This is a genomic window from Sinomonas albida (assembly GCF_004919045.1).
Lineage (GTDB): Bacteria > Actinomycetota > Actinomycetes > Actinomycetales > Micrococcaceae > Sinomonas > Sinomonas albida.
Map to the genome: position 1 here is coordinate 115,344 of NZ_SWDW01000004.1, position 57,671 is coordinate 173,014.

45 protein-coding genes (2 of these 45 cut by a window edge) are annotated in these 57,671 nt (G+C 70.6%); 30 read left to right on the forward strand and 15 right to left on the reverse strand.

Features of this window, described 5'->3' with window-relative positions; translation table 11 throughout:
- Positions 1–1,857 carry the 3' portion of a S41 family peptidase gene (locus E6A26_RS05235; protein ID WP_136610146.1) on the forward strand. 1,668 nt of this gene lie to the left of the window's left edge, so 1,857 of the gene's 3,525 nt are visible here — the last part of the coding sequence; its start codon lies off the left edge, out of view; the stop codon is at positions 1,855–1,857.
- 146 nt (positions 1,858–2,003) lie between these two features.
- On the opposite strand, the gene E6A26_RS05240 is transcribed toward E6A26_RS05235, so the two are convergent.
- From E6A26_RS05240 to E6A26_RS05260, 5 genes are all read right to left on the reverse strand, one after another.
- Positions 2,004–2,432 (reverse strand): OsmC family peroxiredoxin, encoded by a 429-nt coding sequence (locus E6A26_RS05240; protein WP_136610147.1) that lies wholly within the window; start codon positions 2,430–2,432, stop codon positions 2,004–2,006.
- Between the two features lie 140 nt (positions 2,433–2,572).
- Positions 2,573–2,941, reverse strand: coding sequence for a hypothetical protein (locus tag E6A26_RS05245; protein WP_136610148.1), 369 nt, complete (start codon positions 2,939–2,941; stop codon positions 2,573–2,575).
- A gap of 145 nt (positions 2,942–3,086) precedes the next feature.
- On the reverse strand, positions 3,087–4,898 hold the full coding sequence (sucB, locus tag E6A26_RS05250) for a 2-oxoglutarate dehydrogenase, E2 component, dihydrolipoamide succinyltransferase (RefSeq protein ID WP_136610149.1): 1,812 nt from the start codon (positions 4,896–4,898) through the stop codon (positions 3,087–3,089).
- 57 nt (positions 4,899–4,955) lie between these two features.
- Entirely contained in the window at positions 4,956–6,338 is a 1,383-nt protein-coding gene (gene lpdA, locus E6A26_RS05255) for a dihydrolipoyl dehydrogenase (RefSeq protein WP_136610150.1), read from the reverse strand.
- A 330-nt stretch (positions 6,339–6,668) separates the two neighbouring features.
- Positions 6,669–8,204 (reverse strand): leucyl aminopeptidase, encoded by a 1,536-nt coding sequence (locus E6A26_RS05260; RefSeq protein ID WP_136610151.1) that lies wholly within the window; start codon positions 8,202–8,204, stop codon positions 6,669–6,671.
- Between the two features lie 214 nt (positions 8,205–8,418).
- On the opposite strand from E6A26_RS05260, the gene E6A26_RS05265 reads away from it, so the two are divergent.
- From E6A26_RS05265 to E6A26_RS05280, 4 genes are all read left to right on the forward strand, one after another.
- Positions 8,419–9,414, forward strand: coding sequence for a proteasome assembly chaperone family protein (locus E6A26_RS05265; protein ID WP_136610152.1), 996 nt, complete (start codon positions 8,419–8,421; stop codon positions 9,412–9,414).
- A gap of 10 nt (positions 9,415–9,424) precedes the next feature.
- On the forward strand, positions 9,425–10,756 hold the full coding sequence (locus E6A26_RS05270) for an MFS transporter (RefSeq protein WP_136610153.1): 1,332 nt from the start codon (positions 9,425–9,427) through the stop codon (positions 10,754–10,756).
- 89 nt (positions 10,757–10,845) lie between these two features.
- Positions 10,846–12,327 carry a DUF4192 family protein gene (locus tag E6A26_RS05275; protein WP_168928678.1) on the forward strand — a complete coding sequence of 494 codons (1,482 nt, stop codon included), beginning with the start codon at positions 10,846–10,848 and terminating at the stop codon, positions 12,325–12,327.
- A gap of 254 nt (positions 12,328–12,581) precedes the next feature.
- Positions 12,582–13,892, forward strand: a complete 1,311-nt coding sequence (locus E6A26_RS05280) for an RNA polymerase sigma factor (RefSeq protein WP_136610155.1) — start codon at positions 12,582–12,584, stop codon at positions 13,890–13,892.
- A gap of 149 nt (positions 13,893–14,041) precedes the next feature.
- Here E6A26_RS05280 and E6A26_RS05285 read toward each other — a convergent pair whose 3' ends face one another.
- On the reverse strand, positions 14,042–15,160 hold the full coding sequence (locus E6A26_RS05285; RefSeq protein ID WP_136610156.1) for an NHL repeat-containing protein: 1,119 nt from the start codon (positions 15,158–15,160) through the stop codon (positions 14,042–14,044).
- Between the two features lie 235 nt (positions 15,161–15,395).
- Positions 15,396–15,617, reverse strand: coding sequence for a DUF7455 domain-containing protein (locus tag E6A26_RS05290; RefSeq protein ID WP_136610157.1), 222 nt, complete (start codon positions 15,615–15,617; stop codon positions 15,396–15,398).
- Positions 15,618–15,884: 267 nt separating this feature from the next.
- On the opposite strand from E6A26_RS05290, the gene E6A26_RS05295 reads away from it, so the two are divergent.
- On the forward strand, positions 15,885–17,993 hold the full coding sequence (locus E6A26_RS05295; protein WP_136610158.1) for a DNA gyrase/topoisomerase IV subunit B: 2,109 nt from the start codon (positions 15,885–15,887) through the stop codon (positions 17,991–17,993).
- Positions 17,994–18,079: 86 nt separating this feature from the next.
- Here E6A26_RS05295 and E6A26_RS05300 read toward each other — a convergent pair whose 3' ends face one another.
- Positions 18,080–19,060: a M56 family metallopeptidase gene (locus tag E6A26_RS05300; RefSeq protein ID WP_136610159.1), complete on the reverse strand. Its 981-nt coding sequence runs from the start codon at positions 19,058–19,060 to the stop codon at positions 18,080–18,082.
- Between the two features lie 29 nt (positions 19,061–19,089).
- Complete coding sequence (locus E6A26_RS05305; RefSeq protein WP_136610160.1) at positions 19,090–19,461, reverse strand: BlaI/MecI/CopY family transcriptional regulator; 372 nt, start codon at positions 19,459–19,461, stop codon at positions 19,090–19,092.
- A 252-nt stretch (positions 19,462–19,713) separates the two neighbouring features.
- Between E6A26_RS05305 and E6A26_RS05310 the strand changes: the two genes are divergently transcribed.
- The 3 genes from E6A26_RS05310 to cydD are packed head-to-tail and all read left to right on the forward strand — an operon-like array spanning position 19,714 to position 25,860.
- Positions 19,714–21,285: a cytochrome ubiquinol oxidase subunit I gene (locus E6A26_RS05310; protein ID WP_136610161.1), complete on the forward strand. Its 1,572-nt coding sequence runs from the start codon at positions 19,714–19,716 to the stop codon at positions 21,283–21,285.
- Between the two features lie 9 nt (positions 21,286–21,294).
- On the forward strand, positions 21,295–22,383 hold the full coding sequence (gene cydB, locus E6A26_RS05315; protein WP_136610162.1) for a cytochrome d ubiquinol oxidase subunit II: 1,089 nt from the start codon (positions 21,295–21,297) through the stop codon (positions 22,381–22,383).
- 3 nt (positions 22,384–22,386) lie between these two features.
- Positions 22,387–25,860, forward strand: a complete 3,474-nt coding sequence (gene cydD, locus E6A26_RS05320) for a thiol reductant ABC exporter subunit CydD (protein WP_136610163.1) — start codon at positions 22,387–22,389, stop codon at positions 25,858–25,860.
- 8 nt (positions 25,861–25,868) lie between these two features.
- On the opposite strand, the gene E6A26_RS05325 is transcribed toward cydD, so the two are convergent.
- Positions 25,869–26,387, reverse strand: coding sequence for a DinB family protein (locus E6A26_RS05325; RefSeq protein ID WP_136610164.1), 519 nt, complete (start codon positions 26,385–26,387; stop codon positions 25,869–25,871).
- Between the two features lie 383 nt (positions 26,388–26,770).
- Here E6A26_RS05325 and E6A26_RS05330 point away from each other — a divergent pair, with 383 nt between their 5' ends.
- Positions 26,771–28,465, forward strand: coding sequence for an MFS transporter (locus E6A26_RS05330; protein ID WP_211128964.1), 1,695 nt, complete (start codon positions 26,771–26,773; stop codon positions 28,463–28,465).
- Positions 28,466–28,567: 102 nt separating this feature from the next.
- On the opposite strand, the gene E6A26_RS05335 is transcribed toward E6A26_RS05330, so the two are convergent.
- Positions 28,568–31,084 (reverse strand): DNA gyrase/topoisomerase IV subunit A, encoded by a 2,517-nt coding sequence (locus E6A26_RS05335; RefSeq protein ID WP_407695362.1) that lies wholly within the window; start codon positions 31,082–31,084, stop codon positions 28,568–28,570.
- A gap of 53 nt (positions 31,085–31,137) precedes the next feature.
- On the opposite strand from E6A26_RS05335, the gene E6A26_RS05340 reads away from it, so the two are divergent.
- The 4 genes from E6A26_RS05340 (at position 31,138) to E6A26_RS05355 (ending at position 36,613) form a co-directional block, all read left to right on the forward strand.
- Positions 31,138–33,858, forward strand: coding sequence for a bifunctional acetate--CoA ligase family protein/GNAT family N-acetyltransferase (locus tag E6A26_RS05340; protein ID WP_136610165.1), 2,721 nt, complete (start codon positions 31,138–31,140; stop codon positions 33,856–33,858).
- Between the two features lie 100 nt (positions 33,859–33,958).
- Positions 33,959–34,672, forward strand: a complete 714-nt coding sequence (locus E6A26_RS05345; RefSeq protein WP_136610166.1) for a DUF5998 family protein — start codon at positions 33,959–33,961, stop codon at positions 34,670–34,672.
- The gene (locus E6A26_RS05350; protein WP_407695363.1) at positions 34,669–35,955 is read left to right on the forward strand and encodes an alkaline phosphatase family protein; all 1,287 of its coding nucleotides are present in this window, start codon (positions 34,669–34,671) and stop codon (positions 35,953–35,955) included. Before E6A26_RS05345 ends, E6A26_RS05350 begins: the two co-directional genes overlap by 4 nt.
- Entirely contained in the window at positions 35,948–36,613 is a 666-nt protein-coding gene (locus E6A26_RS05355) for a thymidine kinase (RefSeq protein ID WP_136610167.1), read from the forward strand. Before E6A26_RS05350 ends, E6A26_RS05355 begins: the two co-directional genes overlap by 8 nt.
- A 56-nt stretch (positions 36,614–36,669) precedes the next feature.
- Here the strand turns inward: E6A26_RS05355 and sepH are convergent, their stop codons facing one another.
- Positions 36,670–38,199 carry a septation protein SepH gene (gene sepH, locus E6A26_RS05360; protein WP_234865078.1) on the reverse strand — a complete coding sequence of 510 codons (1,530 nt, stop codon included), beginning with the start codon at positions 38,197–38,199 and terminating at the stop codon, positions 36,670–36,672.
- A gap of 234 nt (positions 38,200–38,433) precedes the next feature.
- On the opposite strand from sepH, the gene E6A26_RS05365 reads away from it, so the two are divergent.
- On the forward strand, positions 38,434–38,733 hold the full coding sequence (locus E6A26_RS05365) for a DUF4193 domain-containing protein (protein ID WP_043122976.1): 300 nt from the start codon (positions 38,434–38,436) through the stop codon (positions 38,731–38,733).
- 40 nt (positions 38,734–38,773) lie between these two features.
- Here the strand turns inward: E6A26_RS05365 and E6A26_RS05370 are convergent, their stop codons facing one another.
- Positions 38,774–39,253 (reverse strand): DUF3093 domain-containing protein, encoded by a 480-nt coding sequence (locus tag E6A26_RS05370; protein ID WP_136610168.1) that lies wholly within the window; start codon positions 39,251–39,253, stop codon positions 38,774–38,776.
- A gap of 126 nt (positions 39,254–39,379) precedes the next feature.
- Between E6A26_RS05370 and dut the strand changes: the two genes are divergently transcribed.
- The 4 genes from dut to E6A26_RS05390 all read left to right on the forward strand — a co-directional run bounded on the left by dut (position 39,380) and on the right by E6A26_RS05390 (position 41,717).
- Entirely contained in the window at positions 39,380–39,892 is a 513-nt protein-coding gene (gene dut / locus E6A26_RS05375; protein ID WP_407695364.1) for a dUTP diphosphatase, read from the forward strand.
- A 68-nt stretch (positions 39,893–39,960) separates the two neighbouring features.
- Entirely contained in the window at positions 39,961–40,677 is a 717-nt protein-coding gene (locus E6A26_RS05380; RefSeq protein WP_136610169.1) for a DUF3710 domain-containing protein, read from the forward strand.
- On the forward strand, positions 40,670–40,987 hold the full coding sequence (locus E6A26_RS05385) for a single stranded DNA-binding domain-containing protein (protein WP_234865080.1): 318 nt from the start codon (positions 40,670–40,672) through the stop codon (positions 40,985–40,987). Before E6A26_RS05380 ends, E6A26_RS05385 begins: the two co-directional genes overlap by 8 nt.
- A 1-nt stretch (position 40,988) precedes the next feature.
- Positions 40,989–41,717 (forward strand): DUF3159 domain-containing protein, encoded by a 729-nt coding sequence (locus tag E6A26_RS05390; RefSeq protein WP_136610170.1) that lies wholly within the window; start codon positions 40,989–40,991, stop codon positions 41,715–41,717.
- 33 nt (positions 41,718–41,750) lie between these two features.
- On the opposite strand, the gene E6A26_RS05395 is transcribed toward E6A26_RS05390, so the two are convergent.
- Together E6A26_RS05395 and E6A26_RS05400 are read right to left on the reverse strand one after the other, a co-directional pair.
- On the reverse strand, positions 41,751–42,470 hold the full coding sequence (locus E6A26_RS05395; protein WP_136610171.1) for a potassium channel family protein: 720 nt from the start codon (positions 42,468–42,470) through the stop codon (positions 41,751–41,753).
- Positions 42,467–43,141, reverse strand: coding sequence for a potassium channel family protein (locus tag E6A26_RS05400; RefSeq protein WP_136610172.1), 675 nt, complete (start codon positions 43,139–43,141; stop codon positions 42,467–42,469). Before E6A26_RS05400 ends, E6A26_RS05395 begins: the two co-directional genes overlap by 4 nt.
- 90 nt (positions 43,142–43,231) lie before the next feature.
- Here E6A26_RS05400 and E6A26_RS05405 point away from each other — a divergent pair, with 90 nt between their 5' ends.
- From E6A26_RS05405 to E6A26_RS05455, 11 genes are all read left to right on the forward strand, one after another.
- Positions 43,232–45,205 (forward strand): APC family permease, encoded by a 1,974-nt coding sequence (locus E6A26_RS05405; protein WP_136610173.1) that lies wholly within the window; start codon positions 43,232–43,234, stop codon positions 45,203–45,205.
- Positions 45,202–46,560 carry a class I SAM-dependent RNA methyltransferase gene (locus E6A26_RS05410; protein WP_234865081.1) on the forward strand — a complete coding sequence of 453 codons (1,359 nt, stop codon included), beginning with the start codon at positions 45,202–45,204 and terminating at the stop codon, positions 46,558–46,560. Before E6A26_RS05405 ends, E6A26_RS05410 begins: the two co-directional genes overlap by 4 nt.
- 314 nt (positions 46,561–46,874) lie before the next feature.
- Positions 46,875–49,724, forward strand: coding sequence for an aconitate hydratase (locus E6A26_RS05415; RefSeq protein WP_136610175.1), 2,850 nt, complete (start codon positions 46,875–46,877; stop codon positions 49,722–49,724).
- 153 nt (positions 49,725–49,877) lie between these two features.
- Positions 49,878–51,860 (forward strand): 1-deoxy-D-xylulose-5-phosphate synthase, encoded by a 1,983-nt coding sequence (dxs, locus tag E6A26_RS05420; RefSeq protein ID WP_136610176.1) that lies wholly within the window; start codon positions 49,878–49,880, stop codon positions 51,858–51,860.
- A complete protein-coding gene (locus tag E6A26_RS05425) occupies positions 51,857–52,489 on the forward strand; it encodes a DUF402 domain-containing protein (RefSeq protein WP_136610177.1) in 633 nt (210 codons plus the stop codon). Before dxs ends, E6A26_RS05425 begins: the two co-directional genes overlap by 4 nt.
- Positions 52,486–53,043, forward strand: coding sequence for a hypothetical protein (locus tag E6A26_RS05430; RefSeq protein ID WP_136610178.1), 558 nt, complete (start codon positions 52,486–52,488; stop codon positions 53,041–53,043). The genes E6A26_RS05425 and E6A26_RS05430 overlap by 4 nt, the downstream gene beginning before the upstream one ends.
- Positions 53,044–53,103: 60 nt before the next feature.
- The gene (locus tag E6A26_RS05435) at positions 53,104–54,081 is read left to right on the forward strand and encodes an aldo/keto reductase (RefSeq protein WP_136610179.1); all 978 of its coding nucleotides are present in this window, start codon (positions 53,104–53,106) and stop codon (positions 54,079–54,081) included.
- 70 nt (positions 54,082–54,151) lie between these two features.
- A complete protein-coding gene (locus tag E6A26_RS05440; protein ID WP_136610272.1) occupies positions 54,152–55,174 on the forward strand; it encodes a nucleoside hydrolase in 1,023 nt (340 codons plus the stop codon).
- A 117-nt stretch (positions 55,175–55,291) separates the two neighbouring features.
- Positions 55,292–56,128 (forward strand): ECF transporter S component, encoded by an 837-nt coding sequence (locus E6A26_RS05445; protein WP_136610180.1) that lies wholly within the window; start codon positions 55,292–55,294, stop codon positions 56,126–56,128.
- 157 nt (positions 56,129–56,285) lie between these two features.
- Complete coding sequence (locus E6A26_RS05450; RefSeq protein WP_268815214.1) at positions 56,286–57,020, forward strand: energy-coupling factor transporter transmembrane component T family protein; 735 nt, start codon at positions 56,286–56,288, stop codon at positions 57,018–57,020.
- Positions 57,017–57,671, forward strand: partial view of an ABC transporter ATP-binding protein gene (locus E6A26_RS05455; RefSeq protein ID WP_136610182.1) — the 5' end (the start) only. Its footprint extends 863 nt past the window's final position; 655 of the gene's 1,518 nt are visible here — the first part of the coding sequence; its start codon is at positions 57,017–57,019; the stop codon falls past the right edge of the window. The genes E6A26_RS05450 and E6A26_RS05455 overlap by 4 nt, the downstream gene beginning before the upstream one ends.

The following is a 57,671-nucleotide window of genomic DNA, read 5'->3' on the forward strand; positions in this document are numbered from 1 at the left end:
CCGGTCTACGACGGCCACTCGTTCGACCTCTCGTTCCCGAGCCCCATCAAGCCATACCTCGTGCCCCTCTCGGCGACGACCGCCACACCGTTCGGCCCGCGGGCAGCGGACTTCGGCGCGGCCGCAGATCCTGCCGCGAGCGACTCCCAGGGCGGGGACACCGAAGGCGCGACGAGCGACGGCGGTGGGCGCGCGCCGTCGTCCGTCGCCGTGAGCCTCGAGGGCCTCGCGCACAGGGTCGTTGCCCTGCCGGTCCGCCAAGGCAACTACTCCCGCCTCACGGCTGCCAAGGACGCGCTGCTGTGGCTCTCGCACGATCTCTCGGGGACCACGGGCGAGGGCAAGGCGAAGCCCGGTGACAAGGATCCGCAGCCGAGCCTCGAGCGCTTCGACCTCGGCGACTCTCGGACCACAACGCTCGTCGGCTCGCTCGACGCCTACCGGCTGAGCGGGGACGGCTCGCGGGTCGTGTACGTGAGCGACCGCCAGCTCCACTCCGTGCCGAGCGCCTCGAAGGCCGACGACGACAGCCCGGAGCACGTCAAGGTGCAGCTCGACCGCATCCGCGTGCGGCTGGACCCCGTGGCGGTGTGGCGGCAGGCCTTCGCCGAGGCGTGGCGGCTCCAGCGCGACTTCTTCTGGACGCCGGACATGGCGGGCCAGGACTGGGACGAGGTGCGCGGCCGGTACGAGCCCCTCGTGGACCGCCTCGGCTCTCACGACGACCTTGTGGACCTCCTGTGGGAGGTGCATGGCGAGCTCGGCACCTCCCACGCCTACGTCACGCCCAAACTGCCCTCCGAACCGGGCGCAGGCGGCCAGGGCCGCCTCGGGGCGGAGTTCGACTATGACGACGGCTGGGTGGTTCGGCGGGTCCTCGCGAGCGAGTCGTCCGATCCGCTCGCGACCTCGCCGCTCGCGGCGCCCGGAGCGGGCGTGCGCGCGGGCGACCGCCTCCTCGCCGTCGACGGTGTCCCCCTCGGCCCGGACTTCGGCCCGGCGACGGCGCTCGTGGGGGCCGCGGGCAAGGCGGTCGAGCTCACGATCCTCAACGGTTCAGCGCACGCGGGGGAGGAGGGAGCCCGGCGGCGCATCGCGGTCGTGCCGATCCGCGATGAGGAGCGGCTGCGCTACCAGGACTGGGTCCAGGCCAACCGCCGCCTCGTGCGCGAGGCCTCAGACGGGCGTTTCGGCTATCTGCACGTGCCGGACATGGCCGCGCGCGGGTGGGCACAGCTCCACCGCGACCTCGACACCGAGACGGCACTCGACGCCCTCGTGGTCGACGTCCGTCGCAATCGCGGCGGCCACACGTCTCAGCTCGTGGCAGAGCTCATTGGCCGGCGCGTGACGGGGTGGACCGTGCCTCGCGGCGAACAGCCGCGCACGTATCCGCGACACGCTCCCCGCGGGCCGGTCGTGATCCTCGCGGACGAATTCGCGGGGTCCGACGGCGACATCATCACGCAGGTTGGGAAGCTGAGGGGGATCGGCCCCGTGATCGGCACCCGGACGTGGGGCGGGGTGGTCGGCATCGACAACCGTTTCAAGCTCGCCGACGGGACGGCCGTGAGCCAGCCGCGCTACGCGACGTGGTTCGGTGGGGGAGTCCGCTGGGACGTCGAGAACTTCGGTGTCGAGCCCGACATCGAGATCGCCTACCCGCCGCACGCCCATGCCGCGGGGGTGGACCCGCAGCTCGAACACGGGATCGGCGTGCTCAAGGAGATGCTCCTGGAGATTCCCACGGAGCGTCCGCCCGCCCGGGAAGGCTACCGCTCGGTGCGGCCCGCGCCGCTGCCGCCTCGTCCGCAGGCCCGCGTGGCCGTCGAGGCCGTGCCGTCCTACGAAGGCTGAGTCCGGACCTGTATGACGAGCCCCGGGGCCCTGACGCAACAGGGCTCCCGACGCAACTGGGCCCCCGAGCTGCACCGCGAGGCGCAGGTCGGGGGCCCAGTTCGTGATGGGCCGTTCGTGGGCGGCGGCCCCGAACGGCCGGTGCCTCAGGACTCGAGGGAGGCGGTGAGCGTGATCTTGATGGCAGCGAGGGCCTGGCTCACAGGGCACCCCGCCTTCGCGCTCGCGGCGATCTGCTGGAACTCGTCCTCGCCGATGCCGGGGACCTTCGCGGAGACCGTGAGCTTGCTCGTGGTGATGCCCGTGCCCGGCACGAAGTCGACTTCGGCCTGCGTGCGGATCTCGTCGGCTGTGTAGCCGGCCTCGGCGAGCCCATTGCTGAACGCCATCGAGAAGCAGGCTGAGTGGGCCGCTGCGATGAGCTCCTCGGGGCTCGTCTTGCCGTTTGACTCGGCGCTGCGGGCCTTCCACGTGACGTCATAGGTTCCGAGCCCGGACGTGTCGAGGGTCGTCTGCCCTGCGCCCTCCATGAGGCTGCCGTTCCAGACGGTGTGGGCTGTGCGGATGGTGGCCATACTGCGCTCCTTCGCTGTGCTGATGGGCTGAGAGTGTGAACTGGCCCGGCCATCGTAGGCACAAAGCGGCCCCGCCTGCGCTTGGATGAAGAAGCGCGGACGGGGCCGCCTTGGTGTGCGCCGGAAACAGGCGGGTGGACCTAGGGCCAGATCGTCGCGATCGCGATGTTCAGCAGAGCGAGACCGCCGACGGCGTGGGCCACGCCGGGGGCGACAGGCTCGCCTGCCTTGCGCCGGCGGTTGCCCACGAAGGCGAGCGCGCCGACCACAATCGCCACGACGAACTTGACGATGAGCTTCGGGTAGTCGGGGGTGGGCCAGCTGGGGACCGTGCTGACCATGACGGGCAGGAGGCCCGCGAGGATGATGCCCGTGACGAGCTGGGTCATGGCACCGTCGAACTGCCGCGCCCCCACGGTCGGAGCCTTCATATTGGCGATCCACGGGCCCACGATCATGGCCGCCCCAACAATATGGATGAAGAGGACGATGCTGAAGACGACAGTCATGGTCCCGATTCTAGTTGTTGGCATGGGGTCTGCCCGGCCGCTTCACGGGTGCGAGGGGGTTCCAAGTGGGTAACGAATGAGGGTGACGGCGAGACCCATTTGGGTCAAGCCGTCACCCTCAGCGAGTCACGGTGAGCGGACCGACTCAGACGCCGAGGTCAGCCTCGAACGCGCCGCCCTCGAGGCGCGCACGGAGCGTCTGCAGGAAGCGTCCCGCATCCGCGCCGTCGACGAGCCGGTGGTCGTAGGTCAGCGAGAGGTACATCATCGAGCGGACCGAGATGACGTCGTCGCCCTCCGCGTTCTGCGTCACCCACGGGCGCTTGACGATCGCACCAGTGCCGAGGATCGCGACCTGGGGCTGGTTGATGATCGGCGTGTCGAAGAGGGCCCCCACCGAGCCGATGTTCGTGATGCTGAACGTGCCGCCCGAGAGCTCGTCGGGGCCGATCTTGCCGCTGCGGGTGCGCGCCGCGACGTCGGCGATGCGGCCCGCGAGGCCGGCAAGGTTCAGGTCACCCGCGTTGCTGATGACGGGAACGAGGAGGCCCTTCTCGGTGTCCACCGCGATCGCGAGGTGCTCCGCGTTGTGGTACGTGATCTCCTGCTTCTCCTCGTTGTACTCCGCGTTGAGCTTCGGGTGCTGCTTGAGCGCCTCGGCGACAGCCTTCGCGATGAACGGGAGGAACGTGAGCTTGACGCCGTTCTGGGCCTGGAAGGCGCCCTTGGCACGGTCGCGGAGCTTCGCGATCTTGGTCATGTCGATCTCGTGGACCTGCGTGAGCTGGGTCGACGTGTCGAGCGACTCGCGCATGCGGCGCGCGATGACCTGACGGATGCGCGGAGCCTTCTCGGTGGTGCCACGCAAGGACGACGGGACCACCGGAGCCGGAGCCTGCGCGGCGGCGGTCGGCGCGGCCTGAGCGGGCGCCGCCTGGGCCTGGGCGGCCGCCTGCTTGGCTTCGGCTGCAGCGACAACATCCTGCTTCCGGATGCGGCCGCCGACGCCCGTGCCGGTGACCGTCGACAGATCGACGCCCTGCTGGTTCGCGAGCTTGCGCACGAGTGGGGTCACGTAGCCGGCCTCGGAGCCGCCCGCGGCCGGTGCCGAGGGTGCGGCAGGCGCGGCCTGAGCCGGTGCCGGCGCAGCCTGGGTCGGAGTCGGAGTCGGAGTCGGAGCCGGAGCCGGAGCCGGTGCGGCCTGAGCCGGTGCCGGAGCGGAGGCGGGAGCGGTCTGGGCCGGAGCAGAGTGGGCCGGAGCGGCCTGCGCCGGGGCAGCCTGGGCGGGAGCCGGGGCCTCCGCTGCGGGCGCGGCCTGAGCCGCGGCACCGGAGCCGACAATCGCGAGGACCGCGCCAACCTCGGCCGTCTCGTCCTCGTTCACGCGGATCTCCTGGAGCGTGCCGGCCACGGGGGACGGGATCTCGGTGTCGACCTTGTCGGTCGAGACCTCCAAGAGCGGCTCGTCGACCTCGACGGCGTCGCCAACGCTCTTGAGCCAACGCGTCACCGTGCCTTCCGTGACGCTCTCGCCGAGCGCAGGAAGGGTGACCTCGTGACCCTCAGGCGCCGCCTGGGCCGCCGACGGCTCGGCGGGCTCCTCCGCCGGAGCCTGCTCCTGCGGAGCGGCTTCAGCGGGCGCGGGCTCGGCGGGTGCAGCCTCGGCGGGCGCTGACGTCTCCTGGTCGGCAGGCGCCGCGGGGGCCTCGCTGGATCCGGCGCCGTCGCCGATGCGCGCGAGCGGAGCCCCGACCTCGGCCGTCTCGTCCTCCGCGACGAGGATCTCCTCGAGGATGCCGGCTACCGGCGAGGGGATCTCGGTGTCCACCTTGTCCGTCGAGACTTCGACGAGGGGCTCGTCAACCTCGACGCGGTCACCCACCTGCTTGAGCCAGCGCGTGACGGTGCCTTCGGTGACGCTCTCCCCGAGAGCCGGCAAGTTGACGGATTCAGACATTGTCTCCGTGCTCCTTTGTGGTTTCTGTCGTGCGATTGATGTCGGTATCCGGTGGGCTCAGCCGTGGAGCGGCTTGCCGGCCAGCGCGAGGTGCGCTTCGCCGAGGGACTCGTTCTGGGTCGGGTGGGCGTGGATGAACTGTGCGACATCCTCCGGGTAGGCCTCCCAGTTGACGATGAGCTGCGCCTCGCCGATCTGCTCGCCCATGCGGGCGCCGATCATGTGCACGCCGATCACGGGGCCGTCCTTCTGGCGGACGACCTTCACGATTCCGGTCGTCCCGAGGATGGAGCTCTTGCCGTTGCCCGCGAGGTTGTATTCCTGCGTCTGGATCTGGTCGTCGCCGAACTTCGCCTTCGCGCCCTTCTCCGTGTAGCCGACGGTCGCGATCTCGGGGTCGCAGAACGTCACCTTCGGGATGTTGACGTCCTCGACGACGACGGGGCTGAGGCCCGCGATCTCCTCGGCGACGAAGATGCCCTGCTGGAAGCCGCGGTGGGCCAGCTGGACGCCCGGCACGATGTCGCCGACCGCGTAGATGTTGCCGACGCCCGTGTGGAGGCGCTCGTTCGTGATGACGAAGCCGCGGTCGATCGTGACGCCCTGCTCCTCGTACCCGAGGTTCGCCGTCACCGGACCGCGGCCCACCGCGACGAGCAGGAGCTCAGCCTCGAACGTCTTGCCGTCGACGAGCGTGACCTTGACGCCGTTGTCGTCCTGCTCGACGCTCTGGAAGAACGTGCCCGTGTTGAACTTGATCCCGCGCTTCTTGAACGCGCGCTCGAGCTGCTTGACGATCGCGTCGTCCTCGTTCGGGACGAGCGAGGGCAGGCCCTCGACGATCGTGACATCGACTCCGAAGGACTTCCACACCGAGGCGAACTCGACGCCGATCACGCCGCCGCCGAGGACGATCGCCGACTTCGGGATGAAGTCGAGCTCCAGCGCCTGGTCCGACGTGATGACCCGACCGCCGAGCTCGAGGCCGGGGAGCGAGCGCGAGTACGAGCCCGTGGCGAGGATGATGTTCTTGCCCTTGTAGGCGGTGCCGTTCACGGTGATCGTGTCCGGGGCGGTGAGTCGGCCTTCGCCTTCGATGACCGTGATGCCCTTGGACTTGATGAGGCCCGTGAGGCCCTTGAACTTGCCGGCGATCACGCCGTCCTTGTACGCGTTGACCGCGTTGATGTCGATGCTCTCGAGGCTCACGTTGATGCCGTACTTCGCGGAGTCGCGGGCGTGGTCCGCGAGCTCGGCGGCGTGCAGGAGGGCCTTCGTGGGGATGCAGCCGTTGTGCAGGCACGTCCCGCCGAGCTTGCCCTTCTCGACTAGCCCGACGCTGAGGCCGAACTGGACGGCGCGCAGAGCTGCTGCGTAGCCGCCACTGCCGCCTCCGAGGACCAAGATGTCGAATTCCTGCGCAGTAGGCTGGTCGGCCACGTGACGCTCCCTCGCATTGAAGGACGGCGATAAGCCGTCGTAGGTGACGATGTGCCCGCCAGCCGGTACGCTGGCAGGCCCGGTATCAGGGCAACCCTATCTCCCTGACGGACTATGCTCCACCTTCCCCCGGTGGTTTGTCTCTCCGTTGTGGCAAGGCTCACGCAGGTTCGGACGTTCCGCAAAGTGGATTTATGTTCTCATACTGCGAAAAGCATGTCCTCGGTGGGGAAAAGAATGACGCGCGGGCGTCGCGGCGTTTCGGCCAGCGACACGCCGCGAGGGGCGTCCCGGTGGGACGCCCCTCGCCAGGACGTGTCCGGCGAGCGCTCAGTTCGCCTGGGCCCCCATGCCCTCGAGATAACGCACGAGCGTGCGAACCATGGCACCCGTCCCCAGCTTGGGGGTGTGGCCGTACGCCGAGCCCGTGTTGTACGAGGGACCCGCGATGTCGATGTGCGCCCACGGGATCGGGGTGCCGTCAGTGCGGTCGCCCACGAACTCGCGCAGGAAGATCCCGGCGGTGAGCATCCCGCCCGGCCTGTCGCCGACGTTCGCGATGTCCGCCACCGGCGAGTCGAGCCCGGCCCTGAGCTCCTCGGGAAGCGGCATGGGCCACGCTGCCTCGCCCTCGTCGTCGGCCGCGGACTTGAGCCCGGCGGTGACGGTCGAGTCGCCCATGAGCCCGGCGGTGCGGGTGCCGAGCGCGATGATCGCCGCGCCCGTGAGAGTCGCGATGTCGATGATGACGTCGGGGTTCTCTTCGCTCGCCGCCGCGAGGCCGTCCGCCATGACGAGGCGCCCCTCGGCGTCCGTGTTGAGCACCTCGACGCTCGTCCCACCGCGCATGACGATGACGTCGGACGGCCGCTGGGCGCTGCCGGACGGCATGTTCTCGGCGATGCACAGCCAGCCGGTGACCTTCGTCTTGAGCCCGAGCTTCGCGGCCGCGAGGACCGCGGCCAGCACGGAGGCTGCGCCCGCCATGTCGCTCTTCATCTCGTCCATCTTGGCCGCGGGCTTGATCGAGATGCCGCCCGTGTCGAACGTGATGCCCTTGCCGACGAGGTGAACGGACCGTGCCTTCGCTGCCTGCGACGGCGTGTACTCGACCTTCACGAGCCGCGGGAGCCGCGAGCTGCCCTGCCCAACGGCGAGGATGCCGCCGAAGCCGTCCTTCTCGAGACGCTTCTCGTCCCACACCGTGAGCTTCACCGACGACGTGCTCTTGGCGAGTTCCTTCGCGGCATCGGCGAACGCCGCCGGGTAGAGCTGGCTCGGCGGCATGTTGACGAGCGTGCGGGTCGTGTTGACGGCCTGGCCGACGACGGCGGCGCGCGCCAGGGCGGCGTCCGCGGCCGCGCTCCCGGCGAGCGGCGTGAGCACGACGACGCGCTCGACGTTCGGCTTCGAGGCCTCAGCCGAGCGCGCGCGGTGCTCGGTGTAGGAGTACGCGCCGAGCGCGGCGCCCTCGGCGACCGCGGCGACCTCCCCAGCGGACGGGGCGGGGAACGCGAGGATCACGGTGCCGAGTCCGGCGAGCTGCCGGACCGCGGAGCCTGCGGCGCGGCGGAGCTGCTCGTGCGAGGGCGCGGCGCCGTCGAGCCTTCCGACTCCCGCGAGGGCGATGACCTGGGTGTTCAGTTCCGGCACGCCGGGCAGACGGAGAAGCTGGTCCGGCGCGCCCGTGGCCCCGAGCATCGCGAGCGTCCCCTGGACCGCCTCGGCGTTCTTCGCGCTCAGCGGGCTGTCCAGGAGGACAGGGCCATCGGTTCCCTGGGCGACTCCGATCACGACTGCGTCGCTGCGGGTCTTGCGCAGGTCCCGCGCGACGGCACTCAGGGATGCTTCGGCGTTGATGAACACGGGATAGTGCCTCGATTCTTCTGGGCGTCAGGTGCGTTCGGGCCGGCCGGGCGCCTGTGCAGCCCTGCGCAGCCTCGGACTTCCGATCGTAGCCGCTGGTGGAATGATGGAAGGCCGAACGCCGTTGACATGGGTGTCGCCGTTACCGCATGCCTCCGCGACGCCCCGCCACCGGCGGATGACTTCGATCGACTCTTATAGGGAGCGAAAACTCATGGACTTTGCCCGGAGAGGGCCGCTTCAGGACCCCGCCGGCCTCTACTCGGCGGCCCAGGAGCTGCTCGACGACCCCGCGCTCAAGGGGTTGCCGCTGCTCATGGGCTTCACGGGTTTCGCCGATGCCGGGCAGGCGGTCGATCAGATCACCACCGAGCTCCTGCGCACGGGCGAGCCGCGCACCGTCGTCGAGTTCGACATCGACGCCCTGCTGGACTACCGCGCGCGGAGGCCCAGAATCACGTTCAATGAGGACCACCTCGAGGACTACACACCACTCCGTCTGGCGCTGTATGCGCTCGACGACGGGCTGGGGCAGCCCTACTTGCTCCTGGCCGGTCCCGAGCCGGACTTCCAGTGGGAGCGGTTCGCGCGCGCCGTCGTCGGCCTCGTCGAGCGGCTGGATGTGCGCCTCGTGCTGTGGACCCACTCGATCCCCATGCCCGTCCCGCACACGCGCCCGCTCGGCGTCACGGTGCACGGGAACCGGCCCGAGCTGGTCGAGGGGATCTCGCGCTGGAAGCCCGTCGTGAGCGTTCCGGCCGCGATCGGGCACCTGCTCGAGCTGCGGCTCGTCGAGTCGGGCCGCGGCGTGGCCGGCTTCGTGGTCCACACGCCGCATTACCTCTCCGAGGCCGAGTACCCTGGCTCCGCCGTCGCGGCCCTCGAACACCTCGGGGCGGCCGCCTCCCTCATGCTTCCCACGGATCGCCTGCGCGAGGCCGGGCGGGAGGTCGAGCGCCAGATCGCCGAGCAGGTCGCATCCTCGGACGAGGTCCGCGAGCTCGTCGAGGGGCTCGAGGCGCGCTTCGACGAGCGCAGCGCTGACGCGCCGCGCCGCTCGCTGCTTGCCGCCATGAGCGGCGAGCTCCCGGATGCCGAGGTGCTCGGCGCTGCGGTCGAGGCGTACCTCGCGACCCAGGAAGGCCAGCCTGAGCCCGGCGCGGACGACGACGGCAGGTCATCTGGGGGGCCCGTCTCGCCGTCCGACTAGGATCGGACGCGTGAATAGCTGGCGCGCGTGGACCGTTTGGGGGATCGGGGTCTTCGCGTACCTCGTGGCTGTCGTGCAGAGGACGTCGTTCGGCGTCGTCGGCCTTGAGGCGTCCGACCGCTTCCACGCAGGCGGGGCCGTCCTTTCCGCCTTCACCGTCCTCCAGCTCGTTGTCTACGCGTCGCTCCAGATCCCGGTCGGCATGCTGGTGGACCGCTTCGGCTCGCGGATCATGGTCGCCACGGGTGCCGTCTTCATGGCGCTCGGCCAGCTCCAGATCTCGGTGGCCGAGTCCGTGGTGACCGGCATCATTGGCCGCATGCTCGTCGGCATGGGCGACGCCATGACGTTCGTCTCGGTCCTCAGGCTCGTGCCCTTGTGGTTCAACGCAAAGCGCAGCCCCCTCCTGACCCAGCTGACCGGCATGCTCGGCATGCTCGGCCAACTCGTGAGCGTCATCCCGTTCCTGGCGCTCCTGCACGCCCGCGGCTGGACAACAGGCTTCCTCTCCTTGGCCTCTTTGTCCGTGCTCGTCGTCGTGCTCGTTCTGGCCTTCCTCCGGAACGCGCCTGCGGGGGCCGCAAAGCCCGCCGAGGGGGCTCCGGAGGGGACGCGAGCCGTGCTCGGAGCCGCCTGGCGGCAGCCGGGGACTCGCCTCGGGCTGTGGAGCCACTTCACGGTGCAGTTCAGCGGCAATGTGTTCGCCCTGGCGTGGGGATTCCCGTTCATGGTGGCCGGCGAGGGGTATGACTCCGCGACGGCCGCCGGGCTGATGTCGTTCTTCGTGGTGGTGGCGCTGTTCGCGGGCCCGCCCATGGGCCGCTTCGTGTCACGGCATCCGCTGCGCCGATCGACCCTCGTGCTCACCATCACGGGACTCACGGCGATCGTGTGGTCGGTAGTCCTGCTCTGGCCTGGGCAGGCGCCGCTGGGGCTGCTTTTCGTGCTCGTGGCCGTCCTCGCCGTCGGCGGCCCGAGCTCGATGATCGGTTTCGACTTCGCGCGGACGTTTAACCCCTCGCATCGGCTCGGGACGGCGACCGGAATCGTCAACTCCGGGGGCTTCGTCGCCGCGCTCGTGACGATGTTCCTGATCGGCTATCTGCTCGACCTTCAGCACGGGCTCGGACTCTCGCCGGCCGGCCTCTACTCGCTCGGCGCCTTCAGGGTGGCCCTCGCCGCGCAGCTCGTGGTGATGGCGTTCGGCGCCGCGATGATCCTCGGGGTCCGGCGCAAGGTGCGCCGTCAGCTCGCCGCGAGCGGCGTGCCCGTCCCACCGCTGCGCGAGGCCCTGCGCGACGCGTGGGCGGACGTGCGGTCGCGGCGCTCCAGCGTGCGCTGATTCCTCGTCCCCAGAAATCGTCGGGGCGTGTCGTCCACATGTGCCGACGGGCGGACCCGCTGCCGGTTGGGCGCGGCAAGACTGGCTCCATGGATCATTCAGACCAGGGCCAAGGCAGGCCACAGCCCGCTCGGGAGCCGGCAGAGCTCGTCATCCGCGAACCCGAAGACCTCCTCGGCTACATCCCGCACGCCATGGGGGAGTGGCCGTCGGAGAGCCTCGTCGCCGTCACCGTAGGCTCCGGGACGGTGGGCGTCACGGTGAGGGTCGATCTGCCGCCGCGAGACGGCGGCGATCTCGCGGCCTACGCCGAGGCGGTCTGCGGATATCTGTCCACCGATCCCCTCGCCGACGGGGCCGTCCTCGTCGTCTACACGGCGCAGCCGTGGGCCGAGGCGGCGAATCCGCCCCGGCACGGCCTCGTGACCGAGCTGCAGGCCGCCCTTGCCCGCGCCGGGCTTCCTGTGCTCGATGCGTGGCTCGTCGGCGAGCGGCACTGGCGCAGCATGCTGTGCAGCAGATCGTCGTGCTGCCCGTGGCCCGGGGAGCGCGTCGAGACAATCACCGCGAGCCGGCTCGGCACGGAGCTCGTCTACCGTGGCAGCACGTTCGAGGCGCCCGCCGGCGGCGGGCCTCTCCGCGCCGCGCTGCCTGGCGGGGGATCGCCTTCGCGAGGATCGTCGGCTGGCGCCCGGCCGGCCGACCATTACGGCGTTCACACCCGGTCGTGGTGGGATCCGTGCGAATTCGCGGCCGCGCTGGCTGCCTGGGAGGACACGCTCGGCGACTCCCGGGCGCCCGGGCCCGAGCGGCTGAGCTTGCTCGCGGCGTCGCTCGCGCGCCCTGCGTTACGCGACGCCGTCATCGTCGCGGCAGCCTTGGGCGGTCGCGCGGCATGGGTGGGGACTCTGGAGAACGGCAAGAAGTACGACCGCGACCTCAGGTCCGCGAATGGGGCCGCTGGCCGCTCTGCAAGGCCCAGCGGCGCTGACTTGGGGGAGCAGATGTTGCGGGGGCTTCCCGAGCTGCCCGAGCTGCCCGGCGGCCTCACCGCGAGGGAGGCTCGGCAGATCCTCGCGGCGTGGTCGGCGCACACCGAGCGGGTGGACAATCCCAAGTCCGTCGACGTCGAAACGGGGTGCGACGAGCTGGAAGGTGCCAATCCCGAACTGGAAGGTGCCAATCCCGAGCTGGAAGGCGTCAATCCAGGGCGCGACGGGCTGGACAGTGCCGGTCTCGAGGAGGCAGCCCTTGCCTTCGGAGGCGTTCTGCTGGGCAGCACTCCTGAGCCGCCCTCATGGGAGCGGATCGGCCGCCTCGAGCGCGTCCTCCGGGCCATGACCTCGATGGAAGCGCCGGAAGTGCGAGCCCCTGCGTTGGCGATGCTCGGCTGGATCCATTGGGTGCGCGGCCGTGGGGCGAAGGCGGTCGGCTTCCTGCGCCGCGCCCTGAGTGCGGCGCCGGACTACCGCTTCGCCGAGCTGTTCCTGGCGCTCGTCGAAAGCGGTGAACTCGCGGCGTGGGCACGGCGGCCCGAGACGGCATGGAGGAGGCTGAGCGACGTCGCATGAGGGCCTTCGGCCGCCGAATGCCGCCGTCGTGCGGGTCTCGTGCGACAATGGACGCCAGACCCGGTCGGGTCCGAGCATCGGAAGCCGCGAAGTTTCTGCCGAATTCTGTGAATTTGGGAACGAATCCAGCGGTCGAGGGGTTTTCTACATAAGACCCTTCGGTCCGAGACGCGCGCTGCGCGGAGCACGGACTTGACAGGGTCATAGTGGTGTTGCCCCCTTGGCGACTCCAGCACTGCGGCAGGAAGGTGATCGTGACGCCCCCCACGGAGAAGGAAACGGCTCAGAAGGCCACGGTGGAGACCGAGGTGCCGAAGGCTGCGTCCAGCAAGCGAGCAACATCGGGCTCGCGCTCCAAGACCACGCCTGCGACCAAGTCCAAGACGACGGTACGCAAGTCCGTGGCCGCGGACCCCGCGGTTGCCAAGGCGGCAACGAAGGGCAAGGACGCGGAGGCGGCCACCGGGTCTGATGAACTTGAGGCCGAGGCCGCGGATCTCGACGCTGTGACCCCGGCCGACGACGAACTCGCGGCCGAGACCGAGGTAGAGGAAGACACCGGGACCAAGGGGCGCACCACTGGCTCTGCGGCCCTGGTTATCTCCGATGCTGACGAGGACGACGCGCCGGTCCAGCAGGTCACGTCGGCTGGCGCCACGGCGGATCCCGTCAAGGACTACCTCAAGCAGATCGGCAAGGTCGCGCTGCTGAATGCCGAACAGGAGGTCGACCTCGCCCTGCGCATCGAGGCTGGCCTGTTCGCGAAGCACAAGCTCGACGAGGCGGAGTCGTCCTACGACGCCCAGTACCGCCACGACCTCGAGCGCATCGTGCACGATGGCGAGCGGGCCAAGAACCACCTGCTCGAGGCAAACCTGAGGCTTGTGGTCTCGCTAGCAAAGCGCTACACCGGCCGCGGCATGCTCTTCCTCGACCTGATTCAGGAAGGCAACCTGGGCCTCATCCGCGCGGTCGAGAAGTTCGACTACACGAAGGGCTTCAAGTTCTCCACGTACGCGACGTGGTGGATCCGTCAGGCCATCACGCGCGCTATGGCCGATCAGGCCCGCACCATCCGCATTCCGGTGCACATGGTCGAGGTCATCAACAAGCTCGCCCGCGTCCAGCGGCAGATGCTGCAGGACCTGGGCCGCGAGCCCACCCCGGAGGAGCTCGCCAAGGAGCTCGACATGACGCCCGAGAAGGTCGTCGAGGTGCAGAAGTACGGACGTGAGCCGATCTCTCTGCACACCCCGCTGGGCGAGGATGGCGACTCGGAGTTCGGCGACCTCATCGAGGATTCCGAGGCCGTGGTGCCCGCCGATGCCGTGAGCTTCACGCTCCTCCAAGAGCAGCTCCACTCCGTCCTCGACACGCTCTCCGAGCGGGAGGCGGGCGTTGTGGCCATGCGCTTCGGCCTGACCGACGGCCAGCCGAAGACCCTCGACGAGATCGGCAAGGTCTACGGCGTGACGCGCGAGCGCATTCGCCAGATAGAGTCCAAGACGATGTCGAAGCTGCGCCACCCGTCGCGTTCGCAGGTGCTGCGCGACTACCTCGACTAGGCACTCGTCCACCAGTCACCGCCTGAATCCGCGGTGATTCGCAGTCCACGGCGAAGCGCCGGGGCCACACAGTTCGATCTGTGCGGTCCCGGCGCTTCTGGGTTGGTTCGGTCAGTGTGCGGTGAGGTGCGGCTTCGCCTCCGGCTTGATCAGTGGCGGAAGCCGAACGGCGGCGTGAGCCCCGTGTAGTCGCCCACAACCTTCGCGTCATAGGGCGCGAAGAGGCCGGCCGTCGTCGTCGTCGGACTGTAGCCGGAGACGTTGAGGAGGCCCTCCTGCCGGACGATCGTGCCCGCGGGGCTGACCTCGATCACCCGGTTGTTGAATTGGTCGCTGATGAGGGTGTTGCCGCTGGCCAGCCGCACGGCCCGCGTGGGCAGTGGCGCCGGGTTGCTGCCGGGCTGCAGGTTGGTCGTGTAACTCCACACGACCTTGCCGGCCGGAGTGACCTCGATGGCCCGGCTGTTGTTCGAGTCCGTGATGAGCGTGTCGCCGCTGACCAGCCGGCTCGCGAACGCCGCGCCGCTGAGGAGCGACGGATCCGGGACGGCAGGGTACTGCCAGACGATCTGGTGCTGGCGGTTGACCTCGATCACCCGGTTGTTGTTCTCATCGGAGATGAGGATGTGCCCATTGGCCAGGAGCTCGGCGCTGTTCGGGTTGTTGAGCTGGTCGAATCCGATTCCCGTGGTCCCCGTCATGCCGTACTGCCAGACGATGTGCTTGGCGAGGTCGACCTCGATGATCCGCTCGTTGGCCTGATCAGTGATGAGCACGTGCTGATCGGGGAGCCACGTGGACTGGACAGGAGTGTTGAGCTGGTCAGGCCCCGAGCCGGTGACGCCGAAGGTGCCGTACTGCCACACAATATGGCCGGCGGGATTGACCAGGATCACACGGTTGTCAGCACACCCTTGGGGGCACCCGGGAACAGTGTTCGGGGGAGTGCCCGTCCCGGCCATGAGCGTGAGCGGCCCCACCCGCTGTGCGTCGTTGGTGCCGATGATCGAACGGGCGGAGAAGTCACCGGGACCGAGGCCGAACTGCCAGACGATCTGGTGCTCGGCATTGACCTCGATGACGCGATTGTTGAACTGATCGGCGATCAAAAGGTCGCCGGGTTTGTTGAACGATGAGGATGGCCCTCCCGGCGTCGGAGTCAGGGCGACAGCCGGAGCCGCCGCGCCCACTGCGAGGACGAGGACCGAGAGGCTTGCCGCCGAGAGCCACCGGCGGAGCGCTCCACGTCGGGCCAGTGCGTTGAACATCGGGTTGTCCTTTCCGGGCGGCCGGGCCGCAGGCGCGGGGCGCCAGCGGCGGTTCCGGCCAGACTCCCTCAAGACGTTGCGCGGCGTCCCGCGGTTCACCCTGATGGCCTCGGCTGGCGCGTCACAGAGAACCGCGTCACAGTGAACGCGGAAGGGCCCGGACACCACTTTGGTGTCCGGGCCCTTCCGGCGGCTGTTCCGCCCGCGATCGGCGCGAGGCTCGTGGTCCGGGAGGTCAGTCCTCCGGGAGCGCGGCCTTCTCGCTCAGGCGTGACGTCTCGTCGTGCCAGTGCGACGCCTTGGGCCGCAGGGTCGTCTCGACGGCGCGCGCGTGGTGCGCGCAGAACATGAGTTCTCCACCAGAGGCCTCGAGGACCACTCGAACGTAGGCCTGCGCGCCGCAGCGGTCGCAGCGGTCGACAGCGGTCAGTGTGCGATCTGCAAGGGCTGAAGTCATCGTGGCCTCCTTCACCGGTACCGGGCGCTTCCTCGGTCTACCCCATCTAACACCCCATCCCCCAACGACCCATCCCGTAAAACGGCTACTTTCGCTCGGGGCGTATCACTCTTCCATAACGCAACCGGCGTTCGACAGGGCACTCGGTCCCGATTCGGCAACTGACAGAGTGGCGGAAAAGGAATGTCCCGCGGGGCGACTACGCTGTGGAGATGGCGCGTGCCCGTACCGCGCACCAAGTTCTCGTTCCGAAGGAGCCCCCCGAGCGTGACCCCGAGCTCTGAATACACCGCCAGGCACCTGTCCGTCCTCGAAGGGCTCGAGGCCGTTCGAAAGCGCCCCGGCATGTACATCGGCTCGACGGATTCCCGCGGGCTCATGCACTGCCTGTGGGAGATCATCGACAACTCCGTCGACGAGGCTCTGGCAGGCTTCGGACGGGACATCAAGGTCATCCTCCACCCGGACGGTTCGGTGGAGGTGCACGATGACGGGCGTGGCATCCCGGTCGATGTCGAGCCGAAGACGGGCCTGACCGGCGTCGAGGTCGTCTTCACAAAGCTTCACGCGGGCGGCAAGTTCGGTGGCGGTTCCTACACCGCGTCCGGCGGCCTCCACGGTGTGGGCGCGTCGGTGGTGAACGCGCTCTCGGCGCGGCTCGACGTCCAGGTGGACCGGGGCGGCAAGACCTATCAGATGTCGTTCCGGCGAGGGGAGCCCGGCCGCTTCGCCGATGCCGGCTCTCGCGTGAGCCCCGACGCGACGTTCGAGGCGTTCGTCGACGACTCGGTGCTCGACGTCGTCGGCAAGGCAAAGCGTGGGGTGACCGGCACGCGCATCCGTTATTGGGCGGACCGGCAGATCTTCACGCCTGACGCGAAGTTCTCCTACGACGAGCTCGTGGGCCGCGCCCGCCAGACGTCGTTCCTCGTCCCGGGCCTCCGGATCACGGTGCGCGACGAGCGGCGGCTCGCCGGGACTCCGGGCGAGTCCGGTCCGCACGAGGAGGTCTTCCACCACGACGGCGGGATCTCCGAATTCGCGGACTACCTCGCGATCGATGCGCCGGTGACCGACACATGGCGTCTCCACGGCTCCGGGACCTTCAAGGAGACCGTGCCGGTCCTCGACGAGAAGGGCCACAGCCGGATCGCGGAGGTCGATCGCGACTGCGAGGTCGACGTCGCCCTGCGCTGGGGCGTGGGCTACGACACGACCGTCCGGACCTTCGTGAACATCATTGCGACGCCGAAGGGCGGAACGCACCAGGCGGGCTTCGAGGCCGCGCTCCTGAAGGTGTTCCGCAAGGCCGTCGAGGCCAACGCGCGCAAGCTCAAGGCCGGCAACGACAAGATCGAGAAGGACGACGTCATGGCGGGGCTCACGGCCGTGCTCACGGTCCGGCTCGCCGAGCCCCAGTTCGAGGGCCAGACGAAGGAGATCCTCGGCACCCCCGCCGTCCGCCAGATCGTCGCGCGGGTCATGGAGAAGGAACTCTCCGCGAAGCTCGGCTCGACGGCGCGTGCGGACCGCAACCAGAGTGCGGTGCTCCTCGAGAAGGTCGTCAACGAGATGAAGTCCCGCGTCACGGCGCGGCTTCACAAGGAAACCCAGCGGCGTAAGACGGCGCTCGAATCCTCCACGCTTCCGGCCAAGCTCATCGACTGCCGCACGGACGACGTCACCCGATCCGAGCTCTTCATCGTCGAGGGCGATTCCGCGCTCGGCACGGCACGGCACGCGCGCTCCTCCGAATTCCAGGCCCTGTTGCCCATTCGCGGCAAGATCCTCAACGTCCAGAAGGCGTCGGTGGGGGACATGCTCTCCAACGCCGAGTGCGCCGCGCTCATCCAGGTGGTCGGCGCGGGCTCGGGCCGCAGCTTCGACCTCGAAGCCGCCCGCTACGGGCGCGTCATCCTCATGACTGACGCCGACGTCGACGGCGCCCACATTCGGACCCTGCTCCTCACGCTCTTCTTCCGGTACATGCGGCCCATGATCGAGGACGGGCGCGTCTACGCTGCCGTTCCGCCGCTGCATCGCCTCGAGGTCGTCAATCCCGGGAGCAAGGCCAACGAGATGGTCTACACCTACTCCGAGAACCAGCTCCATGCCCAGCTCAAGCGCCTCGAGGCCGATGGCCGCCGCTACAAGGAGCCGATCCAGCGCTACAAGGGCCTCGGCGAGATGGATGCCGACCAGCTCGCGGAGACCACAATGGACCCGCGCCACCGCAGCCTGCGCCGCGTCACGATCGAGAGCGCCCAACGCGCGGAGGAGGTCTTCGAGCTGCTCATGGGCTCGGAGGTGGCGCCGCGCAAGGACTTCGTCGTGACCGGCAGCTCGAGCCTGGATCGCGAGCGCATCGACGCTTAGCGCGAGGGACCAGCTTGCGAGGGATCAGCTGAAGAGCCCTGGCGCGAGCGGGGAGTCGCGAGCGCATCGACGCTCAGCGCGAGGGATCAGCTGAAGAGCCCCGGCGCGAGCAGAAGAACAGTCGGGACGGCGAGCAGAAGGCCCGAGCCGGCGAGCACCGCCGTCGTCTGTGCATGACTCAGCGGCGGCTGGGGGGTGAGGAGCCGGCTGACCCGCGAGGCGAGCGAGGCCTCGCCCTCCTCGGGCATCCCCGGTTCGGTGCGCCTTTCGGTGCCGTTGCCGGAGGGGGAGCCGCCCTGTCCCGCGTGCGCCTCGGCGCTCCCGAGCGCCACGAGGGCGATGGCCCGCACGAGGACCTCGTCCGGTGCGGTGCGGCGCGCGACGTCGTCCGCGAGCATCTCCACGAGCGAGGACACCGCCTGGCGCGAGAGGCGCGTCGTCGGGAGCCAGGGGAGCGCCTGCCGCCACGCCTCGAAGGACCAGAGCAGCAGGTGGTGCCGCTGGGTCAGGTGTGCGCGCTCGTGATCGACGACGGCGGAGAGCTCGCCTGGAGTGAGCGCCTCCATAAGCCCGTCGGAGAGGACCGTCACCGAGCGGGACCCGCCCGGAAGGCAGTACGCCACGGGCGCCGGGTGGTTGATCACGAGCGTGCGCTCGATCGCCCCCGATGGAAGGCTCAGGACCTCGAGCAGCTCTCGGTGGCGCCGCCGCTGCGTCGTGATTCGGGCGTACGTGAGCCCCAGCGTGAAGACGAGATGGAGGCCGAGGAGCGCCGCCGCGCACAGCGCGAAGAGGTGCCAGAAGTGGAGTTGGTCCGAGGAGCGGTTGCCCACGACGATCCCGAGCGCGCGCCGCACTGCTTGGGGCAGGTTGTCGCCCAGGGGTTCGAGCCCGTACACGAGCATGGCGCCGATCATCGAGAGGCCACCGCCGAGGGCGATGGACTGCCACAGGACCATGGCGGCGAACGGGGAGCGGGAGGTCCACCGCGCTCGGGACAGGGCCACGGGAACCGGCCACGCAAGCAGGATGGCCAGTACGGCGAGCAGGTAAGCGGTCAGCAGCACGGCTGTCCCCGAGGCCCAGGGGTTTCGGGCTAGCCCCGGGCGAGGAGCCGGCGCAGCGTGGCGGCCTCGGCTTCGCTGACGCTCCCGATGAAGCGGGCCAGGACTGCCTCGCGGTCGGTGGCGGTTCCGAGTGCCTCGTGCATGAGGCGGGCGGTGTGGTCCTCGCGAGTCGAGATGGCGCGGTAGCGGTGCGGGCGCGTGCCGCGCTCGCGTTCCACGAGTCCCTTCTTCTCGAGTCGCGAAAGCACGGTGAGAACGGTCGTCACGGCGAGGTCCTTCGCCTCGTGTCCCTGGCCCTCGCTCTGCGCGAGGCGGTCACGCAGTTCATTGGCCGTGGACGCATCGGTGGTCGACCAGAGCTGGTCCATCACCGAACGCTCGAGCTCCCCGAGGCTTGCCATCGTTACGTCCTCCCCTGATGATCGTTCCCGGGCTGCAGGTGCGACCGGACTGGGTTCCCACGGAACCCTGAGCCCATTCTACGCGAGGTAGAAGAGGGTGTGCAGCAGGCGCTGTCGCGTGTTCACTGCGAGCAGGACAATGGCCGGATCCCGGCATCGCCAGGAGCGGGCACGTCCCAAATGTTCTACACTCTGTAGAAGAGTAGTTTCTACGGGCCGTAGAAGACTTCCCCGGCATCGACAGGAGCGCACATGGACGCCTTGGAAATCGCCCGCTGGCAGTTCGGCATCACGACTGTCTACCACTTCATGATGGTTCCGCTGACGATCGGGCTCGGGCTCGTCGTCGCGGTCATGCAGACGGTCTGGTTCCGGACGGGCAAGGTCGAGTACCTCAGGATGACCAAGTTCTGGGGCAAGCTCTTCCTCATCAACTTCATCATGGGCGTCGCGACCGGCATCGTGCAGGAGTTCCAGTTCGGCATGGCGTGGAGCGAATACAGCCGCTTCGTGGGCGACGTCTTCGGCGCTCCGCTCGCCATGGAGGCGCTCCTCGCGTTCTTCGTCGAGTCGACGTTCCTCGGGCTCTGGATCTTCGGCTGGAAGCTCCTGCGTCCCGGCCTCCACCTTGCGGCCCTGTGGTGCGCGGTCATCGGTTCGGCCGTCTCGGCGTACTTCATCATCGTGGCCAACAGCTGGATGCAGCACCCTGTCGGCGTGACCGTGGTCAACGGGCACCCCGTCATGACGGATGCCTGGGCCGTGTTCACGAACAACACCGCGCTCGTCGCAGTACCGCACACGCTGCTCGGCGCCCTCGGCGTCGCGGGCGCCTTCCTCCTCGGCATCTCGTGGTACCACCTCTGGCAGCGCCGCCGGGATGGCATCGACACCGTGGAGGAGGACGGCCGCGTCATCGCCGGCGAGAACCCTGGGCTCCCGGGCCGTGACCGCACTGACCACCGCGTGTGGCTGAGGAGCCTGCGGATCGGCGCCGTCGTCGCGATGATCTCCTTCGCCGGCACCGCCGTCACCGGCGATATCCAGGGCAAGCTCATGTTCGTCCAGCAGCCCATGAAGATGGCGGCGGCCGAGGCGGCGTGCCACGACGGGACGAGCTTCTCCGTGCTCTCCGTCGGCGACGTCGGCTCGAAGGACTGCTCGAACGTCGCCGCCCTGATCGAGATCCCGGGACTGCTCTCCTTCCTCGCCAAGGGCGACTTCACGACGGACGTCAAGGGCGTCAACAGCCTTCAGGACCAGTACAAGAAGGCGTACGGGACGAACCTCCCGAACAATCCCATCTACGGCGACCGGGCGGGTGAGCCCATCCAGTATGTCCCGGTGATGGAAGTCACCTACTGGGGCTTCCGCATGATGATCGGCTTCGGAGGCCTCGCGGCCCTCGCCGCGGCGGTGGCCCTCTACCTCACCCGCAAGGGCACGGTCCCGCAGGCGCGGTGGCTCATGCGGCTTGCCGTCGTCGGCATCCTCGCTCCGTTCGGCGCGAACGCGGCCGGGTGGATCTTCACCGAAATGGGCCGCCAGCCGTTCGTCGTCGCCCCCAACCCGTCCCTGGCCGGAAGTGTCGACCAGGTGTTCATGTTCACCGCGGCGGCCGTCTCGCCCGGCGTGAGCGCAGGGGAGATCCTGACCTCGCTCATCGTGCTCTCTTCCATCTACGCCGTCCTCATGGTCGTCGAGGTCCGTCTCCTGTGGCGGTACACGCGCGGCGGCGTCGCGTCCGCGATGCCCGAACTCGCGGAGACGCACGGCGATGGGGACGGCAAGCAGTCCGACGACGTCCTGGCCTTCGCCTACTAGGAGCGCACCATGTCACCTTCGGAATTCCTGCCCACCGTCTGGTTCTGCGCCGTCAGCGTCCTCTGGATCGGCTACCTCTTCCTGGAGGGCTTCGACCTCGGCGTCGGCATGCTCATGAAGCTCTTCGCGCGCAACGACGCCGAACGCCGCGTCCTCCTCAACACGGTCGGTCCCGTCTGGGACGGCAACGAGGTCTGGCTCCTGACAGCCGGCGGGGCAACTTTCGCGGCGTTCCCGCGCTGGTACGCCTCACTGTTCTCGGGACTGTACCTCCCGCTGCTCCTCGCGCTCGTGGCCCTGATCTTCCGTGCGGTCGCCTTCGAGTACCGCGGCAAGATCGTCTCGGCGAGGTGGACGCGCGCGTGGGACTGGGCGATCGCCTTGGGCTCCGCGGTCGCCGCGTTCTGCGTCGGCGCGATGCTCGCCCTCACGACCACCGGACTCCCGCTCAACGCGAACGGCGACCGCGTGGGCGGACCGTTCGCCTGGTTCACCGTCCACGCCGTCATCGGCGGCCTTGCCCTGGTCGGATTTGCGCTCGTGCACGCGCTCGCCTTCCTCGCGCTCAAGACCGACGGCGAGATCCGACGCCGCGCACACGCGGCGTTCGTGCGCTGGATGCCGCTCGGGATCCTTCCGCTCGTCGCGTGGGTCATCGACGTGCAGCTGCACGGTTCGAAGTGGTGGAGCTGGGCGCTCACGGTCATCGCGGCCGGCGCGGCGCTCGCCTCGTGGGCTCTCGCGCGCCGTGGCTCGGAGGGGCGCGCCTTCCTCCTCATGGCGATCTTCCTGGCCACGGGCGCGGCGGCGATCTTCAGCGCCGTGTTCCCCGTCGTGCTGCCGTCCACACTCGACCCCGCGTACAGCCTCACGGTCGGGACGGCGTCGTCCTCCGCCTACACGCTGGGCCTCATGAGCGTCGTGGCCCTCATTGGCCTCCCGCTCGTCCTCGCGTACCAGAGCTGGACCTACTGGGTCTTCCGGAAGCGGATCACGGTCGGCAGCATCCCGACGGCCCACAACGTCATCCCGGCATTCCTCGTCCGCGCCGTGACGGGCGGGAGCCCCGAGGGGCGCCGCCGGGCGGCGGAAGAGTAGTCCGTGCGCCCGAGCATCCCCTCCGGCCGCACGACGCGCGCCGCGCTGGCTGTCCTGGCCATCCTTGCTGTCGCGAAGGCAGCCGCGCTCGTCCTGCTTGCTCAGGGCATCGCGTCTGGGCTCGCCGCGCTATTTGCATCGACCGGCGCTGATTGGCGCGGGGCGGCACTCACCGCCGCGGCCGGCGTCGTGCTCCGGGCCGCGGCCGAATGGGGCACGCTCCAGGCCGGGCGATGGGCGGCAGTCGGTGTTCGCGAGGAGCTCAGGGCGCGTCTCATCGCTGCCGCCCTCGAGCGGGGCGGGCGCAGCGCAGCGGACGACGGCGACGCGCGCGTCGCGGGATCAGCTGCGGGGACCGCGGTGCTCGCCGTGCGCGGCCTCGAGGCGCTGGACTCGTTCTACACCGCGTACCTGCCGGCCCTCGTCCAGTGCGCCGCCGTCCCGCTCATCGTCGGGGCGCGGGTGCTGGGCGCGGACTGGGTGAGCGCGCTCATCATTGCGCTCACGCTCCCGCTCGTCCCGCTCTTCATGATCCTCATCGGCAAGCACACCGAAGACCGCGTCTCGGCCGCACAGCAGGCGCTCGCGCGCCTCGGAGCGCACCTCGTCGAACTCGCGCAGGGACTTCCCGTCCTCGTGGGCCTCGGACGCGCGGCCGAACAGCGGAAGGCGCTCCGCGCGCTCTCGGACGACTTCTCGTCGCGCACCATGGGCACCCTGCGCGTCGCGTTCCTCTCGGCGCTCGCCCTCGAGCTGCTCTCGACCATCTCGGTGGCGGTTGTCGCGGTATTCATCGGCATCCGGCTCGTCGGGGGCGAGATGCCGCTCGAGGCGGGCATCCTTGCCCTCGTCCTCGCCCCAGAGTGCTTCCAGCCGCTCCGCGACCTCGGCACCGCGCATCACGCGAGCCAGGACGGCGCCGAGGCGCTGCGCCGCGCCGAGGAGGCCATCGGGCGCCCGGCCGGACGCCGCCTCCTCGGCGAGCACGAGCCGGCCTTCGCCGGTTCTGCTTTGGCCGAGCCTGAGCCAGCCTTGGCCGATCTCGCTTTGGCTGATCCCGCTAGGGTCGATCGGGCCGATCCCGCTGTGGCGCGCCCGGTCGCCGTGAGTGTTCGCGCGCTCACCGTGAGCTACGACGGAAGGGAGCGCCCCGCCGTCGAACGCGTCACGTTCGACGCGCCGGCGGGCCAGATCACGCTCGTCGCGGGTCCAAGCGGGGCAGGGAAGACGACCGTGCTGCTGGCGCTCGCCGGCCTCGTCAGGGACGGCGCCGGCGCCCGCGTGAGCGGTACCGCCTTCGGCTGCGAGCCGGAGCGCGTGGCCTATGTGCCGCAGCATCCCCAGTTCACGGAGACGAGCGTCGCCGCCGAGCTCGAGCTCTCCGCCGCGGGGATCGCACCGGAGCGCCTCAGCGCGGCGGTGCGGGAGGCCCTCGGCGCAGTCCGCTGCGGCGGGCTCGCCGACGCGAACCCCGCGGAGCTCAGCCCGGGCCAACAGCGTCGCCTCGCCGTGGCGCGGGGAATCCTGCGCGTCGAGGCGGGCGCGACGCTCCTCCTCCTCGACGAGCCGACCGCGCATCTCGACGCCGCCTCGGCCGAAGCCGTCGAGGCGGCGATCGCAGGCCTCTCGGGGCGCGCGACCGTGCTTCTCATCGCCCACGATCCCCAGACCGCCGCGCTCGCCGGAACTCGAGTGGACCTCGTCGCGCCGGCCGGGGCCGCACCAGGGCCGCGGCGCTTCGCCGTCGTCGGTGCGGGACACGACCGGGCTGTTCCGGAGCGGGCTGTTCCCGACCGGGCTGTTCCGGAGCGGGCCCGCGAAACGACCGACGGCGGCCCCTGGCTCGGAGCGCTGTGGCGCCTCGTGCGCCCCGACCTGGGGCGCTATGTCCTTGCCGCGCTCGCGGGACTCGGCGCCGCCGCGTGCGCCGCGGCGCTCGCGGGCCTCTCGGGCTGGCTCATCGTCCGGGCCGCCCAGCACCCGCCGATCCTGTACCTCCTCGCGGCGATTGTCGGCGTCCGGTTCTTCGGCATCGCGCGCGCAGTCCTCCGATACGCCGAGCGCCTCGCGACGCACTCCGCGGTCTTCGCGACGCTCGCCCGCCTCCGCGATCGCCTGTGGGCGGCCCTTGCGATGCGCGGCCTGAGCGCGCGCCGGCTGCTTGGACCCGGTGCAGCGCTCGAGAGCCTCGTGGGCGACGCCGAATCGGTGCGCGACGAGTTGCCGCGCATCGTCCAGCCGCTGGCCACCGCGGTCCTCCTCGGGGCCGCCGCCCTCGTGGCCGTGGGCCTCCTCCTGCCCGCGCAGCTGCCGGCGCTCGCCGCTGCCGTGATCGTCGCCGTCGTCCTTGCGCCCCTTGCCGCTGCGTGGGCGGACCGACGTGCGGCGCGCCTGGTCCAGCGGGGCCGGGCGCACCTGCTCGAGCGGATCGGGCAGGCCCTGGCAGCGGCTCCGGACCTGGCCGCCAACCGGCTTGCGGCGCGCGTCCTCGCGTCCCTGCGGGAGGACGATCGGCGGCTGACCGCGCTCGAACGCCGGGGCCTCGCGGCGGAGGGGCTCGGCAGGGCCCTCGTGATCCTGGCGACCGGCCTCGCCGCCGTCGCGACGCTCGGTGCGGCCGCCGGGGCGGGCGCGCCCGCCACCACCACGGCTGCCGTGGTCCTGCTCCAGCTCGCCCTCGCGGAGCCTTTCGCGGCCGCGGCCGCGGCCGTGCAGCGGATCCCCGCGCTCCGCTCGGCGCTCGCCGGCGCGGCCGCAAGCGAAGCCACGGACCGCGCCGCGGACGGTACCGCGGAGCTCTACTCGCCCCCGGACGCCGCGGCAGACGCGCCGTCGGGTCTCGAACTCGATCGCCTCTCGGCGGGCTGGCCGGGTCAGCCTGCCGTCTTCGAGGGGCTTACGGCGAGTGCAGCGCCGGGGGAGTGGCTCGTGGTCGCCGGTCCGTCGGGGAGCGGCAAGACCACGCTTCTCGCCGTCCTTCTGGGCTTCCTGGCCCCGCGCGCGGGTCGCGTCCGCGCTGGCGGCCGCGTGGCGTGGTGCCCGCAGGAATCGCACCTCTTCGATTCGACGGTGCGGGGCAACCTCGCGGTGGCGCGCGCCCGCGAGAATGCGCCGGCGGACGACGAGCTGTGGGGAGCGCTCGACCGCGTCGGCTTGGGCGATCATGTGCGGGGCCTCGCGGGTGGACTCGACGCCCGCATCGGGAGTCGGGGCTCCGAGCTCTCCGGCGGCCAGCGCCAGCGGCTCGCGGTGGCCCGCACGCTCGTCGCCAACGCTGCCGTGGTGCTCCTCGACGAGCCCACCGCCCATCTCGACCCCGAGGCGGCGGGGGAACTCGTCACCGCGCTCCATGAGGCGCTCGCGGATCGGACGGTCGTCATGGTCACCCACCATGCCTCCGAGCTGCGCGACGGCGACCTGCTGCTGCGGCTCGACGCCGCGGACGACGGCGCGCAGAGGTGTGCGCTGGCGGGCTAGCTGTCCAGCTAGCCGTGGACGTCGTGCAGGTGGTGCTCGACGTCGTGCAGGAAGTACTGCGCGAGCGTCACGACCGTGAACTCAGAACCGTTGCTGCGGAGCCCGCGGCGGCCGTACGCGCTCACGGGAACGGCGGCGAAGGCGTCTCTCGCCGCCGCGCCCTGCTCGGCGAGCTCGGTGCGGACCGTGGCCGGATCGGCGTCGGCGTACGCCTTCTCGAGCGCCGTGGCGTCCTGGTCCCAGTTCTCGAACCGGGCGTCGTCGGCATCGAGCATGAGGTCGAGCCGCTTCCGGAACAGCTCGAACACGTCCCGAACATGGAAGCCGTATTCGAGCGGCGACCACGTCGAGGGGTCAGGGCGTTCGCGGACGTCGTCGCGCGAGAGCGCCGCGTCCCAGCGCGGCAGCGTAGCGCCCACGCGCTCGGCGACGTCGTGCGGCGTGAGGCCTGCCGCCTCGAAGCCGCACTCGGGGCACTTGCGCTCGAGGACCCAGGTCCAGTCCTTGGCGTCGGGGGTGATGGCCATGCCGGAAGTTTATCCGCCGGTCTGGACGTTCGGCGTCGGCCGCGGCCGACGCCCCGACCGGTACCCACGGCGCGATCCGGGCGGCGGTTGCATTACGAAACCGTAACGCTTTCGGCTTGTTCCCGAGTTACCGATCCGTAGGGCCGAGCGGATGGGGTGCCTCTGGCGCCGGATGCACTGTGGTTACTGGGATGCGCCGGCCTTGGCGGGGCCGGGGCGCGGCACCGAAGGCGAGGCGGCCGCTCGCCTGGGATGTGACTCGCGTCATCTCGTGGGGCGGAATGTGACATTCAACTCTCAAATAGGGGTACTAAAGTGGTTTGCTGCCCGTCACAGCGGGGCAACTGACAGTCACAGCAATCGACTCCTCGAGAGAAGCGAGAATGCCGAGAGACCTAAGCCAGACCGCAAGCGAGTCAGCCGCGGAGCAGGTGCCCACAGGGCGCCGCCGGATCACTTTCCGCAAGCGGCGACTCAGGGTCGATGACGTTCACGTCGTGGACCGTTCCATGCTTCGCCGAGCCATCGGCGGGACGATCGTGGGTAACACGATGGAATGGTTCGACGTCGGCGTCTTCGGCTACCTCATTACGACTATGGGTCCCGTTTTCTTGCCCAAGGCCGATGCCTCCGTGCAGACGCTGTTCCTCCTCGGGACCTTCGCCGCGACGTTCGTTGCCCGCCCTGCAGGCGGAGTCTTCTTCGGATGGCTCGGCGACAAGATCGGCCGCCAGCGCGTGCTTGCGGCGACCCTCATCATGATGGCCGCGTCGACGTTCGCGCTGGGCCTCCTGCCCGGCTACAACCAGATCGGCCTGTGGGCGGCAGTCCTGCTCGTGGCGGTGAAGCTCGTCCAGGGCTTCTCGACCGGCGGCGAGTACGCCGGCGCCACGACGTTCGTGAGCGAGTATGCGGCGGACCGTCGCCGCGGATTCTTCGCGAGCTTCCTCGACATGGGCAGCTACTTGGGCTTCGCGTTCGGCGCGGCGCTCGTGTCCGTCCTGCAGATCACGCTGGGCTCGCACTTCATGGGCGACTTCGGCTGGCGCATTCCGTTCCTCGCCGCCGGCCCGCTGGGCGCCATCGCGATCTACTTCCGGCTCAAGATCGAGGAGAGCCCCGCGTTCCAGGCCGCGCTCGACGCGCAGGAGCACGCGGTCCACGACCTTGCCAAGAACGACGAGAACGCCCAGAAGGGCCCGCTCCGCATCGTGCGCCAGTACTGGCGCGAGATCATCGTCTCGATGGTCCTCGTTGCGGCGGCCAACACGGTGGGCTACGCGCTCACCTCGTACATGCCGACGTATCTCACGGAGTCCAAGGGCTACGACGAGCTGCACGGCACGCTTCTGACGATCCCCGTGCTCGTGATCATGAGCCTGTGCATCCCGCTCACTGGCCGTCTCTCCGACCGCATCGGCCGCCGGCCGGTGCTGTGGACGGGCGCGATCAGCACGATCGTCCTGGCCGTGCCGGCGTTCCTGCTGATCGGCGTTGGAACGGTGTGGGCAACCCTCGGGGGCCTCGCCCTCGTCGCGTTCCCCGTGACCTTCTATGTCGCGAACCTCGCGTCCGCCCTTCCGGCGCAGTTCCCGACCGCGAGCCGCTATGGCGGCATGGGCATCGCGTACAACTTCGCGGTGGCCATCTTCGGCGGCACCACGCCGTTCATCGTGGACGCGCTCATCCAGGCGACCGGCAACGACATGATGCCCGCGTACTACCTCATGGCGACGTCGATCGTGGGTGCAATCGCGATCTTCTTCCTGCACGAGTCCGCGGGCCGTCCGCTGCCGGGATCGATGCCGAGCGTCGAGTCCTCCGCAGAGGCTCGCGCCGTCGTCGCGGACCAGGACGTCGACCCGCTCATCGACCTCGAGCACATGCCCCTCTCCGAGGTGCCTGTCGCGGTCGGCGAGAACGGCGACGCCGTCCAGCTCCCGCTCGATCACCCGGCGGCCGTTGCCGCTGCCGAGCGTGAGGGCGTGGATCTCGAGGCGACCGCGCTCGAAGCCCAGGTCTCGGGCGAGGTCCCGGTGGCATCCGGCCCGATCTCGGGCCCGATCCCGAAGGTCTGATCCCGAGGCTCAGATCTCCAAGGTCTGATCGGACCGCCAGGCACAGAAAAAAGGCCCGGCCCCACGTGGGGCCGGGCCTTTCTGTGTGCGTGAGCGGGCGGCTCAGCCGAAGCTGGGGCCGATCGCCTCGACGGCCTGCGAGAGGGGCACCCCGGAGCCGTCGCGGCGCCCGTGCTCGGTCGGCAGCGAACGGGCCACGCCGCCGCTCGACGAGGCCTTGGCCGGACCGTGACCGGCCCACGCTGCGAGGAGGACGTCTTCGCCCTTGAGGTAGCGGTGGGCTCGGACGCCGCCGGTCGCGCGGCCCTTCGCCGGGTACTCCGCGAAGGGGGTCACCTTCGCGGTGCCCGGCGCGGTGCCCGGAAGGGCGTCGCGGCTGCCCGCGATCGTGACGACGACGGCGGCCTCATCGCCCGCGGCGACGACCCCGAAGGAGATCGCCTGGTCCCCGTCGGCGAGGCGGATCCCCGCCATGCCGCCCGCCGTGCGGCCCTGGGGCCTCACCGTGGACGCGGGGTAGTGGAGCAGCTGGGCCTGCTCGGAGATGAACACGAGCGAGTCGTCGTCGGACGCCGGTTCTGCGCCGATGACGCGATCGCCCGGCTTGAGCGTGATCGCCTCCCAGTCCTCCCGGTTGAGCGGGTACTCGGGAAGGACGCGCTTGACGATGCCCTGCGCCGTCCCCAGCGCGAGGACCGCGTCGAGCGGCACGAGCGCCACGAGCGCTTCGCCCTTCTGGAGCGTGATGAAGTCCTTGGCGGCGACGCCGCCCGTGAGGTTCGGCAGGCCCGCCGACGGCGCAAGCGCGGGCAGGTCGATGGCCTGCAGCCGCATCATGCGCCCGGCGGAAGTGACGGCACCCAGCTCGCCGCGCGCCGTCGTCCGCACCACGGAGCGGAAGACGTCGTGCCGCGCGCGCGGGCCGCCGTCGGTGAGCGGCTCCGCGCCGGCGGTGCGCGCGAGGTTGCCGGACGCGGACAGGATGGCCCAGCACGGGTCGTCCGCGATCTCGAGGGCCAGCGCGGGTGCCTTGCCGGAGGCCTTCTTCGCGGTGTCGGCGGCCGCCGCCAGCGCGCGGGCGACGGCGGCCGGCTGCTCCTCGGACTCGAGCAGTACCGTCCGGCGCGGCGTGCCGTACTTCGCCGCGACCTCGCCGAGTTCACGGGAGACGAGCTCGCGCAGGAGCGAGTCCGAGCCGAGGATCGCCTCGAGCTCCTCGATCTCGCGCCGCAGCTCGTCCTGCTCCTTCTCGAGCTCGATGCGCGAGTACTTCGTGAGCTGGCGCAGCCGGAGTTCGAGGATGTAGTTCGCCTGGACCTCGGAGAGGTCGTAGACGGCCATGAGCCGCTCCCGCGCCACCGCGGCCTCGTCCGACGTGCGGATAATCTGGATGACCTCGTCGATGTCCATGATGGCCACGAGCAGGCCCTCGACGAGGTGCAGGCGATCCTTGCGCTTCCCGAGGCGGAATGCCGTGCGCCGGCGGACGACCGCGAGCCGGTGCTCCGCGTAGACCTTGAGGAGCTGGAGGAGCCCGAGCGTCTGCGGCTGCCCTTCCACGAGCGCCACGTTGTTGATCCCGAATGAATCCTCGAGCGGCGTGAACCGGTAGAGCTGCTCGAGCACGGCGTGCGGGTTGAAGCCGTTCTTGAGCTCGATCACGAGGCGCAGGCCGTGGTTGCGGTCCGTGAGGTCCACGACGTCGCTGATGCCCTGGAGCTTCTTCGCCCCGACGGCATCCTTGATCTTCTCGATGACCTTCTCGGGGCCGACCGTGTACGGGAGCTCGGTCACGACGAGGCCGGTCCGCCGGGCGGAGAGCTGCTCCACCGCCACGGTGGCGCGCGTGCGGAACGAGCCGCGCCCCGTGCGGTACGCGTCGCGGATCCCGTCGAGCCCGACGATCCGCCCACCCGAGGGCAGGTCCGGGCCGGGCACGAACTCCATGACGTCCTCGAGCGTCGCCTCGGGGTTCGCGATGACGTGCTGGGCGGCCGCCACGACCTCCCCGAGGTTGTGCGGTGCCATGTTCGTGGCCATGCCCACGGCGATGCCGGTGGTGCCGTTGACGAGGAGGTTGGGGAAAGCCGCCGGGAGCACTTCCGGCTGCATGAGCTGGTTGTCGTAGTTCGGCACGAAGTCGACGACGTCCTCGTCGAGATCGTCCGTGAGCGCGAGCGCGGAGGCCGCCATGCGCGCCTCGGTGTAGCGCGGCGCGGCAGGGCCGTCGTCGAGCGAGCCGAAGTTGCCGTGCCCGTCGATGAGCGGGAGGCGCAGCGAGAAGCCCTGGGCCATGCGAACCATGGCGTCGTAGATGGCGGCATCGCCGTGGGGGTGCAGCTTGCCCATGACCTCGCCCACCACGCGGGCACTCTTGACGTGGCCGCGGTCGGGACGCAGACCCATCTCGCTCATCATGTAGAGGATGCGGCGCTGCACGGGCTTGAGCCCGTCGCGGGCATCGGGGAGTGCGCGCGAATAGATCACCGAGTACGCGTACTCGAGGAACGACGACTCCATCTCCGACGCGACATCGATGTCCGTGATGTTCTCGGCGAGTGCCTCGCCGAGGGGGAGCATTTCGGATCCGGGCTTCCCGGAGGTCGTACGGCGTGCCAACGCTAGCTAGATCCTTAAGGTGGGTCGAACAGGGCCTGAACTAATCTAACCTTATGGCGGATGAGGACGCGGTCAGCGCATATCCCCGGCACTGGGAGGCCGATGTCGTGCTCCGCGACGGCGGCACGGCGCACCTCCGGCCCATCCGGCCGGACGACGCGGAGGCGCTCCAGGCGTTCCATGTGAGCCAGTCGGAGAGCTCGATCTATCTCCGCTTCTTCAGCTACAAGGCGAAGCTGAGCGACGCGGAGCTGCGCCGCTTCACCGAGGTCGACTACCGCGACCGCGTGGCGCTCGTCATCACGATCGGCGGCGAGATCGTGGGGGTGGGCCGCTACGACCGGCTCACCGACCCGTCCGAGGCTGAGGTCGCGTTCAACATCTCCGACCGCCACCAGGGCCGGGGGATCGGCTCGATCCTCCTCGAACACTTGGCCGCCGCGGCGCGCGAGCGCGGCGTCCGCCGCTTCACGGCAGAGGTCCTGCCCGAGAACCGGAAGATGCTCACGGTGTTCGCTGAGGCGGGCTACGCCCTCGAGCGGCGCTTCGACGACGGCGTCGTGATGGTCGAGTTCGAGATCGACCCGACCGAGAAGTCGCGCGCGGTCATGGAGGCCCGCGAGCACCGCGCGGAAGCGCTCTCGGTCCGGGGGCTGCTCGCCCCGCGCTCCGTGGCCGTCATCGGTGCGAGCCGCCGGTGGGGCTCGGTCGGCCAGCAGCTCCTCGCGCACCTTGTCGAGGGGGGCTTCTCGGGCAGGATGTGTGCGGTCAATCCCGAAGCCCTCGAGCTCGGCGGGATGCTCACGTACGCGAGCATCCGCGACGTCCCCGAACCGGTGGACCTCGCGCTCGTCGCGGTCCCGTATAACGACGTCGCCCGGGTCGTCGCCGATTGCGCCGCGGCCGGCGTCAAGGGCGTCGTCGTGGCTTCGGAGGGGCATGCCGAGGACGGCGTGCGCGGCCTCGCGCGTCAGCGCGAGCTCGTGCGGCACGCGCGCGCCTACGGGATGCGGCTCGTGGGTCCCGGCTCGCTCGGCCTCGTCAACACTGATCCGGGCGTGCGCCTCAACGCCTCGATGGCGCCCCGCATGCCGCGGCAGGGGGGCTTCGGGGTCTTCAGCCAGTCCGCAGCGATCGGGATCGCGCTGTACGCGGCTGCCGATCGCCGTCGGCTCGGCTTCTCGACCCTTGTCTCGAGCGGCAACCGCGCGGACGTCTCGGGCAACGACGTCATGCAGTTCTGGGAGGACGACGTCGCGACGAGCGCCGTCGGCCTCTATCTCGAGTCCTTCGGCAACCCCCGCAAGTTCTCCCGCATTGCGCGCCGGCTCGCGCGCAGCAAGCCGGTCATCGTCGCCAAGAGCGAGATCCTCGGCCTCCAGCTCCCGCCGGGCCACGCCGTCCGCACGTCGCAGGCCCCGCCTGGTGCCCTCGACGCGATGCTGCGGCAGTCCGGCGTCATCCGCGTCTCGACGCTCGAGGAGCTCGTCGACGTCGCGCAGGTCGTGTCGGGTCCGCTGCCAGGGGGCGCGCGCGTCGCGGTCATGGCCAACGCGCTCTCGCTGGGCCGGGTCGTAGCCGACGCGGCCGAGAGCCGAGGGCTCGTCGTGACCCAGAGCATCTGGGATCTCGACCTCGCGGGCCGCTCGGTCGCGCTGCCCGCGCTCCGCACCCGGCTTCTCGACGTCATCGACTCGGGGGTCGCGGACGCCGTCGTCGTGGCGCTCGTTCCCACCGCGGGCGTGCGTCCCGATGCGATCGCCGCAGTCCTCGCCGAGTGCGCCGCGCTGCGCTCGGCGACCGTCGTCGCGGCGTTCACCGGGATCCTCGGAACCCCCGAGGCGGGCGAGGGCATGCTCCCGGACCCGGGGCCCGACGGGATCGCGACCGCGACCGTCCCCGCGTTCACGAGCGCCGGCGACGCCGTCGCAGCGCTCGCCGCCGCGGTCCGCTACACCGAGTGGCTGGACTGGGAGGAGGGCACGCCCTTCGAGGCGACGTACGACGACGACCGTGCGGAAGAGCTCATCGGCTCGGCTCTCGCTGGGGTCGCCGGCGCGGAGCTCCGCCGCCTCGGCGCGGAGGAGGCCTCGGCTCTGCTCGCGTGCTACGGGATCCCGGTGCTCGCGTCGCGGAGGGTCTCGACTGCGGACGAGGCCGTGGCGGCGGCCGGAGACCTCGGCTGGCCGGTGGCCGTGAAATCGACGGCGTCAAACCTGAGGCACCGGCTCGACCTCGGGACGGTGCGCCTCGACCTGCGCGACGAGGGGGCCCTGCGCTCCGCGGTGGCCGTCCTCCAGCAGTCGCTCGCAGCCTTCGGTGCCGTCGCGCGGGATGCCGACGGGGGAGCGCCGCTCGAGGTCCAGCGCATGGCGCCGCTCGGCCAGGCGTGCGTGGTGCGGGCCATCGAGGACCCGCTGCTCGGCCCTGTGATCTCGTTCGGCCTCGCGGGGGACGCGGTCGCGCTGCTCGACGACTGGGCACACCGCGTCCCGCCGCTCACGACCCAGGACGTGCGCGATCTCGTGAGGGCTCCTCGCGCGGCGGAGAAGCTCCTCGGCTACGAGGGCCTGCCCGCGCTCGACGTCGCGGCGCTCGAGGATCTCGTGGGGCGCGTGTCGCTGCTCAAGGACCGTCACCCCGAGGTGTCGGTGCTCGAGCTCAAGCCCGTGGTGGTGAGCGAGCGCGGCCTCACCGTCCTCCACGCCGACGTGTGGCTGGGCAACGCCGAGCACCGAACGGACAGCGCGCGCAGGGCGATGTCCCAGCAGTGAGCACCGGCCGCCGTGCGCAGCCGCGCACGGCCGCGCGCCTTCTGCCCGGGGCTCAGGCCCACGCGACCCGTCTGAAACAACGTCTGAAACAATAGGGCCCATGAGTCAATCGCCGTCACCCAACGGACCAGGGCCTGCCGCCGCGAGCCCGAGGACGCTTGCCAACGACCTTGACCGCACGGGCTTCTACCCGCGGCTCGTCGCCGACGTGGTCGACGATGCCCTCGACGGCTCGGTGCCGCTCGCGCACCTCGTCCACCTGGAGACGCATTTCGAGCGCGCCGAGGTCCGCCGCCACGTGACGGTTCTCGCGCTCACGGACGATCTGCTCGTGGTGACCCACGTCGACGAGGCACCGCTCGAATCCGATGCCCAGCGCACCACCGCCCAAGTCTCGACGGAGTCCGTACCGCTCGCCCAGGTCGCAACGGTCGTCCTGAGCTACGTCTTCACCGAGCCCGCGGCCTACCAGCCCGGGGACCCCGTCCGTGAGGTCACCCTCTCCATCGCCTGGTCCGGGGGTCAGAGGCTCGACCTCCTCCCCGCCACGTGCGGTGACCCGAACTGCGACGCCGACCACGGCTACACCGGGTCGATGGCCCAAGAGGATCTCGTCCTGCGGATCAGCTCGGAGGCCGACGGCCCGGAGGCCGTGACGGCCGCGAAGCACTTCGCCCGCCTGCTGCGCGCCGCCAACGCGGCGAGCCCCGCCGGCCTCCCGCCGCTCGCGCCGGGGGCTTCGGCGCCCCTCCCTCGCCCCCACGTGGCCGGCTTCGGCGGCCGCGCCGAGCGCGGCCACAGGGGGCGCCAGTGACGGGCGCGCCCCTCACGCAGCACGGCGCGGGGGCGGCCGGACAGCGCGCGGCGACGGAGCCGCCGTCGTCCGATGCGGCGGAGGCCGCGGGCGGCCAGCCGCTGCCCGCCCCGCCCGCGTACGGGCACCGGAGCGTCGCCGAGATCCTGCCGAGCTGCGCGGCGGCGCTCGGCGTGCAGGGCTTCGAGAACACGCTTGGCCTCCCGGCCGTGCCCCGCGCGTGCGTGGTCATGGTGGACGGGCTCGGGCGCCAGCACCTGACCCAGCGCGCCGCGCACACGCCGTTCCTGCGGGCCGCGCTCCAGGCGGGCCAGGGCGGCATCCCGACCACGCTCGACGCCGCGTTCCCCAGCACGACGGCGGCCTCGCTGGCGAGCTTCGGCACGGGCCTCCCCGCGGGGCAGCACGGGATGGTCGGCTACGACGTCCTCGCACCGCACCTGGACCGCGTGGTCAATCAGCTCGGAGGATGGGACCCGGACGTCGATCCTGACCGCTGGCAGCCGTTCCCGACCGTCTTCGAGCGCATGGAGGCGACCGTCCCGGTCGCGACCGTGAGCCTTCCGCAGTTCGAGCGATCCGCGATGACCCGTGCCGCGCTGCGCGGCGGCAGGTTCATCGGTGCGGAGACGCTCCACGCGCGCACGACCGCCGCGGCGGAAGCCATGGCGGCCTCGCCGCGGATGCTCCTGTACTTCTACCTCAACGAGCTCGACAAGGCCGGGCACGTGTCGGGCTGCGCCTCTCCGGCCTGGGAGGAGGCGCTCGAGGAGGTCGACGCGAGCATCCGCCGCCTCGACGGGCAGCTCCCCGCGGGGACGCTCGTGCTCGTGACGGGCGACCACGGGATGGTCGACGTCCCCGCGCACCGCAGGATCGACTTCGGCGCGGAGCCCGAGCTCGTCGAGGGCGTGCGCCACACCGCGGGGGAGCCCCGCATGGTGCACCTCCACCTCGAGGACCCGGACGACGACGGCGCCGCGCGGCGTGTGCTCGACCGCTGGCGGGCGCGCTTCGGCAGCCAGGCATGGATTGTGACGCGCGCCGAGGCCGTCGCCAAGGGCCTCTTCGGCGAGGTGCGCCCCGAGGTGGCCGACCGGATCGGCGACATCCTCGTGGCCGCGCAGGGCGAGCTGGCGCTCTACGACGGCCGTCGCGTGCGGCCCACGGCGTTCTCCATGGTGGGCCAGCACGGGTCCCTCACGAAGGCCGAGCGGGCGGTCCCGCTCGTGGCGTTCCGCGCGACGGGCCGCGCCCAGTCGAAGCGGAGGCGGCGTGGCTGAGCTCGTGTTCTTCACGGGGACCATGGACAGCGGCAAGTCCACGCTCGCGCTCCAGATGGACTACAACCACCGCGCGGGCGGCCGCCGCGGCGTGCTGTTCACCAAGCACGACCGCGCCGGCGAGGCCGTGATCACGAGCCGCCTCGGGCTGCGCGTCGAGGCGACAGAGGTCACCGAGGCGACGAGCTTCTGGAACGAGGTCGTGCGCCTGCGGACCGCGGGGCACGAGGTCGATTACCTCGTGTGCGACGAAGCCCAGTTCTACCTGCCCGGTCAGGTCGACGAGCTGGCCCGGGTGGTCGACGAGCTCGGGGCCGACGTCTACGCCTTCGGCATCCTCACGGACTTCCGCACTGAGCTGTTCCCCGGGGCGCGGCGGCTCGTCGAGCTCGCCGACCGCCTCCAGCTGCTGCAGGTCGAGACGCTGTGCTGGTGCGGCCGCCGCGCGACGCACAACGCGCGGACGGTGGACGGGCACATGGTGGTCGAGGGCGAGCAGGTGCTCGTCGCGGACGTCCGGTCCGAGCAGTCCGCCCACGTGGACGACGCCGAGGTGGGCTACGAGACGCTGTGCCGCCGGCACCACCGCGAGCGCCGCACTGCCGCTGTGGCCAACGTGCTCCGCGAAGAGGACCAGCTCCTGCCGTTCGAGGACTGACGCACTCGCCCGCCGACCGAAACGTGGACGTGCCGCTCGCGGCGGCGTGAGGCCTGCTACTCGCCCTTCGTGCCGAAGACGATCTCGTCCCAGCTCGGGATCGAGGACCGCTTGGACCGCGACGAGCGGCGCGCAGGTTCGGGGACCGGCTCCGGGCTCGTCCCGTGCTCGGCGGAGGCCTCGTCGGCGTGTGAGCGCCCCGGCGCGGAGCCTGCGGACGCCGAGGATGCGGATGCCTCGGTCGCGCTGTCCGTGGTGCCCCCCGATCGGGTCTTGTCGCCGCGGCCCTCGCGGGGCCGGAGCCGTTCGGCGGTCGGTTCGCCCCGCGCGTCGTCGGGCTCCGGGTTGGCGTCGGTCCGTGCGGCGTCCTCCTCGCCGGAGTCCGAGCCGCTCCTGCCTGCGCGGCCATCGCGCCCCGGGCCGTCGAGGGGCGACGTGGGACCCGGCACGATGGTGATCTCCCGAGTCGCCGAGCTCAGCCCGGGGGCGAGCCTCAGGTGGCTGTCCTCGGACCCGCGGACCGGTTCGTCGACGCGCGGGAGACGCGGGAAGAGCGAGGTGATTCCGTCGCGGACCGGCTCGAGGCGCCGGGGGCGGGGCTCGTCGTCGTGCTCGGGTCCCTGCCGCGAGGGGCGCTCGGGCTCGGCCTCATGGGGCCGGGAGGGGCGCTCGGGACCAGCGTCAGCTTTGCGCGAGGGGCGCTCGGGGGCGCCGTCCGCCGGCCGCGGGTGGGCAGCCGGGATGCCTTGGGTGAGGAGGAGGGCTAGGGCGTCGTCCGCGTCTTCGTCGACGCCGAGCCGCTGCCCTCTGCGTGCCCTCAGCATGTCGAGGAGATCCGTCTCGGGATCCCGCCGCTCGGGCTGCTGCTCCGAGTGCTGCGGCTCCTCCTCGACATCGAAGGGACGGTCCACGATCGAGAGCCGGCGCGGGGAGGTGGGCCCGTCGATGGTCTCGAGCTCGCTGAGCTGCTGCGCCCAGCGATTGGCGTTCGCAACGCTGCGCCGCACGGGGTTGTAGGTCCACGTCGCGGGCGGCTCCTCGCCGATCGAGGAGGGCGTGCCGTCGGGAAGCTCGAAGCGGGCCACAACGGTCCAGAGCCCGTCCCGGCGGCGCCACGAGTCCCACTCGACCCGGGACGCATTCACGCCGTAGACGGCGAGCCGGTGGGACACGACGTCGCCGAGGTGAGCGGGGCCTTCGCCGAACTCCGCTGCGAACGCCGAATGCGCTGGGGGAGTGATGCCGACCTCGCACGCCTGGGCCAGCCTCACCACGTGTTCGCGCTCAGCGAGCACGGGCGACTCGAATCGCTGGACCCGGGCGAGCGGGATGCCGGAAGCTTCCGCGATGCTCTCGGCGGTCGCGCCGGCGCGGATCTCGGCCTGAATCTCGCGGGGCGTCATGTTGGCAGCGCCGGACGGCGCGGGACGCTGCGGCGCGGGGCGCGCGACGGCCCGGCGCAGGGCTTCATCGAGGGGGAGCCGGAAATCTGCGCCCGACCCGGCGCTCAGCAGAAGGTGCTGCCCGTCGTCGTGCACGCCGACGAGGCGAAGTTCCTGCAGATTGTCCTGCGGTTGCTCCCGCATTGAAGCCTCCAGCTTGCCTAGTCCTCCACAGAACAATGCCATCTCCGGCCCCGGATTACCGGGCATTCACTCGGTGTGCCGCGACTTCCCACGTACACGAGTGGCATTTCGGACTCCGATCGGGAACAATCTCTCCGTCACTGGGCACAAAATGGGGGCCGAGTGCGTTAGAGAGTGGACTACGTGGAGTGACCACGTGACAGTAGCGAGTAACCGGAGCGTGAACGAATAACTATGGCGACCGACTACGATGCGCCGCGCAAGAACGAAGAAGAGCTCAACGAGGATTCCATCGAAGAGCTGAAGACGCGGCGCACGGACAAGCAGTCCGCCTCGGTGGATGAGGATGAGGCAGAGGCCGCGGACAGCTATGAGCTCCCCGGCGCCGACCTTTCCGGCGAGGAGCTGCTGGTCCGTGTCCTGCCCGCCCAGGCGGACGAATTCACGTGCGCTTCGTGTTTCCTGGTGCGACACCGGTCCCAGATTGCCCGCGAGAAGAACGGGCTCTACTACTGCAAGGAGTGCGAGGGCTGAGCCCTCGCACCAAGCGCACTGCGCGCAGGCTGGGCCGGGCTCAGCCCTTCGAGGCGGTCAGGGCGGCGACGAGCCGTTCTGGCCGCCTCGTCGATACGAGCCAGTAGGGCGTGGGATCCTCCGGGTCGGAGAGATCGACGCGGACCACGGGATTGATCCAGCCACGTATGCAGAGGTAGGCCCTCCCGTCGAGCCGCACCCCGCGCTCGGCGGTTGCCTCGTCGCCCGCGAAGCCTTCGGCGGCAGCGACGAACTCCCGCGGCAGCGCCGCGCGGCCGGCCCGGAAGTCGCTGGCCGTCACGACGACCGATGGGGTCGTTGCCAGCAGGGTCCCGCTCAGCACGAGGAAGACGACGACGGCGCCCGTGAACCCTGCGGCGACGCTGATCGGCGCCAGGACCAGGATGCACGCGGCCGAGATGCCCAGCACCACGACCCAGACCCACCAGGAGGGCCACAGCCGCTCGCTGTAGACGTGGTCCGCGGACGCACGCGGTTGAGGGGAAGGCGAATCAGGCATGGCCTTAGCTTTCCACCTCGCGCGCGAGAGCACCAAAGCAGCGCGACCAGAGCAGCGCGGCGGACGGGACGGCCGCACGCCGCCCGTCACGGCTGGCAGGCGCCGCCGAGCCGATACAGTGGGTAGGTGACTGCAGCCCAGACGACCGACGACTCCGTGGCCAACGCCGCGTCCGCCCAGGAGTGGCAGCCCTCCCTCGACATCGAAGTGGTGATGCTCGACGACGGCCTCCCCGCGCCGTCGTACGCTCACCCCGGCGACGCAGGCGCGGACCTGTGCTCGCGCATCGATTTCTCGCTCGCCCCCGGCGAGCGGCTCCTCGTGCCCACGGGCGTCAGCATCGCCCTCCCGTTCGGGTTCGTCGCGCTCATCCACCCGCGCTCTGGGCTCGCGACGCGGCACGGCCTCACGGTCGTGAACGCGCCGGGGACGGTGGACGCCGGGTATCGCGGCGAGATTGCCGTGACGCTGCTGAACACGGACGCGCGCGAGACACTGAGCCTGCGCCGCGGCGATAGAATTGCCCAGATGGTAATCCAGCGCGTCGAGCACGCGCGATTCGTCTCCGTCGACTCGCTCTCCGAGACGGCGCGGGGGACCGGCGGCTTCGGCTCCACCGGGGGATTCGGGGCGCAGTAGCGCCTGCACGTCACGGGGCACGCGCAATGGGCAGCGCCCTGGACGGCTGACTTAAGGAGTTTGTTGACGTGCTGTTCGGACGTGGCAAGAACGCCAAGCTGACCGCCGAGGATCCGTCGGTCCTCGGCGCCGCCGAGCGCAGCCCCGAGGCTGACAAGAGCGGCTATGGCCGCGCCGCGAAGGGGCCGTTCGACGCGAGCGAGCGGGACACCGCGGTCGGCTACGTGGACCTCGGTGCGCTCCTCATCCGTCCCGTCGAGGGGCTCCAGATCCGCCTTGAGGTCGAGGAGGCCACCCGCCGCGTCGTTGCGGTGACGATGGACCTCAACGGCTCGAGCCTTCAGGTCCAGGCGTTCGCCGCTCCCCGCACCGAGGGCCTCTGGAGTGAGATCCGCGCTCAGATCGCGCAGTCGGTGGCGAGCCAGGGCGGGACCGTGGAGGAGATCGAGGGCAGCTTCGGGCCCGAACTCGTCGCGAAGCTCCCGACCTCGACGGCGGACGGCCGCCGCGGCCACCGCGTGGCCCACTTCATGGGCGTGGACGGCCCGCGCTGGTTCCTGCGCGGGGTCATCTCCGGCAACGCGGTCATGGACCGCGCGGCCGCCGAAGAGCTCGAAGAACTCTTCCGCTCGGTCGTCGTGGACCGCGGCGAGTCGCCGCTCCCCCCGAGTGAGCTGCTTCCCCTCCGGCTCCCGGTCGAGCCGGGCCAGTCCGAGCAGGCCGTCAACGGCGCGCAGGGCCCGTCCGCGCCCGAGCGGGGCCCGGAGATCACCCATCTTGGCTGATCGCTCCGCCCCCGTGCTCCTCGACTTCCTGAACCTTCCGGAACGGGAGTTCGTCGCGGGGGAGGGGGTCATCCGCTCGGTGACCTTCGTCTCGCCGTCTGAGGCGCCGAGCTTCAGCGCCGTGATCGAATCGGCAGACGCGCCGCGCCCCGGCCGCGGGCCGTCGATCCGGCTCATCTGGCTAGGGCGCCGGCAGATTCCGGGAATTGGGGCGGGCACACTCCTGCGCTTCGCCGGAATGCTGTCCGAGCGCCATGGAGAGCCGACCATCTACAACCCTCGCTACGAGATCCTGGCCAAGGAGGACTGACATGGAGTCCGAGAGTCGGCCTACCCCGGACGGCCGCGCCGAGCGCGAACCGGGCGTCGCAGACCTCGCCGCGGCGTATGCCGCCAAGGCGGGCCTTCATCGCCACGACGACGGGCGGATCGACGTGCTGCGCAGCGCGGGCGGGATCCGCGGCGTGCTCGAGAGCGTCCTTCCGGGCCTCGTGTTCCTCGTCGCGTTCACGGTCCTCCGAGACCTCGTCCTCTCGGCAGTCCTCGCCGTCGCGGTGGCGGCCGTGTTCGTCGTCGTTCGGCTCGTGGGGCGGACCACGCCCACGCAGGCGTTCGCCGGCGTCGCGGGAATCGCGGTGTCCGCAGCCCTCGCCCTCTTCACCGGCAAGGCGCAGGACTTCTACATCACGGGCTTCCTCACGAACGCGGCCTACATCGTCGCGCTGTCCCTCTCCGTGGCCGTGCGGTGGCCCCTCATGGGCGTGCTGTTCGGCTTCCTGCGGAACGAGGGCCTCCACTGGCGGCAGGACCGTCAGCGCGCGCGGCAGTACCGCCTCGGCACGTGGATCATGGTGGCCGTCCTGGCGCTGCGACTCGTCGTCGAGGTCCCGCTCTACCTCGCGGGCGACGCTGGCGTCGTCGCGCTCGGCGCCATGCGGCTCATCCTGGGCATCCCGCTCTACGCCCTGGGGATCTGGCTCGCGTGGCTCGTCTCGCGTCCCCTTCCGGGCACCGAGCGGACGGACGACGCGCGGGCCTAGCATCGCGCTGTCGTCTCACCTGCGCCGTCGGTTTCAGCCGTCGAAGCCGTCGTGCTCGCCCTGGTCGCTCCTGAGCTCGTCCGACTCTTCCGCGCTCCCGGGGGCGAGCAGCGCGCGCAGCTCGTCCTCCGCCGCGATGGTCGTGACGAAGAAGAGCTCGTCGCGGTGGTCCACGACGTCGTCCACGCTCGGCGTGATGGGCGCCTGGTCGCGCACGATCGCGACGAGGGTCGCGTCCGCGGGCCACTGGATCTGGCCCACGGTGCGACCGATGAGGTCCGAGTGCTGCGGGACCGTGAACTCGACGAGGGAGGCGACGCCGGTCTGGAGCGTGAGCAGGCGCACGACGTCGCCGATCTCGACGGCCTCCTCGACGAGGGCCGTCATGAGCCGCGGCGTGTTGACGGCGACGTCGACGCCCCACGAGCCGTCGAACATCCAGTCGTTCTTGGGGTTGTTGACGCGGCCCACGGTGCGCCCCACGCCGAACTCGGTCTTTGCGAGGAGCGACACGACGAGGTTGACCTTGTCGTCGCCCGTCGCGGACACGACGACGTCAGCCTCGCCGACCTTGGCTTCCTTGAGCGTCGAGAGCTCGCACGCGTCCCCCACGAGCCACTTCGCGCCGCGGAGGCCGCTGCGGCCGATCACCTCCGGCTTGGGGTCGATGAGGAGGACCTCGTGCCGGTGGGCCAGGAGCTCGCGCGCGATCGACGAGCCGACGCTTCCGGCGCCGGCGATGATGACCTTCACATGCCCTCCTTGGCGGGCGGCGCCGCGAGGAGGCGGGCCACTTCTGACGAGTCGTCGAGGCGCATCATGACGTGGACCGTGTCGCCCTCCTGATAGCTGGTCCCAGGGCCCGGCAGGATGCCCTCGCCGAAGCGGGTGAGATAGGAGACGCGCACGGGCGCCGCCTTCTCGATTGCTGCGATGGGGTGGCCGAGCCACGCCGGGTCCAGAGTGACCTCAGTCAGAACGAGGCGCCCCGACGCGTCGCGGAAGTCGCCGGCGATGCCGGCCTCGGGCAGGATGCGGCGAAGCACCTGGTCGGCGCTCCAGCGGACGGCCGCGACCGTGGGAATGCCGAGGCGCTGGTAGATCTCGGCGCGGCCTGGGTCGTAGATGCGGGCCACGACGTGGGGCACGTGGAACGTCTCCCGGGCCACACGCGTCGCGAGGATGTTCGAGTTGTCGCCGCTCGAGACGGCCGCGAACGCGTACGCCTCCTCGATGCCCGCGTGCCGCATCGTTTCGCGGTCGAAGCCGATCCCGGTGACCTTGCGTCCGCCGAACGTGCGGCGGAGTCGCCGGAAGGCCCGGTCGTCCTGATCGATGATGGCCACGGAGTGGCCCGAGTCTTCGAGCGTGTGGGCGAGGGAGACGCCGACGCGCCCGCATCCCATGATGACGTAGTGAGCCACAGGCCCAATCTACCGAATCCGCGAGGCGCCCCGGGCCGCGGCGGGTGAGTGGACTATGACTTGACCTGCCGGAGCGCATACCGTGTCAGGGTGCTGCAGATACTCAACGCGGTCAAACGGGTGCTCGTCGGACGCCCTTTCCGCAACGACAAGTTGAGCCACACGCTCCTTCCGAAGCGGATCGCGCTGCCGATCTTTGCCTCGGATGCGCTCTCCTCCGTCGCGTATGCCCCGGATGAGATCCTTCTCACGCTCGCCCTCGCGGGTGTGGGCGCGGTGGCACTGTCGCCGTGGGTGGGCATCGCGGTGATGCTCGTCCTCCTGACGGTCGTCGCGTCGTATCGGCAGAACGTCCACGCGTACCCTTCGGGCGGCGGCGACTACGAGATCGCGACCACGAACCTTGGGCGGTTCGCGGGCCTCACGGTCGCGTCGGCCCTCCTCGTGGACTACGTGCTCACGGTGGCGGTGTCGATGTCGTCGGCGGCAAACTACCTCACGACCGCGATCCCCGCCTTCGAGGGGAAGCAGGCGGTCATCGCCGTCGTCGGCGTCCTGGTCCTCGCCCTCGTCAACCTGCGCGGCGTCAAGGAGGCTGGCACGGTCTTCGCCGCCCCGACATACATCTTCATGGTCTCGATCATCGGCATGACGCTCGTGGGGCTCGTCCAGTTCCTCACGGGCAACCTGCATCCCGCAGCGAGTGCGGGGTTCCAGATCGTGCCGTCCTCCGAGTTCAACTCGGGTCTCGTTGGCCTCGCGGGCGGATTCCTGCTGCTCCGCGCCTTCTCCTCGGGCGCCGCGGCACTCACCGGCGTCGAGGCGATCAGCAACGGCGTGCCGAACTTCCGGCCGCCCAAGAGCTCGAACGCAGCGAAGACGCTGCTTCTGCTCGGCACCGTCGCCGCCGGGATGCTCGCGGGCATCCTGTTCCTCGCCAACGCGACGCACGTTCACCTCGCGCAGGACCCCACGAGCGAGCTTCTGCAGAACGGCCAGCCGCTCCCGGCCGACTATGTGCAGACTCCGGCGATCGGCCAGATCGCGGACGCTGTGTTCGGAAGCGGAAGCATTGCCTTCTACATCGTCGTCGCCGCGACGGGCGTGATCCTCGTGTTCGCGTCCAATACGGCGTTCAACGGCTTCCCGATCCTCGGGTCGATCCTCGCCCAGGACGGCTACCTCCCGCGCCAGCTGCGCACGCGCGGCGACCGGCTGGCGTTCAGCAACGGCGTGATCCTGCTCGCCGCCGGGGCGCTCGTGCTCATCATCGCGTTCGACGCGGACGTCACGAAGCTCATCCAGCTCTACATCGTGGGCGTCTTCGTCTCGTTCACCGCGAGCCAGCTCGGGATGATCCGGCACTGGACGCGCGAGCTCCAGCGGGTCAAGGACCGCCAGACCCGCCAGCGCATTATGCGCTCGCGCGTAGTCAACTCGATCGGCTTCGGGATGACGGCGACCGTGCTCGTGATCGTCCTCATCACGAAGTTCGAGCACGGTGCGTGGATCGCGATCCTCGCGATGTTCGTCCTGTTCCTCATCATGTGGAGCATCCACGCGCACTACGCCAACGTGGCGCGCGAGCTCGCGGTCGGCGACGACGCCTCGGCCCGGGCCCTGCCGAGCCGCGTGCACGCGGTCCTCCTCGTCTCCCACGTGCGCAAGCCCGTGCTGCGGGCGCTCGCGTACGCGCGGGCGTCCCGACCGTCCCGGCTCGATGCGGTGACCGTGGACATCAGCCCCGAGGAGACCGCGCAGACCGTCGAGGACTGGCAGAAGCTCGACATCCCGGTGCCGCTCACCGTGCTCGCAAGCCCCTACCGAGAGACGGTCACGCCGCTCCTCGATTACATCGACGGGATGCGCCGCGAGTCGCCGCGGGACCTCATCGTCGTGTACATCCCGGAATACGTGGTCGGCAAGTGGTGGGAGCAGCTTGTGCACAACCAGACGGCGCTGCGCATCAAGGCGCGCCTGCACTTCGAGCCCGGCGTCATGGTGGCGAGCGTCCCGTGGCAGCTCAAGTCGTCCGAGGACGCGCGGAAGCTGCAGGAGCTGTGAGCGGCGCACTCGAGCTCAGGCTCGGCCCGATCGCCCACGGCGGCCACACGGTGGCCCGGCATGAAGGCCGGGTCATCTTCGTGCGCCACGGCATCCCGGGCGAACTCGTCCGCGCCCGCCTCACGGAGTCCGATGAGGGCAAGCGCTTCTGGCGCGCCGACGTGGTCGAGGTGCTCGGGCCCTCGCCCGCGCGGCGGCCGCATTTCTGGGCGCCCGCGGACTCGCCTGCCGCGTACGCCGCGGGCACGGTCCCCGTGGGCGGCGCCGAGTTCGGCCACATCGAGCTCGCCGAGCAGCGCCGCCTCAAGGCCGCTGTGGTGCGCGAGCAGCTCACGCGGCTCGCGCACCTCGAGCTTGAGGTAGAGGTCGAGGCTGTCCCGGTCGGGGACGCCGGCCCGACCGCCGGCCGCGGCGAGGGCTCGGGGCACGCCGCGGACGACGACGGCCTCCACTGGCGGACGCGGTGCAGCTTCGCGGTGGACGCCTCCGGACGCCTCGCGATGCACGCCCATCGCTCGGAGGCGACCGTCCCGGTGCAGGACATGCCGCTCGCCGTCGATGGAATCGAGCGCCTGGGGCTCTGGGACGCCGACCTGTCGGGCGTCGCGCGGGTCGAGGTCGCCGCGCCCGCCTCCGGGACCACGCCGCTCGTAGTCCTCACGCTCTCGGAAGACGTCCCGTCGAACCGCCTGCGCGAGCTTCTCGACGCGATCGACGGCGACGCCTCCGTGAGCGTCGTCGACCCGACGGGCGGCGCGCCCCTCACGCTCCGCGGCCGCGGCTCGGTCGCCGAGGAGGCCGGAGGGTTCCACTACACCGTGACGGGCGAGGGGTTCTGGCAGATCCACCGGCGTGCCCCCGAGACGCTCATGGCCGCGGTCCTCGACGCGGTGCGTCCCGTGCTGGGGGAGGGCGGCTCTGCGGCCGACCTCTACGCTGGGGCGGGCCTGTTCACGGCACCGCTCGCTTCGATCGTCGGCCAGTCGGGATCCGTCCTCTCCGTCGAGGGGTCTCCCGGGACGAGCCGCGACGCCCGCCGCACCTTCAAGCGCGAGCGGCACGTCGACGTCGTCCAGGGCCGCGTCGAGCGCGTGCTGCGACAGCACGCTGGGGCGAGCTTCGACGCCGTCGTCCTCGACCCTCCGCGCGCCGGCGCCGGGCGCGAGGTGGTGCGCCAGCTTGTGGCCGCCGCGCCGCGGGCCGTCGCCTACGTCGCGTGCGATCCCGCGTCCTTTGCGCGGGATCTTGGCTGGTTCCGCGAGGCGGGGTGGTCCCTCGAGTGGCTGCGCGCGTTCGACTTGTACCCGCATACGCACCATGTGGAAACGGTCGCGCTGCTGACGCCCGGCGCCTGAGCCCGCCCCGATCAGGGTGGGGATGGGTGCGAACGGTCGCGCTGCTGACGCCCGGCGCCTGAGCCCGCCCCGATCAGGGTGGGGATGGGTGCGAACGGTCGCGCTGCTGACGCCCGGCGCTTGAGCCCGCGCCAAGAGAACTGGGCTGGAGCGCATGTGACGGGTCGGCCTGCGCGGGTAGGGATCCCTCGAACTAGGATGGGCAGTGGCGCAGGGAGCCAGACCGCGCACGATGCAAGCTAGCTAAGGCTTACCTAACTAGCAACGGCACTTCCGCGCGGCAAAGATGGCAGTGTTGCGAGAGGAGTGGTGCATTGAGCACTGTGGACAGCTTCGGATCCAAGGGCGTACTGAACGTCGGCGGCACCGATTACGAAATTTTCCGACTGAGCGCGGTGGAGGGCTCGGAGTCCCTCCCGTTCAGCCTCAAGGTTCTCCTTGAGAACCTTCTCCGCACCGAGGACGGTGCCAACATCACCGCTGATCACGTGCGCGCTCTGGCTGGCTGGGATCAGAATGCCCAGCCGAGCACGGAGATCCAGTTCACGCCGGCCCGCGTCATCATGCAGGACTTCACGGGTGTTCCCTGCGTGGTCGACCTCGCGACGATGCGCGAGGCCATCAAGGACCTCGGCGGCGACCCTGAGCGCGTCAACCCGCTGGCTCCGGCCGAGCTTGTGATCGACCACTCGGTGCAGATCGACGTGTTCGGCAACGCCGGCGCGATCGAGCGGAACATGGAGATCGAGTACCAGCGCAACGGCGAGCGGTACCAGTTCCTCCGCTGGGGCCAGACGGCGTTCGAGGACTTCAAGGTCGTCCCGCCGGGCATGGGCATCGTGCACCAGGTCAACATCGAGTACCTGGCCCGCACGATCATGACGCGTGAGGTCGAGACGCCGGACGGCAAGGTCCTCCGCGCCTACCCCGACACGCTCGTGGGCACCGACTCGCACACGACCATGGTCAACGGCCTCGGCGTCCTCGGCTGGGGCGTCGGCGGCATCGAGGCCGAGGCCGCGATGCTGGGCCAGCCCGTCTCGATGCTCATTCCGCGCGTCGTGGGCTTCAAGCTCTCCGGCTCGATCCCCGCCGGCGCGACCGCGACGGACGTCGTCCTCACGATCACCGAGATGCTCCGCAAGCACGGCGTGGTGGGCAAGTTCGTCGAGTTCTACGGCGACGGCGTCGCGGAGGTTCCGCTCGCGAACCGCGCGACGATCGGCAATATGAGCCCCGAGTTCGGCTCGACCGCCGCGATCTTCCCGATCGATCAGGTCACGCTCGACTACCTGCGTCTCACGGGACGTTCCGAGGAGAACCTCGCGCTCGTAGAGGCGTACACGAAGGAACAGGGCCTCTGGCACGACGCCTCCCACGAGCCGCGCTTCTCCGAGTACCTCGAGCTGGACCTCTCGACGGTGGTCCCGTCGATCTCCGGCCCGAAGCGCCCGCAGGACCGCATCGAGCTCTCCGACGCGAAGGAGCAGTTCCGCAAGGACCTGCACAACTACGTCGAGGTCGGCGACGGACACGTCGTGGACGGCACGGTCGACGAGTCGATCGACGAGTCCTTCCCGGCCTCGGACGCTCCCTCCACGACTCAGGCTGACAGCTATGCCCACGAGACGGCCCGGCTCCAGAACCCGATCGAGTCGGCCGCGAGCGGTGCGTTCGGGCGCCCGTCGCAGCCGGTTCAGGTCAAGATGTCGGACGGCCGCGAGTTCGAGCTCGACCACGGCGCGGTCTCGATCGCCTCGATCACGTCCTGCACCAACACGTCCAACCCGTCGGTGATGCTCGCTGCGGCGATCCTGGCCCGCAACGCCGTCGAGAAGGGCCTTGCGTCGAAGCCGTGGGTCAAGACCTCGGTTGCGCCGGGCTCGAAGGTCGTCACCGACTACTACGACAAGTCGGGCCTGGTGCCTTACCTCGAGAAGCTCGGCTTCTACACGGTGGGCTACGGCTGCACGACGTGCATCGGCAACTCGGGCCCGCTCGAGACGGAGATCTCGGAGGCCGTCCAGGCCCACGACCTCTCGGTCACGTCGGTCCTCTCGGGCAACCGCAACTTCGAGGGCCGCATCAACCCTGACGTGAAGATGAACTACCTCGCGTCGCCGCCGCTCGTTATCGCCTACGCCCTCGCCGGCACGATGGACTTCGACTTCGAGTCGGAGCCCCTCGGCCAGGACCAGGACGGCAACGACGTGTTCCTGAAGGACATCTGGCCGAACCCGACCGAGGTCCAGCAGGTCATGGACGCCTCGATCGACCAGGACATGTTCACGAAGTCCTACGCGACGATCTTCGACGGCGACGAGCGCTGGAAGTCGCTCCCGACGCCGACCGGCTCGACGTTCGAATGGAGCGACGACTCGACCTACGTCCGCAAGCCCCCGTACTTCGAGGGCATGAAGGCCCAGCCGGACGCGGTCACGGACATCGAGGGCGCGCGCGTGCTGCTCAAGCTCGGTGACTCCGTCACGACGGACCACATCTCCCCGGCCGGCTCCTTCAAGTCGGAGACGCCGGCGGGCCAGTACCTCCTCGCCCACGGCGTCGAGCGGAAAGACTTCAACTCCTACGGCTCGCGCCGCGGCAACCACGAGGTCATGATCCGCGGCACCTTCGCGAACATCCGCATCAAGAACCAGCTGCTCGACGGCGTCGAGGGCGGGTTCACGAAGGACTTCACGCAGGACGGCGCGCCGCAGGCCTATGTCTACGACGCCGCGATGAACTACCAGGCGGCTGGCACGCCGCTCGTGGTTCTGGCCGGCAAGGAGTACGGCTCCGGTTCGTCCCGTGACTGGGCCGCGAAGGGCACCGCGCTGCTGGGCGTCAAGGCCGTCATCGCCGAGAGCTACGAGCGAATCCACCGCTCGAACCTCATCGGCATGGGCGTCCTGCCGCTCCAGTTCCCCGCCGGCGAGTCCGCCGGGACGATCGGCCTCACGGGCAACGAGGTGTTCTCCTTCCAGGGGATCACGGCGCTCAACGAGGGCACCACGCCGGAGACCGTCAAGGTGACCGCGAAGGCGGAGGACGGCAGCGCGAAGTCCTTCGACGCCGTCGTGCGCATCGACACGCCAGGCGAGGCGGACTACTACCGCAACGGCGGAATCCTGCAGTACGTGCTGCGCCAGATCTCCGCGAAGTGACGCACTAGCTGCGCGGGCCGGAGCCACGGCCAGCGGAGTCTGCGAGGGCCCCCACCGCATCGGTGGGGGCCCTCGCGCGTCCCAGCCCGATCCGGGCTGCGCGGGGGCAAGGCGCTACAGTGGGTTGAGCACGTTTCGAGCAAGGAGCCGCCGTTGGGCATTCTGGAGAGCATCCGGGGACCGCAGGACCTCGACCGCCTCACATCCCAGGAGCTGACGGATCTGGCAGAAGAGATCCGCCGGTTCCTCATCCGCAACGTCGCGCAGACCGGGGGGCATCTGGGCCCTAACCTCGGTGTCGTCGAGCTGACGCTCGCGATCCACCGCGTCTTCGACTCGCCACGCGACAGCATCGTCTTCGACACGGGGCACCAGTCGTACGTCCACAAGCTCGTCACCGGGCGGCAGGACTTCTCGACGCTGCGCCAGCAGGGCGGCCTGTCGGGCTACCCGTCGCGCGCCGAGAGCGAGCACGACATCGTCGAGTCCTCGCACGCTTCGTCCTCCCTCTCGTGGGCCGACGGCATCTCCAAGGCGCGCAAGCTGACGGGTCAGGGCGACCGCTCCACGGTGGTCGTGGTGGGCGACGGCGCGCTCACGGGCGGCATGGCCTGGGAGGCGCTCAACAACATTGCCGCTGACAAGGACCGCCGCGTGGTCATCGTGGTCAACGACAACGGCCGCTCGTATGCGCCGACGGTCGGCGGCTTCGCAGACTACCTCGCCTCCCTGCGCCCCGCGATCGACGCCGTGCGCACGGCAGCGGTGTACGAGGGAACGCTCGCGTTCTGGAAGAAGCGCCTCCAGGAGGGCGGCCCCGTGGGCCGTTTCGCGTACAAGGGCCTCCACGCCGCGAAGAAGGGCGCCAAGGACTGGTGGGCGCCCCAGGGCATGTTCGAGGACCTCGGCCTCAAGTACATCGGTCCCGTGGACGGGCACGACGAGCGCGCGCTCGAGAACGCCCTGACCACCGCCAAGCACTTCGCGGGCCCCGTCATCGTCCACGCGATCACGGAGAAGGGCCGCGGCTACGCGCCGGCGCGCGCCAACGAAGAGGACCAGTTCCACGCGGTCGGCGTGATCGATCCCGTCACCGGGGAGCCCGTGGCCGCCGCCGGGGCTGCGTCGTGGACGAGCGTCTTCGCCGAGGAGATCGCGGCGATCGCGGACGAGCGTCCCGACGTCGTGGGCATCACCGGCGCGATGCTGATCCCGGTGGGCCTGCACAAGTTCGCCGCCCGGCATCCCGACCGCGTCTTCGACGTCGGCATCGCGGAGCAGCACGCCATGACGAGCGCGGCCGGCATGGCGTTCGGCGGCCTGCACCCTGTCGTCGCCGTGTACTCCACGTTCCTCAACCGCGCGTACGACCAGCTCCTCATGGACGTCGCGCTGCACAAGGCCGGCGTGACGATCGTCCTCGACCGCGCGGGCGTGACCGGGCCCGACGGCGCGAGCCACCATGGGCAGTGGGACATGGCGCTGGTCCAGAGCGTGCCCGGCCTCCACCTCGCGGCGCCCCGCGACGCGACCCGCCTCCGGGAAGAGCTCCGCGAGGCCGTCGCCGTCTCCGACGCACCGACCGTGGTGCGGTTCTCGAAGGGCAACGTGGGCCGCGAGACCGAGGCGTCGGAGCGGCTCGCCGACGGCGTCGACGTGCTGCGCCGCACGGGGGCGCGGGCTCCCGGCCAGCCCGGAGCCGACGTCCTGCTCGTCGCGGTGGGCGCGATGAGCGATCTGGCGCTCGACATCGCGGAGCGCCTCGACCACCAGGGCATCAGCTCGACGGTTGTGGACCCGCGCTGGGTCTTGCCTGTGCCGAAGAGCGTCATCCGCCTCGCGGCCGACCATCGGATCGTCGTCTGCCTCGAGGACGGCGTCCGCGCTGGCGGCGTCGGCTCGCGGATCCGTCAGGAGATGCGGGCGGCGGGCGTCGACACGGCGCTCAACGAGGTGGGCCTGCCGGTCGAGTTCCTCGACCACGGCACGCGGTCCGAGGTGCTCGCCAGGATCGGGCTGACGGCCCAGCAGGTCACGCACGACATCGTCGCGCAGGTCCTCGGCACGAAGGTCCCGTTCGCGCGGCCCCTGCCCGGGCAGACGGCGCCGCGCACGGGAAGCCTCCCGCAACTGTGAGCCAGCCTGCGTCGGCCCGGTCGGTACCGAGTCGCACGGCGGCGCCCACCGAGGCCGACCTCCCGCGCGTGGGGGATCTCGTCGTCGCCCGCAACCGCAAGTGGAACGGCGCGGCCCATTGGGTCGTGCCCGGCGTCGCCCTCGGCGAGGACGAGCACGGCTGGTGGATCTACCAGGGCAGCGGCGAGTTCATCTCGCGCCCCGGCATGGCGCTGCACACCCGCACGGACGCGGTGCTGTTCGTGCCGCGCGAAGGGGCCTACGCGGCGACCTTCTACGACGACGCGAATCCGGGGGAGTTCCGCGTCTACGTGGACCTCGCGTGGGACCTTGAATGGCATCGCATCCGGGGGTCGGCGTCGGACGGCCGCGGCGCTGTCGAGTTCCACATGGTCGACATGGATCTCGACGTCATCCGCTCGGCCGTGAACGGCGTCTTCGTGGACGACGAGGACGAGTTCGAGGAGCATGGCGCGAGCATGGACTACCCGGAATGGCTCGTGGCAGCCGTCCGGGACGAATGCGGCCGCCTTGTGGCGGCCGTGACGGAGGGCTATGGCCCGTTCGGCGGTGTCGCCGAGGAATGGCTGGCCCGCGGACGCGAGGCCGCGAGAGAGGACCACGAATGAGCTTCCTGCGCGTCTACCGCCGCGGCGACGACGGCACCTTGGAATTCAGGGAGGCCTGGCACGACGACGACGCGGACCAGTTCGTGGTCAACCACGGCACCGTGGGCCACGTCTCGACGACGGAGGCCACGGACGACGTCGACGCTGCCGCCGCCGAGGCGCTCCTCGCCGCCTTCGCTGCCCAGTGCGGAGAGGACGGCTACGCGGAGATTCCGGACGCGGAGCAGCACCGCGTCGTGGCGCAGTTCGCCCTCAAGTCCCAGGACGGCACGGAGCGCGACCGGTTCCTCGAGCGCCAGGCCGTGGGGGCCCTTTCAGCGCACCTCGCGTGGCGCGGGCTTGGGACGGTCGAGGGGAGCGAGATCGGCGGCGGCCGCCTCACGATCTTCACGCGCTGCGTCGACGCCAACAAGGCCGTGGCCGCCGTCAAGTCGTGCCTGCGGGAGGCGACGAGTGACTTCACGAAGCTCTCGATCGCGGTCGCGGGGCCGGACGCGCCCGATGCGTTCAAGCTCAAGCACGCGCCGTCGGGAGTGCGCAGCTTCACGCTCTGACTGGGTTGGCCCGCTCCCGGCCGCGCCGGCTGGCCCCCACCCCGCGAGTAGGCTGGCCGTATGACTGATTACCGCCGCCTGGGCCATTCCGGGCTGACCGTGTCCACCGTCGGCCTCGGGTGCAACAACCTCGGCCGTGCGAACACCCCCACGGAGTCCCAGGAAGGGACCAACGCCGTGGTCCACGCCGCAATCGAAGCGGGGATCACGCTCTTCGACGTCGCCGACGTCTACGGCAAGACCCCCGGCCTGAGCGAGCAGATGCTCGGCCAAGCGCTCAAGGGGCGCCGCGACGATGTCGTGGTGGCCACGAAGTTCGGCATGGACATGCGCGGCGCGAACGGCAACGACTTCGGCGCGCGCGGCTCGCGCCGGTATATCCGTCAGGCCGTCGAGGCCTCGCTGCGGCGCCTCGACACCGACTGGATCGACCTGTACCAGTTCCACACCCCCGATCCGCTCACGCCCATCGAGGAGACGCTCGCCGCGCTCGACGACCTCGTGCACGAGGGCAAGGTCCGGTACGTGGGCCACTCGAACCGCAGCGGCTGGCAGATCGCCGAGGCCGAATTCGTGGCGCGGATGGGCGGCTACACGCCGTTCGTCTCGAGCCAGAACCACTACAACCTCCTGGACCGCCGCGCAGAGCTCGAGGTCACGGAAGCGGCCGAGGCCTACGGCCTGGGCGTGCTCCCGTACTTCCCGCTCGCGAATGGCCTGCTCACGGGCAAGTACTCGCGGGGGACCGCGCCGGAGGGCTCGCGGCTCTCGCACTCGCGCACCAACCTCGTCCACGACGCCGACTGGGACCAGCTCGACCGCTTCTCGGCCTTCGCGGAGGAGCGCGGTCTCACCGAGCTCCAGGTCGCGTTCTCGTGGCTCGCCGCGCAGCCGTCGGTCGGAAGCGTCATCGCGGGCGCGACGCGCCCCGAGCAGATCCGCGAGAACGCCGAGGCCGCCTCGTGGCAGCCGAGCGCCGAGGACCTCGCCGAGCTCGACGAGATCTTCCCGCGGACGCCCAAGGTCGCCCTGTTCTGAGCGCGCTGCCGTGACCACCTCGCTCAACCCCGCCGCGAGGCCGGTGCTGCATGAGCCGCGCCGTGAGCCCGTGTCGCTTCTCCTCGACTGCGACACGGGCATCGACGACGCGCTCGCCCTGATCTACCTGTGCAGCCAGCCGCACGTCGAGCTCGTCGCGGTGACGAGCACGCCGGGCAACGTCGACGCGGACCAGGTGGCACGCAACAACCTTGCGCTTCTCGAGCTGTGCGGCCGGCCGGACGTTCCGGTCGCCGTCGGGGCGCGGGCGCCGTTGCGCGTCCCCCTCGTCACGACGCCGGACACGCATGGGCCGCAAGGCATCGGCTACGCCGAGCTCCCACAGGCCCGTCGCACGCTCGAGCCGAGCGACGCCGTCGACCTCTGGATCGAGGCCGCGCGCTCGCGCCCGGGCGAGCTGACCGCGCTCCTCACGGCGCCCCTGACGAACTTCGCGCTCGCGCTGCGGGCCGAGCCACGGCTGCCCGAACTGCTCAAGGGAGTCGTGATCATGGGCGGTGCGTTCTTCTATCAGGGCAACACGACGCCGACTGCCGAATGGAACACCCACGTGGACCCGCACGCAGCGGCCGAGGTCTTCGCGGCGTTCGCCGGGCAGCCCGAGGACCGGCTGCCGATCGTGTGCGCGCTCGAGACGACCGAGCGCATCGAGATGCATCCCGAGCACCTGGCCGCGCTCGCGGAGGCGGCCGGTTGCAACGAGCCCGAACTCGTGCGCCCGGGCGACGCCGGGGGCCTGCGCAGCCGCGCGCGGAACGGGCTCGTGCGGCACGTGAGCGACATGCTGCGCTTCTACTTCGAATTCCACCGGCTGTACGACCAGGGCTACGTGGCCCACGTCCACGACTACTTCGCGGCGACCGTCGCTGCCGGGACCACCCGGTTCGCGACGCGGACGGCGACGGTCCACGTCGAGACCGAGGCGCCGAGGCTCGTGGGGACCACGGTCGCGGACTTCCGCGGGCTCTGGGGGGAGGCCCCGAACGCGCGCATCGTGAGCGAGAACGAGCCGGCCGCGGCGTTCGCCGAGTTCGTCAGTTCGGTCGGGGCGCTCGCGCGACGCCTCGGCTAGACTCGCAACCGGCCCTACGAGGGCCTCCGCCGAGGTGACATGAGGCGGAACCCAGTCCATCCGCAGCATCGAAGGCCGCCATCAAAGGCCTTCCCACATCGAAGGACATCGCCAGCCATGTCACATCAGCTCACGGTTGATGCGCCCCGCCGTTCGCCCTTGAGGACCTTCCTCACGATCCTCGGCGTCGCGGCCGTCGTCGCGACCTACGCGTTCCTCATCGTCTCCGAGCCCGCCGACGTCGTGAACGGACCCTCCGCCTCGTCGGCCCTCGTGGCGCTCGTCGGCTTCGGCCTCGCCATGGTGCTGCTCTTTGCCGGCATCCTTCCGACGCTGCCGACCACGACGCTTGCGCTCATCCCCGTGGCGCTCGTGCTCAACATCGTGCTCGGCCAGTTCGTCGGGAGCACGCTCGTCCCGATCTACCTCGACTCCATCGGCACCGTTCTCGTGGGCTACCTCGCGGGGCCCTCGGCCGGCGCCACGACCGGGCTGCTGAGCAACCTCGTCTGGTCGTTCTTCAACCCCTCGGTCCTGCCGTTCGCCGCGGGTGCCGCGGCCATCGGCGCCCTCGCGGGTCTCTCCGCGCGCCTCGGGATCGTCCGCCGCTTCTACCTCGTGCCGATCGCGGGACTCGTGACGGGCTTCGTCGCGGCCGCCATCGCGGCGCCCATCGCGGTGATCGTCTTCGGCGGCACGGCGACGGGCGCGACAGGTGCCATCATCGCCCTCTTCCGTGCGGCCGGCGAGGGGCTCGTCCAGTCGGTCACGACCGGCGCCTTCACCTCGGATCTCCCTGACAAGCTCGTGACGTTCTCCGTCGCCGCGGCCTTGGCGTACGCGCTCCCGCGGCGCAGCACGCAGCGCTTCGAGTTCGTGCGCCGGTACCGCGTCCTCGCGGGCGCCAAGCGCACGGGGGAGCCGGCGGACAGCAAGGCGGCTCCGGCTGCCTGAGCTTCCCTCGCATCATCCCGAGCCGGACGACGGCGGGATCCCCGGCGGCCAGACCTCCGACGGCCAGACCCCTGACGGCCAGACCTCCGGCGGGACCCCCGACGGCCAGACCCCCGACGGCGGCCCGCAGCGGCGGCGCCTGAATCCGCTGACAGGCCTGGCCCTCGCAGGTTCGGGGGCCGTCGCGTGCCTCGCGTGGGCGGACTGGGCGGTGTGGCTCGCCGTGCTCGCGGCGTCCCTCGGCGCCGCCGCGGCGGGGCGGGTGCTCGGGAAGGCCGTCACCGCGGCGCTCGTCGTCGTCGTGCCCTTTGCGCTGTGGGCCCTCGCGATCCACGGGCTGTTCTTCCCGGAGGGCCGGACCGTCCTCGCCGCATTCGGCCCGGCGCGGGTCACGGCGGAAGGCCTCGCCTACGCTGGCGGGATCGTCCTGCGCACGGCCGCCCTCGTCGTCGTCATGCTTGCCTTCTCGACATGGGTCGAGGTGCCGGTGCTCCGGGCCGCGCTCGTTCGGCGCGGCGTGCCGGCTCAGCTCGGGTACGTGCTCTCGACCGCCCTCGGCCTCGCCTCGACCGTCGCGGAACGCCTCGAGCGGATCCGTGAGGCGCAGGAGGCTCGCGGGCTCGTTGTGCGGCAGAGCCTCCCAGGCCGTATCGTCGCGGCGCGGCTGCAGGTGGTTCCGCTCGTCCTCCAGCTTGTCGACGAGGCCGGCGAGCGGGCCCCGGCGCTCGAGGCCCGCGGCCAGGCTCTGCCGGGCCGCCGGACGTCGTACGTCGACGAGCCAGATTCGCGCGCCCAGCGCGCGCTGCGCTGGGTCCTCGCGGTGGCGAGCCTCGCCGTCGTCGTCTCCGTGATGGTGCCCGCGGTCGCGGGTGTGCTCGGGGGCGGGCGATGACGCCGGTCCTGACGGCGCACGTGCGCCGCTTCGCGTACGACGACGTCGGGCCGCCTGCCGTGCGCGACGTGCGCCTTGCGCTCGAGCCGGGCTCGCTGGTCGCCGCGCTCGGCGCGTCCGGGAGCGGCAAGTCGACTCTCGCGAAGATCGTCGCCGGGTGGGCGCTTCAAGGCGGCCACGCGCGGTTCGAGGGGACACTGGAGCTCGCTCCGGGGCCGGACGGGCCAGGCGGGCGGCTCGAGTTCTCGGGGAGTCGCGACGATCCCCGGCTGCGGCTTGGAGCGTGGGGCCAGCGGGTCGCCTACGTGCCCCAGCGGCCCGGCGATCTTCTCACCGGTGCTGCCGCGAGCGTGGGGGAGGAGCTTGCGTTCTCGCTCGAACAGCGCGGGGTAGAGCGGGGCGCGATGCGCGAGCGCGTCGTGCGGGCGGCCCGCGCGGTGGGCCTCGGGGAGCTCCTGGAGCGGCATCCCGGCCGGCTCTCGGGCGGCGAGCAGCGCCGACTCGCCCTCGGCTGCGCGCTCGTGGAGCGGCCCGACGTCGTCGTGCTTGACGAGCCGTCGGCCTCGCTCGACGCCGACGGCGCCGAGGCGCTTGCCGAGCTCGTCGACGGGCTCCGCCGGGATGGCGCGGCGGTCGTGATGTTCGCGGCGG

Excerpts from the sequence above, each read along its gene's own strand:
- E6A26_RS05445 (WP_136610180.1), top strand. The coding sequence starts at position 55,292 with ATGTCACATCAGCTCACGGTTGATGCGCCCCGCCGTTCGCCCTTGAGG.
- E6A26_RS05245 (WP_136610148.1), bottom strand. The coding sequence starts at position 2,941 with ATGACTGTCGTCTTCAGCATCGTCCTCTTCATCCATATTGTTGGGGCG.
- E6A26_RS05330 (WP_211128964.1), top strand. The coding sequence starts at position 26,771 with ATGCCGAGAGACCTAAGCCAGACCGCAAGCGAGTCAGCCGCGGAGCAG.
- sepH (WP_234865078.1), bottom strand. The coding sequence starts at position 38,199 with ATGCGGGAGCAACCGCAGGACAATCTGCAGGAACTTCGCCTCGTCGGC.
- E6A26_RS05340 (WP_136610165.1), top strand. The coding sequence starts at position 31,138 with ATGGCGGATGAGGACGCGGTCAGCGCATATCCCCGGCACTGGGAGGCC.
- E6A26_RS05325 (WP_136610164.1), bottom strand. The coding sequence starts at position 26,387 with ATGGCCATCACCCCCGACGCCAAGGACTGGACCTGGGTCCTCGAGCGC.
- E6A26_RS05265 (WP_136610152.1), top strand. The coding sequence starts at position 8,419 with ATGGACTTTGCCCGGAGAGGGCCGCTTCAGGACCCCGCCGGCCTCTAC.
- sucB (WP_136610149.1), bottom strand. The coding sequence starts at position 4,898 with ATGTCTGAATCCGTCAACTTGCCGGCTCTCGGGGAGAGCGTCACCGAA.
- E6A26_RS05390 (WP_136610170.1), top strand. The coding sequence starts at position 40,989 with ATGGAGTCCGAGAGTCGGCCTACCCCGGACGGCCGCGCCGAGCGCGAA.
- E6A26_RS05305 (WP_136610160.1), bottom strand. The coding sequence starts at position 19,461 with ATGGCAAGCCTCGGGGAGCTCGAGCGTTCGGTGATGGACCAGCTCTGG.
- E6A26_RS05345 (WP_136610166.1), top strand. The coding sequence starts at position 33,959 with ATGAGTCAATCGCCGTCACCCAACGGACCAGGGCCTGCCGCCGCGAGC.
- E6A26_RS05365 (WP_043122976.1), top strand. The coding sequence starts at position 38,434 with ATGGCGACCGACTACGATGCGCCGCGCAAGAACGAAGAAGAGCTCAAC.
- E6A26_RS05370 (WP_136610168.1), bottom strand. The coding sequence starts at position 39,253 with ATGCCTGATTCGCCTTCCCCTCAACCGCGTGCGTCCGCGGACCACGTC.
- E6A26_RS05285 (WP_136610156.1), bottom strand. The coding sequence starts at position 15,160 with ATGTTCAACGCACTGGCCCGACGTGGAGCGCTCCGCCGGTGGCTCTCG.
- E6A26_RS05275 (WP_168928678.1), top strand. The coding sequence starts at position 10,846 with ATGGATCATTCAGACCAGGGCCAAGGCAGGCCACAGCCCGCTCGGGAG.
- E6A26_RS05435 (WP_136610179.1), top strand. The coding sequence starts at position 53,104 with ATGACTGATTACCGCCGCCTGGGCCATTCCGGGCTGACCGTGTCCACC.
- E6A26_RS05310 (WP_136610161.1), top strand. The coding sequence starts at position 19,714 with ATGGACGCCTTGGAAATCGCCCGCTGGCAGTTCGGCATCACGACTGTC.
- E6A26_RS05430 (WP_136610178.1), top strand. The coding sequence starts at position 52,486 with ATGAGCTTCCTGCGCGTCTACCGCCGCGGCGACGACGGCACCTTGGAA.
- E6A26_RS05240 (WP_136610147.1), bottom strand. The coding sequence starts at position 2,432 with ATGGCCACCATCCGCACAGCCCACACCGTCTGGAACGGCAGCCTCATG.
- cydB (WP_136610162.1), top strand. The coding sequence starts at position 21,295 with ATGTCACCTTCGGAATTCCTGCCCACCGTCTGGTTCTGCGCCGTCAGC.
- E6A26_RS05290 (WP_136610157.1), bottom strand. The coding sequence starts at position 15,617 with ATGACTTCAGCCCTTGCAGATCGCACACTGACCGCTGTCGACCGCTGC.